This window comes from Paenibacillus wuxiensis (assembly GCF_040195695.1).
GTDB classification, from domain to species: Bacteria; Bacillota; Bacilli; order Paenibacillales; family Paenibacillaceae; genus Paenibacillus_B; species Paenibacillus_B suaedae.
This window is the reverse complement of the sequence record NZ_JBEFZI010000004.1, coordinates 1-57,671: the sequence shown is the minus strand read 5'-3', so window position 1 is coordinate 57,671 and position 57,671 is coordinate 1. Positions and strand designations below refer to the sequence as shown.

General features: G+C 44.9%; 46 protein-coding genes, 4 tRNA genes and 1 pseudogene (1 of these 51 running past the window's edge). 14 read left to right on the top strand and 37 right to left on the bottom strand.

Features of this window, described 5'->3' with window-relative positions; translation table 11 throughout:
• The 3 genes from ABN764_RS09325 to ABN764_RS09315 all read right to left on the bottom strand — a co-directional run.
• Positions 1-796: the 5' portion of an ABC transporter permease gene (locus ABN764_RS09325; protein ID WP_446671684.1), read on the bottom strand. Its footprint begins 638 nt before the window's first position; the window shows 796 of its 1,434 coding nt (coding positions 1-796); the start codon lies at positions 794-796; the stop codon falls past the left edge of the window.
• A 151-nt stretch (positions 797-947) separates the two neighbouring features.
• Positions 948-2,168, bottom strand: a complete 1,221-nt coding sequence (locus ABN764_RS09320; RefSeq protein ID WP_446671683.1) for a sensor histidine kinase — start codon at positions 2,166-2,168, stop codon at positions 948-950.
• A 193-nt stretch (positions 2,169-2,361) separates the two neighbouring features.
• Positions 2,362-3,033 (bottom strand): response regulator transcription factor, encoded by a 672-nt coding sequence (locus ABN764_RS09315; protein ID WP_446671682.1) that lies wholly within the window; start codon positions 3,031-3,033, stop codon positions 2,362-2,364.
• 623 nt (positions 3,034-3,656) lie between these two features.
• On the opposite strand from ABN764_RS09315, the gene ABN764_RS09310 reads away from it, so the two are divergent.
• Positions 3,657-4,589: an MBL fold metallo-hydrolase gene (locus ABN764_RS09310; protein WP_446671681.1), complete on the top strand. Its 933-nt coding sequence runs from the start codon at positions 3,657-3,659 to the stop codon at positions 4,587-4,589.
• 115 nt (positions 4,590-4,704) lie between these two features.
• Here ABN764_RS09310 and ABN764_RS09305 read toward each other — a convergent pair whose 3' ends face one another.
• Complete coding sequence (locus ABN764_RS09305) at positions 4,705-4,998, bottom strand: hypothetical protein (RefSeq protein WP_446671680.1); 294 nt, start codon at positions 4,996-4,998, stop codon at positions 4,705-4,707.
• A gap of 233 nt (positions 4,999-5,231) precedes the next feature.
• On the opposite strand from ABN764_RS09305, the gene ABN764_RS09300 reads away from it, so the two are divergent.
• Both ABN764_RS09300 and ABN764_RS09295 read left to right on the top strand, forming a co-directional pair.
• Positions 5,232-5,747, top strand: coding sequence for an RNA polymerase sigma factor (locus ABN764_RS09300; RefSeq protein ID WP_044354195.1), 516 nt, complete (start codon positions 5,232-5,234; stop codon positions 5,745-5,747).
• Complete coding sequence (locus tag ABN764_RS09295) at positions 5,728-6,768, top strand: hypothetical protein (RefSeq protein ID WP_446671679.1); 1,041 nt, start codon at positions 5,728-5,730, stop codon at positions 6,766-6,768. Before ABN764_RS09300 ends, ABN764_RS09295 begins: the two co-directional genes overlap by 20 nt.
• A 122-nt stretch (positions 6,769-6,890) precedes the next feature.
• On the opposite strand, the gene ABN764_RS09290 is transcribed toward ABN764_RS09295, so the two are convergent.
• Positions 6,891-8,483, bottom strand: a complete 1,593-nt coding sequence (locus ABN764_RS09290; RefSeq protein WP_446671678.1) for a basic secretory protein-like protein — start codon at positions 8,481-8,483, stop codon at positions 6,891-6,893.
• 220 nt (positions 8,484-8,703) lie between these two features.
• Positions 8,704-9,075, bottom strand: coding sequence for an iron chaperone (locus tag ABN764_RS09285; RefSeq protein WP_072727650.1), 372 nt, complete (start codon positions 9,073-9,075; stop codon positions 8,704-8,706).
• A 257-nt stretch (positions 9,076-9,332) separates the two neighbouring features.
• Between ABN764_RS09285 and ABN764_RS09280 the strand changes: the two genes are divergently transcribed.
• The 5 genes from ABN764_RS09280 (at position 9,333) to ABN764_RS09260 (ending at position 15,172) form a co-directional block, all read left to right on the top strand.
• Entirely contained in the window at positions 9,333-9,830 is a 498-nt protein-coding gene (locus tag ABN764_RS09280) for a DinB family protein (RefSeq protein WP_446671677.1), read from the top strand.
• 269 nt (positions 9,831-10,099) lie between these two features.
• Complete coding sequence (locus ABN764_RS09275) at positions 10,100-10,330, top strand: hypothetical protein (RefSeq protein WP_021254037.1); 231 nt, start codon at positions 10,100-10,102, stop codon at positions 10,328-10,330.
• A 6-nt stretch (positions 10,331-10,336) separates the two neighbouring features.
• A complete protein-coding gene (gene aceB / locus ABN764_RS09270; protein ID WP_446671676.1) occupies positions 10,337-11,944 on the top strand; it encodes a malate synthase A in 1,608 nt (535 codons plus the stop codon).
• Positions 11,945-11,963: 19 nt separating this feature from the next.
• Complete coding sequence (aceA, locus tag ABN764_RS09265) at positions 11,964-13,247, top strand: isocitrate lyase (protein WP_446671960.1); 1,284 nt, start codon at positions 11,964-11,966, stop codon at positions 13,245-13,247.
• A gap of 635 nt (positions 13,248-13,882) precedes the next feature.
• On the top strand, positions 13,883-15,172 hold the full coding sequence (locus ABN764_RS09260) for an esterase/lipase family protein (protein ID WP_446671675.1): 1,290 nt from the start codon (positions 13,883-13,885) through the stop codon (positions 15,170-15,172).
• Between the two features lie 108 nt (positions 15,173-15,280).
• On the opposite strand, the pseudogene ABN764_RS09255 reads toward ABN764_RS09260, so the two are convergent.
• The 4 genes and pseudogenes from ABN764_RS09255 to ABN764_RS09240 all read right to left on the bottom strand — a co-directional run bounded on the left by ABN764_RS09255 (position 15,281) and on the right by ABN764_RS09240 (position 18,993).
• Positions 15,281-15,739 (bottom strand): annotated as a pseudogene (locus ABN764_RS09255) (2-thiouracil desulfurase family protein).
• Positions 15,740-15,787: 48 nt separating this feature from the next.
• The gene (mle, locus tag ABN764_RS09250) at positions 15,788-16,642 is read right to left on the bottom strand and encodes an alpha/beta fold macrolide esterase (protein ID WP_446671674.1); all 855 of its coding nucleotides are present in this window, start codon (positions 16,640-16,642) and stop codon (positions 15,788-15,790) included.
• Between the two features lie 353 nt (positions 16,643-16,995).
• Positions 16,996-18,429 carry a PQQ-dependent sugar dehydrogenase gene (locus ABN764_RS09245; protein ID WP_446671673.1) on the bottom strand — a complete coding sequence of 478 codons (1,434 nt, stop codon included), beginning with the start codon at positions 18,427-18,429 and terminating at the stop codon, positions 16,996-16,998.
• A gap of 192 nt (positions 18,430-18,621) precedes the next feature.
• Positions 18,622-18,993 (bottom strand): winged helix-turn-helix transcriptional regulator, encoded by a 372-nt coding sequence (locus ABN764_RS09240; protein ID WP_072727655.1) that lies wholly within the window; start codon positions 18,991-18,993, stop codon positions 18,622-18,624.
• Positions 18,994-19,234: 241 nt separating this feature from the next.
• Here ABN764_RS09240 and ABN764_RS09235 point away from each other — a divergent pair, with 241 nt between their 5' ends.
• Positions 19,235-20,428, top strand: a complete 1,194-nt coding sequence (locus ABN764_RS09235; protein WP_446671672.1) for an MFS transporter — start codon at positions 19,235-19,237, stop codon at positions 20,426-20,428.
• A 24-nt stretch (positions 20,429-20,452) separates the two neighbouring features.
• Positions 20,453-21,298 (top strand): glyoxal/methylglyoxal reductase, encoded by an 846-nt coding sequence (gene pgoN, locus ABN764_RS09230; RefSeq protein WP_446671671.1) that lies wholly within the window; start codon positions 20,453-20,455, stop codon positions 21,296-21,298.
• Positions 21,299-21,430: 132 nt separating this feature from the next.
• Here pgoN and ABN764_RS09225 read toward each other — a convergent pair whose 3' ends face one another.
• From ABN764_RS09225 to zwf, 8 genes are all read right to left on the bottom strand, one after another.
• A complete protein-coding gene (locus ABN764_RS09225) occupies positions 21,431-22,243 on the bottom strand; it encodes a hypothetical protein (protein ID WP_446671670.1) in 813 nt (270 codons plus the stop codon).
• Between the two features lie 162 nt (positions 22,244-22,405).
• The gene (locus tag ABN764_RS09220) at positions 22,406-23,680 is read right to left on the bottom strand and encodes an L-lactate MFS transporter (protein WP_446671669.1); all 1,275 of its coding nucleotides are present in this window, start codon (positions 23,678-23,680) and stop codon (positions 22,406-22,408) included.
• A gap of 162 nt (positions 23,681-23,842) precedes the next feature.
• The gene (locus tag ABN764_RS09215; protein WP_072727660.1) at positions 23,843-24,589 is read right to left on the bottom strand and encodes a LytR/AlgR family response regulator transcription factor; all 747 of its coding nucleotides are present in this window, start codon (positions 24,587-24,589) and stop codon (positions 23,843-23,845) included.
• Complete coding sequence (locus ABN764_RS09210) at positions 24,586-26,229, bottom strand: LytS/YhcK type 5TM receptor domain-containing protein (RefSeq protein WP_446671668.1); 1,644 nt, start codon at positions 26,227-26,229, stop codon at positions 24,586-24,588. Before ABN764_RS09210 ends, ABN764_RS09215 begins: the two co-directional genes overlap by 4 nt.
• A 211-nt stretch (positions 26,230-26,440) precedes the next feature.
• On the bottom strand, positions 26,441-27,862 hold the full coding sequence (gene gnd, locus ABN764_RS09205; RefSeq protein WP_446671667.1) for an NADP-dependent phosphogluconate dehydrogenase: 1,422 nt from the start codon (positions 27,860-27,862) through the stop codon (positions 26,441-26,443).
• Between the two features lie 127 nt (positions 27,863-27,989).
• Positions 27,990-28,658, bottom strand: a complete 669-nt coding sequence (gene fsa / locus ABN764_RS09200; RefSeq protein WP_446671666.1) for a fructose-6-phosphate aldolase — start codon at positions 28,656-28,658, stop codon at positions 27,990-27,992.
• Positions 28,659-28,698: 40 nt separating this feature from the next.
• Positions 28,699-30,693: a transketolase gene (gene tkt / locus ABN764_RS09195; protein WP_446671959.1), complete on the bottom strand. Its 1,995-nt coding sequence runs from the start codon at positions 30,691-30,693 to the stop codon at positions 28,699-28,701.
• Positions 30,671-32,194, bottom strand: coding sequence for a glucose-6-phosphate dehydrogenase (zwf, locus tag ABN764_RS09190; RefSeq protein ID WP_174807320.1), 1,524 nt, complete (start codon positions 32,192-32,194; stop codon positions 30,671-30,673). Before zwf ends, tkt begins: the two co-directional genes overlap by 23 nt.
• A gap of 126 nt (positions 32,195-32,320) precedes the next feature.
• Between zwf and ABN764_RS09185 the strand changes: the two genes are divergently transcribed.
• Together ABN764_RS09185 and ABN764_RS09180 are read left to right on the top strand one after the other, a co-directional pair.
• Complete coding sequence (locus ABN764_RS09185) at positions 32,321-33,217, top strand: LysR family transcriptional regulator (protein ID WP_446671665.1); 897 nt, start codon at positions 32,321-32,323, stop codon at positions 33,215-33,217.
• A gap of 112 nt (positions 33,218-33,329) precedes the next feature.
• Positions 33,330-33,950 carry an NAD(P)-dependent oxidoreductase gene (locus ABN764_RS09180; RefSeq protein ID WP_446671664.1) on the top strand — a complete coding sequence of 207 codons (621 nt, stop codon included), beginning with the start codon at positions 33,330-33,332 and terminating at the stop codon, positions 33,948-33,950.
• Between the two features lie 149 nt (positions 33,951-34,099).
• Here ABN764_RS09180 and ABN764_RS09175 read toward each other — a convergent pair whose 3' ends face one another.
• The 3 genes from ABN764_RS09175 to ABN764_RS09165 form a co-directional block, all read right to left on the bottom strand.
• Positions 34,100-34,582, bottom strand: coding sequence for a GNAT family N-acetyltransferase (locus ABN764_RS09175; protein WP_446671663.1), 483 nt, complete (start codon positions 34,580-34,582; stop codon positions 34,100-34,102).
• A gap of 113 nt (positions 34,583-34,695) precedes the next feature.
• Positions 34,696-35,130, bottom strand: a complete 435-nt coding sequence (locus tag ABN764_RS09170; RefSeq protein ID WP_268625830.1) for a PaaI family thioesterase — start codon at positions 35,128-35,130, stop codon at positions 34,696-34,698.
• On the bottom strand, positions 35,127-36,068 hold the full coding sequence (locus ABN764_RS09165) for a DMT family transporter (protein ID WP_446671662.1): 942 nt from the start codon (positions 36,066-36,068) through the stop codon (positions 35,127-35,129). Before ABN764_RS09165 ends, ABN764_RS09170 begins: the two co-directional genes overlap by 4 nt.
• 188 nt (positions 36,069-36,256) lie before the next feature.
• On the opposite strand from ABN764_RS09165, the gene ABN764_RS09160 reads away from it, so the two are divergent.
• On the top strand, positions 36,257-37,693 hold the full coding sequence (locus ABN764_RS09160) for an aminotransferase-like domain-containing protein (protein WP_446671661.1): 1,437 nt from the start codon (positions 36,257-36,259) through the stop codon (positions 37,691-37,693).
• Positions 37,694-37,991: 298 nt separating this feature from the next.
• Here the strand turns inward: ABN764_RS09160 and ABN764_RS09155 are convergent, their stop codons facing one another.
• The 3 genes from ABN764_RS09155 to ABN764_RS09145 form a co-directional block, all read right to left on the bottom strand.
• A complete protein-coding gene (locus tag ABN764_RS09155) occupies positions 37,992-39,467 on the bottom strand; it encodes an aminotransferase class I/II-fold pyridoxal phosphate-dependent enzyme (RefSeq protein ID WP_446671660.1) in 1,476 nt (491 codons plus the stop codon).
• A gap of 145 nt (positions 39,468-39,612) precedes the next feature.
• Positions 39,613-40,740 (bottom strand): carboxynorspermidine decarboxylase, encoded by a 1,128-nt coding sequence (nspC, locus tag ABN764_RS09150; protein ID WP_446671659.1) that lies wholly within the window; start codon positions 40,738-40,740, stop codon positions 39,613-39,615.
• A 1-nt stretch (position 40,741) separates the two neighbouring features.
• Positions 40,742-41,980 carry a saccharopine dehydrogenase family protein gene (locus tag ABN764_RS09145; RefSeq protein WP_268625835.1) on the bottom strand — a complete coding sequence of 413 codons (1,239 nt, stop codon included), beginning with the start codon at positions 41,978-41,980 and terminating at the stop codon, positions 40,742-40,744.
• A gap of 1,169 nt (positions 41,981-43,149) precedes the next feature.
• On the opposite strand from ABN764_RS09145, the gene ABN764_RS09140 reads away from it, so the two are divergent.
• A complete protein-coding gene (locus ABN764_RS09140; protein WP_268625836.1) occupies positions 43,150-43,317 on the top strand; it encodes a hypothetical protein in 168 nt (55 codons plus the stop codon).
• A gap of 130 nt (positions 43,318-43,447) precedes the next feature.
• Here ABN764_RS09140 and ABN764_RS09135 read toward each other — a convergent pair whose 3' ends face one another.
• The 13 genes from ABN764_RS09135 to ABN764_RS09075 all read right to left on the bottom strand — a co-directional run bounded on the left by ABN764_RS09135 (position 43,448) and on the right by ABN764_RS09075 (position 57,669).
• Positions 43,448-43,834: a TnsA endonuclease C-terminal domain-containing protein gene (locus tag ABN764_RS09135; RefSeq protein ID WP_446671658.1), complete on the bottom strand. Its 387-nt coding sequence runs from the start codon at positions 43,832-43,834 to the stop codon at positions 43,448-43,450.
• Between the two features lie 420 nt (positions 43,835-44,254).
• Positions 44,255-44,896: a hypothetical protein gene (locus ABN764_RS09130; RefSeq protein ID WP_174807331.1), complete on the bottom strand. Its 642-nt coding sequence runs from the start codon at positions 44,894-44,896 to the stop codon at positions 44,255-44,257.
• 669 nt (positions 44,897-45,565) lie between these two features.
• Positions 45,566-47,401: a glutamine--fructose-6-phosphate transaminase (isomerizing) gene (gene glmS / locus ABN764_RS09125; RefSeq protein ID WP_446671657.1), complete on the bottom strand. Its 1,836-nt coding sequence runs from the start codon at positions 47,399-47,401 to the stop codon at positions 45,566-45,568.
• 822 nt (positions 47,402-48,223) lie between these two features.
• Entirely contained in the window at positions 48,224-49,567 is a 1,344-nt protein-coding gene (gene glmM, locus ABN764_RS09120) for a phosphoglucosamine mutase (protein WP_446671656.1), read from the bottom strand.
• A gap of 151 nt (positions 49,568-49,718) precedes the next feature.
• Positions 49,719-51,158, bottom strand: coding sequence for a CdaR family protein (locus ABN764_RS09115; protein ID WP_446671655.1), 1,440 nt, complete (start codon positions 51,156-51,158; stop codon positions 49,719-49,721).
• On the bottom strand, positions 51,151-51,975 hold the full coding sequence (cdaA, locus tag ABN764_RS09110; protein ID WP_021255712.1) for a diadenylate cyclase CdaA: 825 nt from the start codon (positions 51,973-51,975) through the stop codon (positions 51,151-51,153). The genes ABN764_RS09115 and cdaA overlap by 8 nt, the downstream gene beginning before the upstream one ends.
• A gap of 194 nt (positions 51,976-52,169) precedes the next feature.
• Positions 52,170-52,787 carry a zf-HC2 domain-containing protein gene (locus ABN764_RS09105; RefSeq protein WP_028532705.1) on the bottom strand — a complete coding sequence of 206 codons (618 nt, stop codon included), beginning with the start codon at positions 52,785-52,787 and terminating at the stop codon, positions 52,170-52,172.
• 200 nt (positions 52,788-52,987) lie between these two features.
• Positions 52,988-53,554 carry an RNA polymerase sigma factor SigW gene (gene sigW, locus ABN764_RS09100; protein ID WP_021255710.1) on the bottom strand — a complete coding sequence of 189 codons (567 nt, stop codon included), beginning with the start codon at positions 53,552-53,554 and terminating at the stop codon, positions 52,988-52,990.
• A 374-nt stretch (positions 53,555-53,928) separates the two neighbouring features.
• Positions 53,929-56,718: a phosphoenolpyruvate carboxylase gene (gene ppc, locus ABN764_RS09095; protein ID WP_446671654.1), complete on the bottom strand. Its 2,790-nt coding sequence runs from the start codon at positions 56,716-56,718 to the stop codon at positions 53,929-53,931.
• 614 nt (positions 56,719-57,332) lie between these two features.
• A tRNA-Gly gene (locus ABN764_RS09090) sits at positions 57,333-57,406 on the bottom strand.
• Positions 57,407-57,415: 9 nt separating this feature from the next.
• A tRNA-Pro gene (locus tag ABN764_RS09085) sits at positions 57,416-57,492 on the bottom strand.
• Between the two features lie 17 nt (positions 57,493-57,509).
• Positions 57,510-57,586 (bottom strand) — tRNA-Arg (locus tag ABN764_RS09080).
• An 8-nt stretch (positions 57,587-57,594) separates the two neighbouring features.
• Positions 57,595-57,669, bottom strand: a tRNA-Gly gene (locus tag ABN764_RS09075).
• Positions 57,670-57,671: the final 2 nt, after the last annotated feature.

Sequence of the window (57,671 nt, the reverse complement as noted above, 5' to 3'; positions counted from 1 at the left end):
CTTCAACCTTGATACCGGACATATCTGACTGAATTTCCTGAACGACTGTTTCATAAGTCGTAAGTATTTCATTGCGACGGTTGGCAAAAGCGTTTTTCATTGAGCCCTCCGAGTATTCATCCGTCGCATCATTGTAGGTTCCCACCACGGTCAATTCATAGGATATATCGGTGCTCTTCCCCTCCATCATATTGTTCAATTGACTAAATAACGATAGCTTATCCCCAATTTGAATCCCGTTTTTCTCCGCCAAATCCGTACTAATGATAGCTTCGTTACGTTCTTCCGGCATCCTTCCTTCCGCAAGCTCCCGCTTTCCATCCTCAAATTCAGTAAATGTATTCCCCAAAAGATTCAGCATGAACTTCATGGCTTCATCCTGGGGCATATCTGGACCGCCCCTCTTCATCACACCGCCTCCAGGGCCAAGCTCTGCGTCAATCGCGGTGATTTGGTCGCTATTTACTCCTGTTTTGGCCGTATATACGCTATTTTGCAAATATTCCGATTTACCGAAGTCAATATATTGGTCAGCAGGGACCGAAGGAATGCTTACCCTAATTCGCCCATCCGTACTGCTTGCCATAGCCTCCTCTCGTATTTTCTGCATGTCAGGTTCAAGACGCACTTCCGATCCAAAACGGCCTTTATAGTCGTCTATAATGCCATTTGCGGTGTTGCGGATCATGATCGCAATGACGGTAGTCACGACAATACCTAGAACGATTGCGCCGATCAGAATGTTTCTGCCCCTATTTTGCCTAACATTATGAAGGGCATTTTTTAAAATATACATGTTCTCTCCTCCTGAAAATCCTTTTGCGACGAGCCCCGATTTCTCATCTGAACACAGCATACTGTCCCAATCTAACTTGAATCTAACTTTTGATTACAACATAAAAAATAACCGGCAGGTTCATCTGACGGTTAATCGGTTAAACATCATTCTATTCGTGAGGTATATCCATATGAAATAACACGCCATTATCCACATTTTCAAGCGCAAAGGGGATTCCCATTAAATCGAGCGCTTTTTTCACAATGGTTAGGCCCAGGCCGCTGCGGCCCTGACTCCGGCTTCTCGCTTTATCCTCACGGTAAAAGGGCTCAAAGAGCTTAGCTAGCATTTCCTCCTGAATCCTCACGCCGTTGTTAAAGACACAAAGACGAACGCATTTTTCCATGTCCCGCGTAAAGATATGGATTCGTCCACCTCCCGGCGTATTTTGGATCGCGTTCATGACAATGTTGGACAACGCTTTACGGAACAGCTTCGGGTCCAATGTGCAGCATAGGTTCTCCGAAATGTTCACATCGATGCTCTGCTCTCTTACATCTGCTAACATGCGGTAGGAAGAAAGAATCTCGGTTACTAACTTATTTAGATGGATGCTCTCACGTTCCTGTCCCGCCATATCATTGCTCAGCATCACAATATCTAAAATTTCCGAGACCAGTTTATTTTGTTCATTCATCATTTTCAAGCATTCTCGTACATATTTTGGATGTTCCGTCGGCGGTATAACATTTTCCAACATCCCCTCCAGCAATGCACTGGTGGCGGCGATCGGCGTTTTTAACTCATGCGAAGCGGCAGAGAAAAAATATCGCTGATTCTCTTCCATCTCTTTTTCCCGTTCAATTTCAATTTCCAATTGCTGAATCGTTGCTAGTAGTGTTTTATACATTTTGTAGACATCTCCAGCAAGCTGACCAATCTCGTCTTTGCGGGAACTAGGAGCAGTAACTGTCTCCAAATCAGACATTTTCTTGGTGTCCTGCGCGATTTTTTCGATTGGCTTTGCGATTTGTCTGGCAAATAGAGCTGCGGCAAGGAGACTTACCATGAGTATCATCAAAAAAGCAAAAATCATTTTTTCGATAAATTCGTGATATACAGAAGTTCCAGATATCGTACCGGTAACATATAAGGCTATGCCCCCGGAAGCCTTCACTAGGAATTGAAAACGACCGCTGGCATCGGCGGTTATAAAATGAAATTTACGCTCCGTGAATGGATTCCCTTTCACGATTACGTTGCCTGATGGCAGTAATCCGATATCATTTCTCGTCAGGGTAAAATTTTCTGTCTGATATAGAATTTGTCCATCGGAAGCCTCCAAGCGAAATTCAAAGGAGGTGTTTTTTTCGTGAAAATCTTGAGCCATAATCATAATCTCATCATCAGATTTTCCATACAGATGATTGAGAAGGGGCTGAAATACATTTGATATTTGCTGTCGCTGTGTTGACTCAACGACAGATTTGATTTGGTCGGAGAAAAAGATGAACATAAAAAAGATAATAAAGAGCAATATCAACGCAGTATAGAAAAACACTTTTCCATAAATCCCGAAAAATCTACGCTTGATGATCCTCGACCTCCAAACAATAGCCAATCCCCTTGACGGTTTTAATGAGATTTTTAGGCAATTTATCTCTTAGCTTTTTGATGCTTGCATGAATAATGCCCTCATTTCCATCAAAATCATATCCCCAAATCTTAATTAACAACGTTCCATGTGGCACAATTTTATGTCTGTTTTGTGTAAGCAGCATTAAAATCTCGAATTCCTTGGGCGATAACTGAATTTTTTCACCGCTATATTCCACGCCGTAAGTTTCGGGGAATAATGTCAGCTTACCCGCTGTAATTTCTTTTTTAATAGCCCCGCTGCGTCGTAGAAGCGCTTCAACACGTTTGACAAGAATCGGCATAGAGAACGGCTTGGTTACGTAATCGTCCACTTCATTGGTAAAAGCGGTCAGTTGATTCTGATCATCGCTCAATGCAGTCATCATCAATACCGGGGTGTCGTTTATTTTACGAAACTCTTTCAGAAGCTCCTGCCCGTCCATGCCGGGCAGCATAATGTCCAGTACGATGAGGTGATACTGTGTGTTATAAAATTGCTCTAGCGCGTCATCGCCATCCGAACACGTATCGATACGATACCCCGCATTTTGCAAAAATTTTTGAGCCATCGTTCTGATATGCTCATCATCCTCGACCACCAAAATTCTAATCTCCATAATCTCACCCGACACCACTTTAGCATGATCATCTAACTTTAATCTAACCAGGATACAACATCATTATCTTAAGTCATTTTCCATAATTGCAACCGCAAACCGTTCATTTCGATTTCAAATCAGTATCATAAAAAAATTCAAAGCTCTCTCCCAACCATGTACCGTCAATAAATATTTGGGATTTTGTAGTATTTTAAAAACCAGTCTTGACACTCCTTATTTGTTGTAACTATAATAGTTACATCTCGAGAACACACTAATGCACTTAAGCAGTAGAATTTCCATTGCGGTTCAAAATGATTTTATAAAAAGTGAGCCCATTTTTTTTGGAACAGTTGTAACTGTAACAGTTACAACTTTAGATCTCGAAATACGTTCGAAAGGAGAATGTTGATTACAATCTGCTGGATATGCTGATTGCCAAATACGCAAACAATCAAGATAAAGCCGAATGCTTATGAGCTGTGACGGGCATACTTTACCTACTTTTAGGAAACCACGAATTGGTTGTTGGATCGTGGTAAATCACTCAAATGATATAAGAGTGAATAGCCTGAGCTACGTATCATTACACGTTTCTGTTTTCAAATTGTTATCAATACAAGAAAGAGGGAGATTTTAAGATGTTTCGTAAAAAATCATCTGTAGGAGTTATGTTATTGCTTTGTTTCACACTAGTGCTGAGTGCATGCGCCGGTAAAGCGAACACGACAAACAACGAGAGCAAAGAAGAACCTAAGAAGCAGGCGGCTGAACTGAAGATCACGCCATTCAATCCTGGAGAAAACGGCCTCTTCTCTGTCAGTTCTAGCCTAATCGAAGGGCCGAAAGAGGTCGTGCTTGTCGATGCACAGTTCGAAAAGAGCAACGCCGAAAAGCTGGTCAAAATGATCCAAGACACTGGAAAGAAGCTGACTACGGTCTATGTCAGCCATAAGGATCCAGATTTCTACTTCGGCCTGTCGGCAATCCGCAAGGCATTTCCCGACGTAAAAATCGTTGCTACTCCGGCAACCGTGGAAGGAATTAAGGCAACCATCAAGATTAAGAATGACTTCTGGAGCCCAATCCTGAAAGAAAACGCTCCGACAGAGCTGATCGTGCCTGAAGTTCTTGACGGGGATAAGCTAACTGTCGATGGTGAAACTGTGCAGGTGGTCGGTCTTAACGGTTCTGATCCGTCTCACACCGTCCTTTGGGTTCCCTCGAAAAAAACAATCTTGGGCGGCGTACCTATCTACGAGAACCTGCATGTCTGGATGGCAGACAACCAGACCCCAGAGAGCCGTGACCACTGGCGGGAGATTTTAAAGCAGATTCTTGATCTGAAGCCGGAACGGGTTATCCCTGGCCATTACCTAGGCAAGAGCTCCGAGAATACGTCCAGTGTCACCTTCACTCGTGACTATATTGCAAAATTTGAAGAAGCGGCTAAACAGTCCAAAAATTCAGCTGAGCTGATTGCAGCGATGAAAAAAGACTATCCAAACTTCAAGAATACAAGTGATCTGGAAATGGGCGCACAAGTAATGAAAGGCGAGCGTTCATGGCCTTGATTATTTAACGTTTGTTTCATAGAATAAAGGCCGTCATGCCGTCTTCGTTCGGAGCATTCCACCATCAGGTTAGCTCCATTGCAGCGGTATGGCGGCCCTTTTTTATGTAGTCCATTCACGAATCTGTCAGTTCAAAATACCACTCGAGGAAGGAATTAAAGCTTTTCCATTGCGAATTCAATTTACCAGCAAAAAAATCCTCCATCTGCCGGCCCAATCCTAAGCCCAACACTTCGTCTGTATTCTTATTATAAAAAAAGCCGAACTCCCCTTCAAAGCTGTCCAACGGAATATATTCTTCAGGCAGATTTAAAACGTCATGAGTTCTCTCCATACCTAACATATAATCCGAAGAATTAATCATAAACCAACAAATCTGATAGATAACCACCAGTTTTTGCTTCTGCAATAATTGACCACTTTTTCCGACAGCATCTCGATTGCTCCTCCGATATAATTATAAACTATCTAAATTATTCCCCAGAGTATATCATAACTCCTCTCCTTATCGTTGTTCGCGGCTTACCTAATTGTGCTTCAAAAGCAAGGCAGGTATGGTCGATAATATGTTAACTGTTAAAAAATTTATCGGAATGGGATATTTTCGAGCTCCCGATCGTGTTGTATATAGGAGGCGAAAAAATGGAAAGCAATTCTTTATTGCGTACGGATAAAGAATTAGCCGAACTCTATCAACGGCATGTAGATGTAGTTTACAGGCTGAGCTATATCTATTTGAAAAATCCCGCTGATGCAGAAGACGCTGTTCAATCTGTATTTATAAAACTTATTCAATCTCAGGTGGTATTCAATGACCATGAACACGAAAAGGCTTGGTTTTTGGTAACCACCCGAAATTACTGTAAAGACGTATTAAAGCATTGGTGGAAATCCCGGCGCGTCGATGCAAAGTCCCTACCGGAGATTTCCTCTTGGAATGGTCAGGAGGCATCTGGAAAAATGCTCGCAAGGCTGCTGTCACTTCCCGAAAAATACAAAACTGTGCTGTACCTTTATTACTACGAGACGTATTCGATAAAGGAAATATCAGAGTTGATAGGATACAAGGAAAGCACGATTCAAACACAGCTAGCCAGAGGCCGGAAGCTCCTTAAAGCGGACTTGGGAGGGAATTATCTTGAGCGACAAACAGATTAATCGGCTATTTGAGGCTCTTACGCCTACATCGGAGCAAAAAGAAAAAATGTTTCATAACATTGTCGTACATAGCCAGAACGAAGCGAAAAGACAGAGCAGGTTTACTCCCGCGAGACGTTTAAGACCCGCGCTGCTGTTTGCCATCCTGTTAGGCTGCTTGACGACAACAGCTTTGGCAGCGGCCTATATCGGGTTAGATGAAGCATTTATAAAATTTCTGAAGCCCGCAAACCAGGAGCAGGCACAATTTTTATCAAATGGCGCCTATATCATCGATAAGCAAATAAAAAATGAAAATGGTACACTTACGATGAAGCAAGTCGTCGGCGATAGTAATCGAACCTATATCCTCATGAACTTTACTGCTCCAAATGGGACTGTGTTAGATGCAGATGAATACCGTTTTGAAAGTACCTATCTTCGCTATGATAGGGCGGGGAAAGATAGGTTCGGATATAGTTATGGGTTCGATGTGCTAGATGATGGACATCCGAATGCCAATAGTATCAGCTTGATCATGAAGATTACGACTAAACATTCATTAGCCGGACGTACATTTGATTTTGAATTCGAGAACTTGCAAATCAGAAATCCCGTTACAAAAGATTTTGAAACGATCATACCAGGAACTTGGAAAACCACTGTTCAGCTAGATTTCAAAGAATACTCTAGCGTGTATCAGATCAACCAAGACATCGACATGTATGGTTATAAGGCCGTGTTAAAAACGATCTCCATCTCGCCAATTTCAATTACGTTAAAGCTTGAGAGCAATTCGCTACGTGAGATTTCCAATACCGCTGACAGAGGGAAAATTGACGGTAAGTCATTGGATAACTTCCCTATCACAATAAACTATAAAGATGGATCCTCAGAGACGACAAACTTTTTTAGTGGATCAGATAATATGGATCTTATAACTGGGCAAATGTTTACGAACAAAACTTTTAAAAATGTTATAAATGATAAGGAAATCAAATCTATTGTATTCTTTAATAAAGAATTTCCAATCAACGACTAAAATTCCCTATTGGTTCAGTTCATAAAATTGACCCCCTTGACATTCAAGGGGGTCATTTTTTAATGATATGAATTTCGCAATATTGCAATCAATCCGACTTTGCATGTGTATTTGGCTAAGACCTAATTAGGAAGTGACGCTTGATACTGTGACCAAAGCGTCTGCACGTCTGTTCCGGTAATCAATTTAATTTGACGTTCCTTCCACAATCTTTTTTCATTTTCTCCTCCAATGTTGTAAGGGATCTGGGTCGCATTTAATTCACGAATGAAGCCTCGTTTTTTCGTATCCTCTATCCAGCGAAGGAAATTCGCTGTCCCCTGCTTCTCCCAGCTTCCTCCCTTTCTCGCGCTATAACGGTCATGGTAGCCCGCTCTATAGCGCAAGCTATCGGCTATTGCCTCTACATCAAAATTACTATATTGATAAACATGACCGATTTCATGATAAAGGATTCCAATTATTTCGTCGCGCAGCGATTTGGCAGGGCTCTCTACAAACTTTTGCAGATACTGCGCACTGAAGCCTACTGTCTTCAGCGTGGCATCTCCCGATGTCCAAGCCACCCCAGGAGCGTCTACTATCGTAACTAATATTTTTTTGACATCTACAGGCGCATCGGCCGGACTCATGTATAACATCTCATGTACTTTACGTGCGACCGCCAATATTTCTTTCTCTGCATTGGGAAGAGCTTTCTTAAATAATTTACCTTTACTCGTTGAATCAAGGTTCTGTACTTCGATTTTTGGGTTGATGGCATGCCCGACATCATTCGTACGCGAGAATTCGACTTCACCCAATTGCATGGAGTTTCCGCTGTGATTTTTCATATTGCTGAGTCTATAGTATTGATACGCTGCGGTATTGTTATCTAAAAGATAATACATGCGCTGATGTCGGACCTTGAAAACCTCATTGCTTTTCTTGTCTATACTAGTCCAGTTCTTATTATCGTTCGATCCTTGAAGAACCCAACTTTTAGGGTCGCGTTCAGGTCTATCATCAGCTGCCGTAAGCGAGTAACCATCAATCGTTACCGGTTCGCCGAAGTCGAATGTGAGCCATGCCGTATTATCTTTTGTAAACCATTTCGTAACGCTAGTCCCGTCCACCAGATTCTCTTTGGTTTGGTTAGGCTTTTTTTCTCCACTGGCCGCAACCTCGGGCTTGGTCGTACTCCATTTCTTTGAGCTGCCATCATATAGCTTGATTTCGGAGACCTGCAGCATTCCGCTTCCATTTTGATTATGAAAGTTATCGAATTTCACAAATTTATACGCTGTGTTATTGGAAAATGAATAGGTTTTCGTTTGATGCCGAGAGGTGAAGCTTTGATTCTGCTGTACGTCCAGTTGAGTCCAGCTAGAGCCGTCATTAGAACCTTTTAACACCCAGCTTTTCGGGTCTCGATATGGCTCGTCCTCCGCAGAAGTAATCGAGTATGAGGTTACGACTTTCGCGTCAGGAAACTCGTATTGCAGCCATGCCGGGCTGTTAAACGTCAACCATTTTGAAAAAATATCTTGATCGAATGCCTTATCCTTCCCTTGATCCGGCGCGAACTCCCCGCTTGCCGTTGCCTTCCCACCTGTAGCTAAATTCGTTGGGATTTTGATTGAAGTTTGTTCCGCTGCCGCTGCCTGAATATGTACGCTGTTGCTGAAGCCTGCTCCTAAGGTAGCAGCTAAAATAAGAATGCCAAATCTCTTCATGCTTCGCCATCTCCTCTTTACTTTGCATTGGGATTGGACCGAATTGAGATGGTTATAATTGCTAATTATACATCAAAAACACATACTGGTAAAATATACAATTCAGCCATTTACATAACCACACCTATTACATTTCACATGACGCAACTATCATGAACAAAATAAAAGAGAGCATAAAATAACCCCCTTAGCATTTAAGGGGGCTCCATCATACATGATATTATTTTCGCCAAAAGGTTGAGCAGTTTGCCTTATCCAAAATATTGAACGCAATCATTTCCTCAAGTAATGAGAAATGAACCGGACTACTCCACGGAATACGAAACAGCTGCTTCGTCTGTTCATAGCCAGCCTGCTCAATTTCATCAGAAAAATGAATAATCCCAGCTCTTTCGGGGCCAACAGCCAAATGATTTTTGGATACACTAAAGCCAATAATAAATGTGCCATGATCGGTAAACATAGGCTGATTCCACGCGATTTTAGGCATTAAGTTCGGAAATTTCTGAATGATCCAAGCCAAAACCTCTTCTGTTCGATCCCGATGCTGTGGGTGCTCAATTTTTTCTAAATATTCTGAAAAAACTTCCATGTCGCTCTCTCCTAAAATGAAAACTTATTTTTACATAACATTATTGTCAGTACACCAATTCCTATCCTTCAGTGCTTTGGTGACGTCCATTTATCAACTGTAGGGATTATTGTTCTATTACACTAGAAACGCTCTGCTGGATAATCATATCCAACAAGTTTTGTTGTTGCAAATGTATGTCAAAATGCTTTCAGGGGATCTTTTCCATTCGACTGGTTGTATAGTATTCTAGCCATAGAAGGAGTGTGGAAAAATCAATGGTAAAACAATTAATCGTCGGAGATGCCTTGCAAGAACTGGCCACAACGCGCCGCATACTGGAGCGCTTACCCGAAGAGCATTTGACGTGGAAGCCGCATGTGAAATCGATGTCGTTAGGCGGGCTAGCCACGCACCTGATTAACCTGCTGAATTGGCAAATCGCAATTTTTCGTTACCCGGAATTCGATCTTTCAACCATGCCGAATCGTCGAGAAGCTTTGGAAAAACGTGTAGACGTGCTGAAGGAATTCGATGCAAATGTCGTGGAGCTTGAAAGGTTGTTAGCTGAATGTGACGAGAACGCCCTTAGCGAGGAATGGACTTTGCGAAACGGTGACCATATCATCCTGCGCCAGCCGCGGGCGATCGCGCTTCGCACATTCGGAATAAGCCACATGATCCATCATCGAGCACAGCTCGGGGTTTATTTGCGGTTACTCGATATTCCGCTGCCAGGCCTCTATGGTCCCTCGGCCGATGAGGAAGGAAAATAAACGAAAATGTACCGAAAAGTCGCAGAGCATCGGCAAACCGCCGGGTAGCTCTGCGACTTTTTTTGAGAATAGAGTTTTTGCCGGGCAGGTGTAAATAAAAAATATTTTTTCAGCCCAAAGCCGCATCCCTATTAGGATTGACCTTTAATCCTGGAAAATTTTCTTAAAAAAGGGGCTTTTCATTTTTAAAAGCTCTGTTATAATACAGATCAACGAATGACAAATCTGTATTATAACAGATAACCTAAATGACTCAGGAGGCGTTTGGAATGGACTGCTACTACTGTCATGGCAATGGAGAAATGGAATGTTTGGAATGCGAAGGACACGGAAAACAGGAGAGCGGCCACCAATGTGGCTCATGCCAAGGGCATGGCATCACGCCTTGCCTGCGCTGCAACGGAAGCGGCAGCCTGGATTACGAATTCAATGAACAAGACTCGATCACGAATATTTTGCAAGCCGCCTATTTGAGTCCGGCTTTCAGCAGAGGGAGGTAATTAGTCATGTCCAAAATGCCCGCTAACAATTGCAAGGAAATTGTTGTACTCGGTCACATGCCTGAACCGTACGCCGAGATTTTGACGCCTGGGGCACTCGAGTTCCTCGGAAAGCTCCATGAACGGTTCAATGCCCGCAGATTAGAGCTTCTCTCTGACCGTGCCGAGCGCCAACGCCGACTGGATGCCGGCGAACTCCCCGACTTCCTGCCGGAAACGAGGCACATTCGGGACGGTGAGTGGAGCGTCGCTCCTGTGCCTTCCGATCTCCAAGACCGACGGGTGGAAATAACTGGCCCCTCCGGGGATGCAAAAATGGTCATCAATGCGCTTAATTCCGGCGCCAAAGGCTTCATGGCCGACTTCGAAGATGCCAATTCCCCGACATGGGACAATTCGATCCGCGGCCAAATCAATATGCGCGATGCCATTCGTCGTACAATCACCTTTACGAGCCCAGAGGGCAAAGCCTACCGCCTGAACGAACAAACCGCTTACCTGTTAATTCGTCCTCGCGGCTGGCATTTGGAGGAGAAACACATTCGCATAGGCGAAGAAAACGCCTCAGGCAGCCTTGTCGACTTCGGACTCTATTTCTACCACAATGCTCGTACCCTCATCGAGAATCAATCCGGACCTTATTTCTATCTTCCCAAGCTGGAGTCCCATCAAGAAGCAAAACTATGGAACGATGTATTCGTGTTTGCCCAACAAGAGCTGGGCATCCCTCAAGGAACGATTAAAGCAACCGTGCTCATCGAGACGATTCTGGCCACATTTGAGGCAGATGAAATTTTATACGAGCTGCGGGAGCATAGCGCCGGCTTGAACTGCGGTCGTTGGGACTATATCTTCAGCTTCATTAAGCGGCTGAACCGTCATAGACATGCGCTGCTCCCCGATCGTTCACAGGTCACGATGACCGTGCCGTTCATGCGGGCGTACACGCAGTACGTCATCCGTACCTGTCACAAACGCGATGCGCATGCCATGGGCGGCATGGCAGCCCAAATTCCAATCCGGCATGACGCCGAGGCTAACGCGAAGGCAATGGAGCAAGTACGCGCCGATAAGCAACGCGAAGCAAATGACGGCCATGATGGAACTTGGGTCGCCCATCCTGGACTCGTTCCGATCGCAATGGAAATATTCAATGAACAGATGAAGGGGCCAAACCAGCTTCAGAAAAAACGCGAAGATGTCCGTGTCACGGCAAACGACCTGCTCGCTATACCAGAAGGCACAATCACCGAACAGGGACTGCGGACGAATATCAGCGTCGGCCTGCAATATATCGAGGCATGGCTGCGGGGATTCGGCGCCGTACCGATCTTCAATCTTATGGAGGATGCGGCGACGGCCGAGATATCGCGCACTCAGGTGTGGCAATGGATTCGTCACCCGGAAGGCCGGCTTACGAATGGAAACGACATCACGCTTGAGCTTGTGTTGAAGCTGACGGAAGAGGAAATGTCCAAGATTGAAGAGCTAATCGGCCAAGATGACTTCGCGGGCCGCAGATTCACTGAGGCGAAGCAATTGTTCGTAAATTTGATTAGCGAAGAAACTTGCAGCGAGTTTCTGACGGTGATGGGCTATGAATTGCTGGGATGAAATCATTGAATATGAGGAGATGGCTGCCGTGACGGATAAGCATACGATTCAACAATTGGAGACGAAATGGAAGGAAGAACGGTGGGAAGGCGTAACGCGCACCTATTCTGCAGATGAAGTGATCCGGCTTCGCGGTTCTGTTCAGGTGGAGCATACGTTAGCCCAGATGGGAGCCGAACGGCTCTGGCATCTGCTGCATACCGAAGAATTCGTGCCCGCGCTTGGGGCATTGACAGGGAATCAAGCCGTGCAGCAGGTAAAAGCCGGCTTGCAGGCCATATACTTAAGCGGATGGCAGGTTGCCGCAGACGCCAACCTGTCGGGACATATGTATCCCGATCAGAGCTTATATCCGGTCAATAGTGTGCCGCAGGTCGTGAAGCGGATTAATCAAGCCCTGCAGCGGGCCGACCAAATCCAACATGCGGAAGGTAAAAATGAAACCTACTTTTTTGCCCCGATCGTAGCAGATGCCGAAGCAGGATTCGGAGGGTCGCTCAATGTATTCGAGCTAATGAAGGCGATGATTGAAGCAGGAGCTGCAGGCGTACACTTCGAAGATCAACTATCTTCGGAGAAAAAGTGCGGGCATCTCGGCGGCAAGGTGCTCCTGCCTACGCAGCAAGCCGTTCGCCATTTGATCGCCGCCCGCTTGGCTGCCGACGTTATGGGCACGGACACCTTGATTATCGCACGTACTGACGCCAATGCGGCCCAACTGCTGACGAGCGATGTCGATCCGTACGATCGGCCATTCCTGACAGGACAGCGTTCTCCGGAGGGCTTCTATTATACGCGTGCTGGGATTGAACAGGCGATTGCGCGCGGCCTCGCCTATGCGCCTTATGCAGATCTCGTCTGGTGCGAGACGTCCGAGCCGAACATCGATGAGGCACGGCAATTCGCCGAAGCGATCCATGCCCAATATCCAGGCAAGCTGCTTGCCTATAATTGCTCTCCTTCCTTCAACTGGAAGAAGAAGCTGGACGATAAGGCAATCGCGGGCTTCCAGCGCGAGCTTGGACGCATGGGATACAAGTTCCAGTTCGTGACACTAGCCGGTTTCCACGCGCTCAATTACAGCATGTTCGAGCTGGCGCAAGGCTACAAGGAGCGCGGCATGGCCGCCTACTCTGACCTGCAGCAGGCTGAATTCGCCTTGGAACAGCTCGGCTATGAAGCGGTTAAGCATCAGCGCGAGGTCGGCACAGGCTACTTCGACGAGGTGGCACAAGCGATTTCGGGCGGTATTTCATCTACGACCGCCTACACAGACTCGACGGAAGCAGAGCAGTTCACGTAAGGGGATCCGATTCAAACCCATTTTTGAACATAGAGTCAAATTAGCTAAACGCCCCGTTTTGAAATCACTCCCACTTGCTGCCCGCTGCTCTGCAACCTCGCCTTCGCTGCTATAAGCAGCTTTCGTAACACGAAGCTCGCTACGGAAGCACAAAACCTCAGTTCCACCGCAACCTCCCCGGGGCATACAAGGATGGAGCCGTCTCACAGGTCATTGAACAATGGCATAGAGACGGCTCCATTTTTTCATTCAGCAGCCCCTTTCCCTAGCGCATTTGTACCGTTTCCCTATCGTTGCTAGTGGATTCAGCCCATTCTTTACTCCCTTTTATATCTGCTTCTTTCGCACACCTCGCTAATCAACTCTCCAAAACTATCACTGGATGACAAATGCTTCAAAAAGCTATTTACTAGCAAATATTTAATTTACATAGTTGTAAATATTAGGTTTATATGGTAAATGTATATGTATAACATCATGCTAACTGTCCCCCTCAACACGCCATTCCGTCAACACACCACAAAAATCTCCTTTTGAATCTTCATGAATCCAGCAATGCTAGAACAGAAAGAATAGCGGAATTTTGAGAGCAACTGTATTTGAAAGCGATTACAAAACTAGATAGGAGGCATTTTATGAGCCGTAAACTGTCAAGCTGCGTTTTGCTACTCTTTATTCTTTGTTACTCTATTCTTCCTAACAACTTGCCGTCTGTTCACGCGCAGGCCGACGATGCCATTGTCAACAATATCATTGCTAACAATGACTTCCCTATCGTGCTGGTTCATGGATTTGGAGGCTGGGGAAGAGACGAAATGTTTTCGTTTAAATACTGGGGCGGATTGGGCGATATTCAAGGACAATTAAGGAAACACGGTCATTCCGTATATACAGCTGCGATAGGGACGGTATCGAGCAATTGGGATCGTGCCTGTGAGTTGTATGCGCAAATTAAAGGGGGAACCGTAGATTACGGTCAAGCCCACTCGGAACTGTATGGTCACGAGCGATTTGGCAGATCGTATGAAGGGATGTATCCATCATGGGGAGAGATCGACCCGAATACGGGGCGTCCGAAGCAAATTCATGTAATTGGACACAGCATGGGAGGACAAACTGCACGCATGCTGATTCATCTATTGGAAAAAGGTGATGCTGCTGAACGTGCTGTCACCGATGCATCTGATCTATCCCCGTTGTTCAGTGATCAACCCCTTCCGTATGTCAGCAGCCTAGTTTCCCTCGCCGCGCCGCATGATGGCACCAGCTTTACGCATTTTGTAGAGGGAGTAGTTCCCTTCATCCATCAGCTGATTGGCTTGATTGCCGCAGCTTCTGGCAATGCCGAGCACCCCCTATATGATTTCAAATTGGATCAATGGGGATTGAAGCGAATGCCCGATGATTCCTTTTTCGATTATTTCCAACGGGTAATTAACAGTAAATTTTGGAGAATATCAAAAGACAGCTCCCTGTGGGATTTAAGTCCTGACGGGGCCAAACAGTTCAACGAGCAAATACAGGCAAATCCGAGCGTCTACTATTTCTCGATCGCCACCAACAAATCATATCGTATCCCGCTATCCGGATGGCATGCGCCAAAGCTGCTCATGAATCCGTTATTGCTGCCGCCGAGCTATTTTGTCGGTTCCTTTTCGTTCGATTCCCCAGGGCATGTAGTCATCGATGAGGAATGGTGGCCAAATGATGGGCTGGTAAATACGATTTCCATGGACGGCCCGAAAAACGGATCAAACGATCAAATCATTACTTACCAAGGAAAGCCGCAGATTGGAAAATGGAACTACTTAGGACTCATGGATTCCTGGGATCATCTCGATATCGTTGGATTGGGCCTAAAAAATACGGGAGATTTTTTTCTTGACTTAGCGGATATGCTGACCGACCTGCCTCCGGCAGGCTGATGAAACAAATAAAGTGTTACCTTGACTTCAACATAAAACCAGCGGCAGTCTCCAACTGAAAAATACAGTCTTAGGCTGCCGCTATTGCTTTTTAACACTTAAAAATTTTCACAATGTAAAATCAGTAAGTCCTTTTTCTGAAATTACTTGTATTCCGTTTCTCTGAAGTAAAGCAGTTGCCACTCCATTCCCAACAACTTTCTTACCTTTAAATTCACCATTATAAATCATCGAACTTCCGCAAGAGGGGCTGAACTCCTTTAGAATAACTACGGTTGCACCGACCTCATGAGCTTTTTTTAGCGTATCATAAGCTCCTTTTATATACTGTGCTGTAACGTCTCTGCCCGACTTCTCGACCACATAAGCCTTACCGTCAAGCACATCTTCCCCTCAACCGCCAACGATCTCAGCTGGCTCCCTTGGAGTCGTAAAGCCCCCAAGCAATTCTGGACATACTGTTATCGCTTGGTCTGCTTCTAACAATTGGAGTATCTTTGAATCTAAACAATGTGTACCATTATATCTCACCTCTAAGCCTGCTAAGCAAGAGCTCACTAATATCATTTATATCACCTCTATATATCGCGGAAAATAAGATTTCTGCATCCACGATTACTCCAACGATGTGTGGTTCGAAATTGCTTGAATAATCGTATCCCAATCGTCGAAGTGTATTTCGTGCCCCGTTCCATCAAGCGTTAATAAGGATGCATTCGGTATTTCCTCAGCAAGTGCAACACCATGTTCTAATGGAAGAATCGTGTCATCCGTACCGTGAATAACCAAAGCAGGCACATTGATTTCTTTTAACTTCCCTTCGTAGGCGTCATCACCTGTAAGCAGTGCGTGATTAAACATACTGAGCAGATTATTAGCTCGTTCGATTTCGCGCATTACTTGCTTATACACTCTATTCTCATCGAAGTCATGCTTGGAACCACAAAGCAGGCTAGAGCCTTTGACCAGGTATTTTGCAACCGCCTCTTCATCCGACCAATCCAGTGCTGCTCCATCCGCATGATAAGCAAGTATCTTTTCATCCATCGGAGGCAAGCCCCTGTCGATGTCATCAGATCCAAAAATAGATGAGGCAATCAAAGTCATGCTGAGAACTCGTTGAGGATATTTGACAGTGATTATCTGTGCAATCATGCCACCTAGTGACAATCCGACGAGATGCGCTCGGTCAATTCCGTATGAATCAAGCACCCCAACTGCATCATCAGCCATGTCTGCCACGGAATATTGGGACTTCCCCGGTGGATAGGTCGTTGTACGTCCCACATCTCGGTTATCAAATCGTATCACATAACGGCCCGAGTCAGCCAAACATTGGCAGAATTCATCATCCCAATAAACCATAGAACACATGGCTCCCATAATCAACAGGACGGGTGGATGAGTTGGACTGCCAAAACTCTCTGTGCATATCTCAATTCCATTGATTTTTCTTATCTTTTCACTCATGAGTACTCCTCATTTCATTCGAATTATTTATTTAAAAAAGCACACTCAAATAAACCCATACATCTTTCAAAAAAAAATAATGAGAGTAGTTGAACTATGCTTCAAATTAACGTAAACGAATGAATTTGATAATCATGAGAAGCTCTCTCCTTTAAAAGAAAATTGGTTTTTGATACCAATTCCAATTTTACCATATCCGCTGCAATATTTTCAGTAATTTATCAAATAAGAACATGGACAATACCGATTATCATTTATAAAGAAGAACCTTCTGCCCTAGGATACGCCTTATATGGAGGATTGGTGAGTGTCGGCTTTGCATTAGTGAGGTCAACCCGAACAAGAGTTACGAACTATGGAACAATCTCAAACACAGTTCCTTGGTGCCGATCAGCCACTTTTACAGAACCATAAACCCCTAAATACAGTCTGGATTGACTCAGATTCGATCCCAAACTAACATAATAAGCGGATTGAGACCCAAAATCATAATCCGTTTCAATCACACTAAAATCACTTTGTTTACAATCTGTTCTTACCCTGGTATAAGCTAAAACTCCTCTAACTGGAGGGGGAGATCCTTCATTTCTGGCGAGATCGGTAAACACAACACTTCCCGTTAAACCGGGGATTGCATTTCCCATATAGGTCTGGACCCCAGTAAGGGCAGTTCCTCCAAACTTATCGGTTCGGGGATCTTTATGAAAATAACTAATGAGGGGCGGAAGACGCCGCACTGAAGTTGTGATCGCTTCATCGTAATAAGAAATTGTCTTCTCATCCAAAGCCGGATCTGCAGAACAGCCTGTAATGAACGAAGTAGGAAAAGCGCCTTCCCACCCTCGCCAGCCAAAGTTAATAAATCCTTCTTGGTCAAGTACAGAATTCGTCAAAGTCGAAGAAGCTTGAACAAGCTGAGTAACCGGTATGGGTTTATAATGAATGAATGCAAAAATTGACTCTACGAGATCCTGTCCGACACTTCCTACGTATTTGATGTACTGATTATAAGATACCCTTTGAAATGCAATTCCTGGCAGATTGCGGCCCCCTTTGGCCATTACCGTAAGTGTTTCCTGAATAGACACAGGCAGCTCATTAAAACGTGTAACTACGGGCGGATTATCGATAAATGTAGGTTTGGAAATATCAATTTCAATGATTTTACCCGCGATTTCCATATCCGTTTGGCTTAAATTAAATGGATCATAGCCTGATCCGCCATCTCCGGTTGTCAAAATAAGTTTTCCTGTTTCAGGTGAGAAGTTTAAGCTATTGACGCCATTATGATTTAAAAATGGTCTTCTTATATTTAGTAATGTCCGCCGTTTTTGAGGTTGTCCATTCGCATGTAGAATCCATTCCTCAACGGTATCAATATGATCATAATGCGTTTCTCTATTTAACCACTTCAAGTTTAGGGTTTTAGGATCACACGGGTTCGGCTTAAAAGATTCAAATTCACCTGGAAGAGAACCAGGGCCTTGGGTTCCCGCTACTGAATAATGGAGATAAAACAGACCATTAAAATAAAAATCAGGGTGAAAGGCTAGCCCTATCAATCCCCGTTCATCATACCCACCATTAGAGACACCTAGTGTTATGATTCGTGAGCGAATATCTAAAAAAGTTTTTATATCCCCGTCCCCTATGTAAAAGATCTCACCTACTTGAGTTGCAATAAATAATCTTTCAATTGATTCACCCGGAAGGATCGCTGTTTTCAAAACAGTGGGCATATTTAACTTGCTTACAATGGGCCGTAAGCCAACCTTAACTTTCATCAAATAACGGAGCACCCCTTCATATTTTTTTATATGAGTATGATTCGAGCCGTTCTATTAGTACCGACTTAGAGCCAGCCTGAAGGCCGGTATATAAAAAGGGCTCTGCCTCCATTGCGGAAAGCAAAGCCCTTCTCATTTATTGGTTCTTACACATATGTCCTCTATCTACATAACCAAACTCCGAATATCCCCTTACTTAAGCTGTTCATTCAACACACTATCTTCTAAAACAGCAAACTTATCTCCATATACTCTCGTTAAATGCTTTTCACCCCATGCACATAGTGCACTTAGAATCCCTTCTAAGCTCTGTCCATATTCACTAAGCTCGTATTCCACTCTTGGTGGAACTTGATTGTACACGATACGATTGATGACCCCATCCTCTTCAAGCTCGCGCAGCTGTTGGGTAAGCATTTTTTGGGTGATATTTGGCATGAGGCGCTTTAATTCGCTTGTCCGTTTTTTCCCGTGAGTCAGATGGCATAGAATCACACATTTCCACTTGCCACCTAAGACTTCTAATGTCGCTTCAACAGAGATATTGTATTTCTTTTTTTGCATCTTGGTTCTCCTCCTTCTTATAGGCACTAAAAAGTACCTATGTTACTTTTAGGTTTCTATATAACTTAAAAGTGCGTACTTTTCTTTATGGACGATATATCTCATAATAACATTTGCCGGCCGATGAATACCATACTTTCTTAAAAATCAATATAACATTTTGAGACGGATGCACTTCAAAATTTATTATTCGCTGGAAAGAAAGTTCCCATTTATATAACAGAAAAAAGGAGGAGATAATATGGAACTAAGTAAAAAGCAAAGCATGTTAGCATTGCTTGCCTTGGCTGTAAGTGCTTTTGCAATCGGGACAACTGAATTCATCAGTGTCGGGTTGCTGCCGCTTATTGCAAATGATTTACGTATTCCCGTAACAACGGCCGGATTAACGGTGTCCTTATATGCGTTAGGAGCAACGTTTGGAGCTCCGATTTTGACAGCTTTGACATCAAGTATGTCACGTAAGAAGTTATTACTTTGGATCATGATTGTCTTTATTATCGGCAATACTGTTGCTGCACTCTCCACGACAATCGGGATATTGCTAGTAGCACGTGTGATCTCCGCATTTTCACATGGGGTCTTCATGTCAATAGGATCGACAATTGCTGCCGATTTAGTTCCAGAAGACCGCAGAGCTAGTGCGATTTCCATTATGTTTACAGGTCTTACTGTCGCTACGGTAACTGGTGTTCCATTTGGGACATTTATTGGACAGCAGCTAGGTTGGAGAACAGCCTTTATTACTATTGTTATCATTGGTGTTATTGCCATAATTGCAAATAGCATTCTTGTTCCATCTAATTTGCGTCAAGGAGTAAAAACTTCTTTTCGTGATCAGCTTAAACTAGTGACAAATGGTCGGTTATTGCTTTTGTTCATCATTACAGCATTAGGATATGGCGGAACATTTGTCGTCTTTACCTACTTATCACCTTTGCTTCAAGACATCACTGGGTTTAAAGAAGGAACGGTAGCTATCATTTTGTTAGCTTACGGTATCGCGATTGCGATTGGGAATATGATTGGAGGTAAGTTATCGAATCAAAACCCAATTGGTGCATTGTTCTATATGTTTATCGTACAAGCAGTCGTCTTATTTATTTTGATGTTTACAGCACCATTTAAAGTGGCTGGATTGATAACGATTCTGTTGATGGGGCTGTTAGCATTTATGAATGTGCCAGGCTTGCAAGTCTATGTTGTAATACTGGCTGAGCGCTTTGTTCCTAGTGCAGTTGATGTGGCATCGGCAATCAATATTGCTGCATTTAATGCCGGGATTGCGATAGGTTCCTTTGTAGGCGGTGTTGTTACAGACTCGATAGGACTTATCCATACAACTTGGATTGGAGCACTTATGGTATTAGCGGCTACAGTCTTAACTGGATTTAGCAGAGCTATGGAACGAAAAGATCAAACAAGCAAAATCTAATAAAAATTTTTGGAGGTTTTCATTATGGTGGCAAAAAATTTGCAAGATACAACAACTTTGAATAACGGCGTGAAAATGCCTTGGTTTGGACTTGGAGTTTTCAAAGTCGAAGAAGGCCCTGAATTGGTGAACGCAGTAAAAACAGCGATTAAACATGGATACCGCAGTGTAGATACAGCAGCGATTTATGGCAATGAAGAAGGCGTTGGCCAAGGGATCCAAGATGGCTTAAAAGAAGCAGGCATTTCAAGAGAAGAGCTATTTGTCACTTCTAAGGTTTGGAACGCAGATTTGGGATACGAATCTACGATTGCTGCTTATGAAACAAGCTTGAAGAAACTCGGTTTAGAGTATTTGGATTTGTATTTGATTCATTGGCCAGTTGAAGGAAAATATAAAGATGCGTGGAGAGCGTTGGAGACTCTTTATAAAGAAGGCCGCGTAAAAGCAATTGGTGTAAGTAATTTCCAAATTCATCATTTGGAAGACTTGATGAAGGATGCTGAAATTAAGCCGATGATCAACCAAGTAGAATACCATCCGCGCTTAACGCAAAAAGAGCTGCAAGCATTTTGCCAAACCAACGATATTCAGTTTGAAGCATGGTCACCATTGATGCAAGGTCAGTTGCTGGACAACGAAGTTATTCAGGGAATTGCGAACAAGCATAATAAATCTATTGCTCAAGTTATTTTGCGTTGGGATTTGCAAAACGGGGTTGTTACGATTCCAAAATCAACAAAAGAGCACCGAATTGTTGAAAATGCAAATGTGTTTGACTTTGAACTGACGAAAGAGGAAATGGAGATCATTGATGGATTAAATCAGAACCATCGTGTAGGTCCAGACCCAGATAATTTTGATTTTTAATGAATAAGAACTCGGAGTCTGAGTTTTCCCCGTGTAGAGAAAGAGGTATTCTTTCTCTACACTTTTTTTATGTTGATCAATGAAACAGCGACAGTCTAATACTTTATTTTCTGCTGACAGTAGCGCTCCCGCTTAAGGCGTAAGAGAAAAGGAATAAAATTTCCCTTCCTTATTGATCTTGCCCACGATTGTAGGCTGTTTGTCTTTCTTGAATGTATATTCATTAAATTTAACGGTAACTTTATATCCGGCCAAATTGACATTGAATATAGATTTAACTTTACCGCTTGCTGCAGAAATCGCTTGTTTTGGAGTATATTTGGGTTTGGCAAAGGATTTGGCAAAATCTTTGTCGCTCGTCCAATCCCTATAAATCGTATCGACTTCCAACACTTGATTTGTTATTGCGTCAATCTTGACTCTATGATGATCGTAGTAATCTTCAAAATGCCAAAAATAGCTGCCGGCGACTTCATCCTTTACCCGCTCCGCGTGAACAAGATTTACTTTTTCTCTACTTAATTGGTTAATTGCGTTAGCAGCTTTATTCAACAATTTTTTGTCTACTTGGGCTGAGGAATAGCTTTGTCTAGCGATGATTTTGTTCCCTTTGTCGAGATCGATATCCAGCGATGCTGTCCCCCAGAATACCCAGTAATTTCGCGGCTCATTATCTCGATATGGCGATTTTACTCTCCATAATGCGCTGAATGTTAATGGATATTTCTTATCCTCGAACTTCGCGATGAAGGCATTGACCTTCTTAAGAACGGCTGGATCCAACGCAAGATCCTTATCTTTGATTTGATAATAGATGGTTGCATTATACACTCGTTGTTTTTCCTTGTCGTAACCAACATTGAACCTTGCAGCAGGCTGGGACAACTCTCCTTCTAGATGAATATTGTCACTAGCATTCGCCATTACTTTGAGATCCGATTTCATCTCATTGCCTTTTGCAATATCCCCTAGAGCTGCTTTGATCTTCTATCTCCTTATTCAACAAAAAACAGGCGTCTTTGCACCGCTTATCTGTGCGAAAGACACCTGTTTGATTTTCTAACACTTTTCAGTGACCTTTCCTATCAATAGGAGGTTCCACTGCGATTATCCCACATTGTAACGCGGTTTTAGCACTTCTTGATTTACTACTGGTTTCACTTCTTGGTTCTTCTTCGACTGATTACGTTGGCTAGGTACGGAGATAAAGATCGCAATCAGGAACGAGAGCATACACAAGACCGCAATGACTGTAAAGGTAATTTGAAAACCACCGAACAAAGCACTAAGGAACGAACCAGCCAAGGCACCTAACCCGAATCCTTGATAAATGATTCCGTAGTTTTTGCTTTGATTCTTCAAGCCGAAATAGTCTGCCACAATCGCGGGGAAGACTGTGATATTACCGCCAAAACAGAATGCAATTACCGCGACACAGGTGAAGAAGATGCCCAGGTTCAAAGGTACGAAGTTTAAAGCCATGACTGACAATGCCGTCGCAAAAAGCGCTCCCGCTACAACTTTCATACGTCCTACTTTATCAGACAATGCGCCGAGAATGATCCGGCCGGCCGTATTGAAAATCGCCACCATAGCTACCGCATTCGCTGCTGTGCTGATATCAAGACCAGCAAGTTGCACCCCGATGTCTTTGACGATACCAATCAGGTACAATCCACTCATACAAGCTGTGAATAAAATAAGGAAGAGCATATACGCTTCTTTCGTACGCAGCATTTCTTTGACTGTGTAATTCCGCCCACTCTGCGACCCCGTATTTGCGTTCGCAGGGGTTTCCGTAATTACGGCTTCTTTGATTAAGAACGAACCGGCAATTACCATCACCATCACGATCAATCCCCAGACCAGAAATGCATAGGAGACACCCATCGTATTGATGAAATTCGCATTGATATATTTAAAAACCAAGCTGCCTGTCCCAAAAGCTCCTACCGAGATTCCCGATATTAATCCTTTGCGTTCAGGAAACCATTTAATTAAATTCGATAGTGATGTGATATATGCTGTGCCATCCGCAAAACCAACAACCACACCAGCAAGTAAGTATAACATCCACAACGATGAAACCTGAGAGCTAGCGATTAGCCCTGCACCGAGAACAGCACCTGCAATCATTGTCATACGCCGAATTCCGATACGATCCTGAATTTTACCGGCAAACAATGTCGAGAAAGCCAGTGCAAAACTAGTGATGGAAAACGTTATTGATACGGAGCTAAGCTCCCATCCAAATTTGTCAGCTAACGGCTGATTAAATAAACTCCACGTATATATGGTTCCTAATCCCATTTGTACAATGATTGTTCCAAGGACGATCATCCATCGATTTACTTGCGACCCAGTTGCTTGATGCGTTCTCATGATAGATCCCTCTTTCCATTCTGCTATGATCAAGAGTTGTGTTTTATCTGCAGGGAAGTGAAAGCTCTTACGCTTTGCTTTTTACACCCTTATCTTACAAGATAAAACGCTTTCTCGAGCTATAAGCGACATGAAATGACGGGATTGCGGAATGAACTGCATTTATATATGCATCAACTGCCTAAATTCTTTAACTTTACTTCTGCTGACGGGCACTTTGGCATCCATATCACGTAGACGCAGCAGGTAGGTATTGTTGAACCATGGAACGATTTCATGAATTTGAGACAAATTGACGGTATAGGAACGATGACAACGATAGAATCGATCTTGAGGCAGCATGGCATGAAAGTCTGAAATACTCATCGGCATCGTGTAGGTACCGCTCTTCGTGAATACGTTCGTCACTTTCTCTTGTGCTTCCGCGTAGTAAATGTCATCGCTATCCGTTACGATATACTTATCATTTTTCAACAGATTAATGCGTTTCTCCTCAGATCTCTGCCTGCTGTCCGGAGGGTTTGAACTTCCACCTTGCTGCACATCCCGTTCGAAGGCGGTCTCCAGCTTACGCAGCATCGCGGCAATCCGGTTCTCGTCGTAGGGTTTCAAGATATAATCAAAAGCTTCCAGTTCAAAAGCTTGGGCTGCATGTTCCTTATACGCTGTTGTAAAAATAACATACGGTTTATGCGCGAACTTACTGATATTCGTCGCGAGCAGCATCCCATCCAGGGATGGAATGTTAATATCGAGAAAAATCGCATCGACTTCCTTCTCCTGCAGAAATTTAAGCACATCAAGGCCATCTTCGAATCGCTCCACGATTTCAATGCGGCTATGTTTGGTAATCAAATACTCCAGCTCTTCACTGGCCAAAACTTCATCTTCCACAATTATTGCTCTCATCGTGTCTCCTTCTGTATGTCAAAAAAGATATTCGTTCCTTGATCTAGCCGCTCCATTGTAACACCATGCCCGAAAATGAGCTTCACACGCTTATACACATTGAACAGACCAATATGATTCGGTGGAACGCGCTCCTCTATCACCTGATTGATGATATCTTCACGGATACCCACGCCAGTATTCCGCACGCCAATCCGAATGTACTCTTCTGTATCTTTGACATAGATAGTGACCGTTCCAGGTCCTCTCTCCTTCAATATGCCGTGGACAATCGCATTCTCCACTAACGGTTGAATGATGAGACTCGGAATCTTCACGGCGACTTCATCCACATCATAAACGACATGCAGCCGATTTCCGAAGCGTGCTTTTTCAATCTCTACGTAATTCCGAACCTGCTCTAGCTCCTTATGGATATCGATCAATTCATCCGTTAGCTCCAAATTATAACGCAAATATCCGGATAAATTGACGATCAGTTCCCTCGCTTGATCCGGTCTAGTTCGGATCGAGGATCCAATCGCATTTAGCGCATTGAACAAAAAGTGAGGCTGAATCGTTGTCTGCAGCGCCTTGAGCTCCGCTTTATTCGCCATCTCCTTAATCTCTTCCACACGAGAAACTTCCATTAATGTCGAGATGATCTGGGACAAACCGACGGCCATAGTCTGCAGCGGATAGGTAATTTTATGCGCTTTCCGATAATAAATCTTCAAGGTCCCCGTCACTTCTTCCCGCTCTTTCAGCGGAATAATAAGTAAGGATTGAATGCCGGGCATCGCATCGTCCAACGCATGGTTGCTTATCATGAACTCCCCGCTCCGTATCGTCTGTTTGGTCATATCACTGATGATTTCATGCCGGAATTGATAGCGGTCTTCCCCAAAACCGACATAAGCGAGCACGCTCGAGGCATCCGTAATCGCCACTGCATCAGCTTGAATGTCTTCTTTAATAATGGAGCAGATCTTGTGCAAGGATTCGGTATTGATGGAGCGGAAATAGGGCAATGTCTTATTCGCAATGTCCAACGCCAACTTCGCTTGCAGCGCGGCGATTCCTTCCCGCTCACTTTCTACATTCTGAATCAACAAAATGATCAATCCCACATTCAATTGCCCTAGAATCATCGGTGTTGCTATTCTGGTTACAATCTCATAGCCTAAGGTTGTAGGGTGCGCCATGAATATGATCAACAGCATCGTTAAGGCTTCGCAAGCCATCCCAGCAAGTATCCCGATAAACCAACGTTTTGCTTTAGGTGTTCGAAGATGAATATACCCAGACACCAGCCCCGCAATAATACTCGTGATGAGACATGGAATCGAGGTCACCCCACCGATATCGATCAAATAACGATGGATTCCGGACACCACGCCCACGACTAGACCGACCCAAGGCCCAAACAAAATTCCCCCTGCCGTAATTACGATGATCCGTACGTTGACGAGCGAGCCTTCCACATCGATGCCTGAGTAGGTACCGAATAGTGCAAAGGTACAGAACAGAAGCGTCACGACGGCGAACTCCTTCGTTGTCAGTGATTCCTTTTGCAGAATCTGCTTAAAGCTCGGAATACGAGTTAAGAAAAACAAAATAATGAGCAATAATGCTGCCCGCTCAAAGAGCTGAAGCAGCATTGTGAAATCTCCGTTTATTGGAAACTACCTCCCGTTATCTCAAGCTGTTGTTTGTTTATTTTATCAAAGTTTGCTCTGTTTTCACGTTCCAAATCCATACATAAAAAAAGAGCGTGTTTTGAAAAAGATTGATCAAAACACGCTCTTAACATATTCTATTGAATTATTCTTTTATATAAGGTTAAAGGATTGCTACACAATAAAAAATCACTTATTGTTCATTGTTTTCCATCCATTGAAAGTGGAAACTCCCCTTTTGATCAAGCCGCTCAAACGTATGCGCCCCAAAATAATCCCTCTGTGCCTGCAGCAAATTAGCCGGCAGTCTCTCTGTCCGATAGCTGTCATAATAAGCTAAGGCGGAAGCGAAAGCAGGAACCGGAATTCCTCTAGTTACGGCAATCGATACGACTTTTCTCCAAGCTTCCTGATAGTTAGCAATAATCTCACTGAAGTATTCGTCCAACAACAGGTTTTTCAAATCCGGGTTCCGGTCGTATGCATCCTTAATATTTTGTAAAAACCTTGCGCGGATAATACATCCACCGCGGAAGATCATGGCGATGCCTCCATAGTTCAGATCCCAATTGTATGCGTCGGAAGCAGCTCTCATTTGCGCAAAGCCTTGCGCATACGAAGCGATTTTGCTGGCATACAAAGCTTTGCGAACAGCCTCGATAAATTCCTTGGGATCGCCGTCGTAGCTTGACGCCGCAGGGCCTTTCAGCTGCATGCTTGCGGCCACGCGTTCTTCTTTCATTGCGGAGATAAACCGTGCGAACACGGATTCAGTAATAATGGACAATGGAACTCCCAGATCCAATGCGCTTTGGCTCGTCCATTTCCCCGTTCCTTTCTGTCCTGCCGAATCGAGGATGACATCCACCATTGGCTTGCCGGTCTCCGGATCAGTCTTCGAGAAAATATCGGCTGTTATTTCAATCAAATAACTATCCAGTTCGCCTTTGTTCCATTCGGAGAAAATGTCATGCAGCTGCTCGGTATTTACGTTCAATACATCTTTGAGCAGATGATACGCTTCGCCGATGAGCTGCATATCGCCGTATTCAATGCCGTTGTGCACCATTTTGACATAATGGCCGGCACCGTCTTCTCCGATATAAGTCGAGCAGGGATCGCCGTTCACTTTGGCCGAAATGGCGGTCAGGATTGGCTCTACCAGTTCATACGCCTCTTTTTGCCCGCCCGGCATAATCGCGGGGCCGTTTAGCGCTCCCTCTTCGCCGCCCGAGACACCTGCGCCAATAAAACGGAATCCCTTGGCTTGCAGCTCTTTATTTCTTCTTTGCGTATCTGGGAAATAGGCGTTCCCGCCGTCGATAAGAATATCCCCTTGACTCAGGTAAGGAACAAGCTGATTGATGGTATCGTCTGTCGGTTGTCCCGCTTTGACCATAATTAGAATTTTCCGCGGCGTCTCGAGCGATTGGACGAATTCTTCGACGCTGTACGTGCCGACGAAATTCTTGCCTTGCGCCTCCTCCAGAAGCTCATTCGTTTTCTCTGGCGAACGATTGTATACTGCAACTGAGAACCCTTTGCTTTCTATATTTAAGGCTAGGTTTTTCCCCATGACGGCCAAGCCTACTACGCCGATTTGCTGTTTTTTCATTGCAATTCCCTCCCTGTCATTTCTCTCTCTTTGTAGATAAACGTTTGATGAGCCCGGCTTTTTGCGCTTCGAAACCAGACTTGCCCAGCATCACAAACATATTGATCTTGTATATTTTAATCGCAGCTTAAATTCCTGCTGTTTTTTTCCAATCGGCAGCGAATTTGTCAATGCCTTGATCCGTTAAGGGATGCTTGGAAATTTGTTCGATCACCGCAAATGGAATCGTGGCTATATGCGCGCCTGCCATTGCTACGCGTGTCACGTGATCCGGATGGCGGACAGATGCCGCGATAATTTGCGTATCCAAGTTATGCACTCGGAACAATTCAGCGACTTTCGTTACGAGCTGGACGCCGTCTTCCGATATATCATCCAAGCGGCCAAGGAATGGCGAGACATAGGTCGCACCTGCACGAGCGGCCAGCAAAGCTTGATTCACAGTGAAAATCAGCGTCACGTTCGTTTTCACGCCTTTGTCGCTCAAGTAGCGGCAAGCTTCAAGTCCAGCGAGCGTCATCGGAAGCTTGATCGTGATGTTTTTGTCATTATTATTGATTTTGATTAGTTCGTCCGCTTGCGCAATCATTTCTTCAGCTGTCACCGCATCAGGCGTTACTTCAGCGGAGACCGATTCAACTCCGGGTACTTCCCGCAGAATCTCGGCGATTCGATCTTCAAATTTCACACCTTCCTTGGCGACCAACGACGGATTCGTCGTAACACCGGATAAGATGCCGATTTTATATGCTTTTTTGATGTCTTCCACATTTGCAGTATCGATAAAGAATTTCATAGGTAAGTACCTCCTCCATTATTTTGTTGCTAATTTATTATTAATTCATTAATTCCTTCGCAAGGCGAACCACTTGATTGACGGAGAAACCAAAGTATTCCATAACATCCGTACCAGATCCGGATGCGCCAAATGTATCGATCGACAGTACTTTTCCGCCTTGCCCCGTGTAACGATCCCAGCCTAACGAAATGCCCGCTTCAATGGCCACCCGCTTCGTAACGGAATTAGGAAGAACACTCTGCTTGTACTCATCGGGTTGACGATCGAACAGCTCTCTGCTCGGCATGGCAACGACGCGTACGGAAATGTTGTCCCGTTCCAGCTCCGCCTTTGCGTTCATGGCCAGAGAAACCTCGGATCCGGTTCCGATCAGAATGACATCCGGCTGACCGCCCGTTTCGCTCAAGACATAAGCGCCTTTGGCTACCCCTTCAACATTGGCCTTGGTCGCTTCATATACAGGCAGATTTTGTCTGCTCAGCACTAAGGCTACCGGACCTTCATTTTGCTGTAGAGCGTACGCCCATGCGCTTGCCGCTTCATTGGCATCGGTCGGACGAATGACCGTAAGTCCCGGAATGGTGCGCAGCGCAGCCAAGTGCTCGACGGGTTCATGCGTAGGTCCATCTTCCCCAACAGCAATGGAATCATGGGTAAACACATAAATCACAGGTAGTTTTTGCAGCGCAGCCAGACGAATAGACGGACGCAAATAATCACTGAATACGAAGAAGGTGCTTACGAATGGCTTTACACCTCCATGCAGGGCCATGCCATTGCCGGCTGCACCCATAGCATGCTCACGAACGCCAAAGTATATATTGCGTCCCGAGTAAGACTCCACGGCAAACTTTTGCTCTCCTTTGATGTCCGTCATCGTCGAATGCGATAAATCCGCACTTCCTCCAAAAATCGAAGAAACGGTTTTTACGTAATGATTTATCGCTTCGCCGCTTGCTACGCGGGTAGAAATCGATTTGGAAGTGTCGAACGTAAGGATATCCGCGGCCTCAATCGACACGGAGCCGTCGATGACTTGCTCAAGCTCCTTACCCTCCGCAGGATATTGCGCTTTATAGGCAGCGACCAATTTGTTCCACGCTTCTTCCTTGGCCTCGCCCTTACGTTTCAGCTGCTCGAAATGCGCTTTGACTTCTTCCGGAACGGTGAACTCTTCCTCATACTTCCAGCCGTAAGCTTCCTTGGTCGCCTTCGCCTCTTCTTTGCCCAGTGGATTGCCGTGTACTTTGTTCGTTCCCGCTACCTTGCTGCCGTAACCGATAATCGTCCGAATTTCGATAAGCGTCGGCTGGGCATCATTTTGCTTAGCTGCCGCGATCGCTTCGGTAATCTGGGAAATATCATTGCCGTCCTCGACCCGGATATATTCCCAATTGGCCGATTCCGCTCTTTTTTGCATATTTTCGCCGAAGGAGAGATTAAGCTCTCCGTCCAACGAGATGTCGTTGGAATCATACAATACGACTAACTTTCCAAGCTTCATATGTCCTGCCATGGACATCGCCTCGTAAGAGATTCCCTCCATCAAGCAGCCGTCTCCGACAAGCGCATACGTATAATGATCGACTACCGGGAAACCATCTTGATTGAATTTCGAGGCTAAATGAGATTCAGCCATCGCCATCCCCACTGCCATCGCCAACCCTTGTCCCAGAGGTCCAGTTGTCGCTTCTACGCCATCTGTATGCCCATATTCGGGATGCCCTGGCGTTTTGCTGTTCAGCTTGCGAAACTGTTTTAAATCGTCAAGCGACACCTGATATCCCGACAAATGCAGCAGGCTGTAGAGTAAGGCAGATCCGTGACCCGCAGAAAGAACGAAGCGGTCGCGGTTAAACCATTTGGCATGGCTGGGATTGTGATTTAACAGTCTGGACCAAAGGGCGTATGCCATCGGCGCCGCTCCCATCGGCAGCCCCGGATGACCGGAATTGGCACGGTTGATAGCATCGATAGACAACGTTCGGATCGTATCGATGGATAATTGATCAATGGTTTCCTTGGTAAGCATATTGTTCTCCTTCTTCCGCTTTAATATTTCCTTCTGATTTGTCATCGAACCACCAATGATAGCCGTCCTGCGCCAACAACGCATCGGATTCGGCAGGTCCATAAGTACCCGCTTCATACCGATGAAGTGGAACCAGATTCTCCTCGAATGCTTCCAGGATCGGTTGAACCCATTGCCACGACAATTCGACTTCATCCCAATGTGCGAAGAACGTAGGATCTCCTTGCAATGCATCGTAAATCAAATTTTCGTAAGCTTCGGGAACATCGCCCTTGCTCTCATGAAAGTTCATCTGAAGGGGCTTGAACTCCCCTTTATGCAAAGGATCTCTTGTATTTAATTGCAGCGTAATGCCCTCGTTAGGACTAATTTCAAATACCAGAAGGTTAGGCGATTTTCCTTCTGTATTTGCCTGTGAGGACTTCGTTAACAGATCCTTGAACTCAATTACAATTCGCGTTGATTTCTCTTTCATTCGTTTGCCTGTACGGATATAAAAAGGAACGCCGCGCCAAAAGAAATCATTGATCTCCAATTTAGCGGCAATAAACGTATCGTTCATGGAAGTAGAAGCGATCCCTGGTTCGGAAATATAGCCGATTACCGGCTTACCTTGAACGGTTCCTGCTTTGTACTGCCCGCGGATAATGCTCGCGCTCACTTCCTCTTTTTGCAGCGGCTCGAGAGCTTCCATCACCTTTTTCTTCTTAAAGCGCACCATTTCCGAGTCGCTATTGATTGGAAGATGACTCGTCAGCATCATCAGTAATTGCAGCATGTGGTTTTGAAACATGTCTCTTACGGCACCTACATGATCGTAATAACCCGCTCTTTCCTCTACACCGACGGTCTCGTTTGCCGTAATTTGCACGTTGGCAATATAACGATTCGTCCATAAGGCATTAAGAACCGGATTTTGCTGCAAAATCTCAAGCTTCTGGATTAGCGGCTTGCCGAGATAATGATCGATTCGGTAAATTTCATGGTCCGCAAATGATTTGCTCAGCGTCTGGTTTAAATCCCGAGCAGATTTCAAATCATGGCCGAATGGCTTCTCGATCACGAGACGCTTCCAGCCATTCGCGGAACCGAGCCCGCTTTCCTTAATGCTCGCTGTGATCGTTTCAAAAAATTCAGGTCCGACAGATAAATAAAACAGGCGATTCGGCGGAATGTGCAGCTCTTCTTCTCTCTGTTCAATCAGTTGCAGCAGCTGCCTATAATCTTCTTTGCGATCTATATGAAGAACGCTGTAACGGAATGCGCTCAAAAAATCTTTGATTAACGCAGAATTGTTCGCTTCGCGTCTGGAAAAAGTACGGATAGACTGCTCGACATTTGCCTGAAACGATTCATCAGACAGTTCTCTTCTCCCAAGACCAAATAAAGAGAATGATTGCGGCAGCTTCCGATCGATATACAAGTTGTAAAGGGCAGGGTATATTTTTCTTTTGGCTAAATCCCCTGTCGCTCCAAACAAAACAAAAGTGGTCGGCTCCATGTTTCTCTCTCCTTCAAGCAGTGCTCTCTTAATCAAGCTCTGGTTTCTATTTCGTAGTTCCACTATAATACGAATATCATCTATACAAGTAATAAATATATTTCACAGGAGCTATAGACCACATCTATGAGTATAAATTACGAATTGTACAAGGTTTTTTATTGGGCTGCGAAAACAGGCAGCTTGACTCAGGCTGCCAAGGCCTTATTTCTAACCCAACCTAGCGTCAGCCACGCCATCAAACAGCTTGAAAACAGCTTTGGCGTCACTTTGTTTTACCGGAATTCCAAGGGCGTTGGGCTGACGAGAGAAGGCACCATCCTGTATTCCTATATTGAGCAGTCACAGATCTTAATATCGTTGGCCGAAGAAAAAATGAAAGCACTTAAAAATCTGGACAGCGGCGAGCTGCGGATCGGCGGAAGCGATTCGCTGTTCAAGCACTATTTGCTCCCTTACTTAGAGGACTTTCATGAGAAGCATCCCGGGATCAGACTTCACCTGAATCATGGAACTACGCCGGAAATCATCTCCTTCTTAAAAGAAGGGAAAATTGATTTAGGCGTCATCCGTATGCCTATCGTCGATACCCAACTTGAAGTGAGGGAGACTTTCCAGTTGCAGGAATGCTTCGTAGCGGGGACACGTTATGCCGAGCTCAAGGATGCGGTTTTAACGCTGGATATGCTGCTCCAGTACCCAATTATCCTGTTCTCGCGCAATAGCAGGGCACGAATGACCATTACGGAATTATTTCAAAGCTACGGCTATAAGCTCGCACCTAAAATTGAGGTCGGAAGCGTGGATCTTCTCATCGAGTTTGCTCGAAAAGGACTCGGAATTTCATACGTGACGAGAGAATTTGTGTCGAAAGAGCTGGAGGAGGGTACCCTCTTCGAGATTCAATTGGACGTGCGGCTGCCGCCATCTCACGTGGGGATTATGATTATGCGCAACATGCCGCTTTCCATGGCAGCATGCGGGTTTATTGAGATGATTCAAACGTGTCCGCTATCAAAATAGGCACATTCAGATGCTGCTTTGCTTTGCAAGGTCTTCATCATCTGGCCCATGGCATGAACCAACGGTCTCTACCACTTTTAAAGAAAGAATAGAGAGTAAGGGAGAAGGAAAAATGAAAATATGTATATTGGGATCAACTGGGAGAGTTGGATCAGAGCTGCTGAAACTAGCATTACACGATTCGCATGATATTACGGTCTTAGTGCGTGATCAGAATAAGCTTGCAGTTTCGCATAGGAATCTACAGATCATCGAGGGAAATGTATTAGATGAACATGATGTGAAGAAGGCGTTAAAGGAAGTTGATATCGTTATAAGTGCTCTTGGAACAGATGGGAATGGCACGTTGTCGAAAAGTATGCAAACCATTATTAAAAATATGAAAAAAGAGGGGATAAGCCGAATCGTTACAATTGGAACAGCGGGTATTTTACAAGCTCGCACAAATCCGAAGATCTATCGGTTCCAATCGGAAGAATCAAAAAGAAGAAGTACCACAGCTGCCGAGGATCATTTAGCTGCTTATCTAGCCTTAAAAAATAGTGGGCTATGCTGGACGATTATTTGTCCTACCCATTTAATCAATGGCGAAAAAACGGGCATGTACCGAACAGAGGTAGATGTGCTACCATTGAACGGATCGAAAATTACAGTGGGGGATACTGCTCATTTTGCCTGGTCTTTGATAAATAAAGAAGGATATGAGAATAGCCGTGTCGGCATCGCTTATTAAATCCGTCCCAAAGACGTTGGCGTGACTAGTTTTTTTATGGTAGTAATAGGTTTCCACAAGAAAAAAATTGTGCCGACCTGTAATTTTATTTGGTCGGCACAATTACATGGTTCCACTCTTTTTTACCAATGTTAATTTTGTCTCCGTATTCACTTTAGTTCCAGATCCATAAACACATCCGCTCTTACATAGGGCATGGGTCCGATCTGCTCGACAGGAACACGCTTGAATCCAACCGATTCGTATAGATGAATGGCGTTCGGTAGCTTGGTGCTGCTGCCCAAAAAGATCGATGTCGCGCCAAGTCCGCGTGCGCGGTTAATGGCGGCATGGATGATTTCCCGTCCGTATCCGCGCCCTCTCAACTCGGGTGTAACGCTCATCTTTGATAGCTCGAACACCCCGGCACCAGTCGGCACAAGTGCAACACATCCAACGATCGAATCACTATCGCGTGCGATGAGCACGTCTCCTCCTCTGTTCACGATATTCTCCACCGGGTTATCGAGGAGTATCCGATCCGCCTCTTCGACTGTGAAGATTCGGGCGATCCATTCTTCGTTAAGTGTTTTGAAGGCCCGAGCTTCTTCGGGCGTCTGCATCGAAGTAATCGTGAGCACTGTTTCAAGCATGCTAAGTTCCCTCCCCTTGTAAAGGTTCGTCGCCTACTGCACCCGTCCTGCCACCAGATAAACAGCGAGTCATTGGAGCCATCTCTTCTCATTTCATGGGCATGTCTTGTGGCCTACCTGCCTTGTGCCTTATCGCCCCTTAACGTCATACAAGTGCTTGAGGCATGAGCGATAAGTTTACCGTTCTCGTCAGTAATATCGCAGTGGATAAACCCGATGGTCTGTCCTCGCTTATACAGCGTAGCATGGGCCTTTATTTTGGATTTCCATACAGGTTTAAAAAAGTTTACTTTCATCTCGATCGTGGTGAAGGTTTCGTCTTCTTGCAAGGTAGAGCCGTAGGCAATACCCATGGCCATGTCCGCAAGAATGCCGATGATGCCGCCATTGCATGTGCCTTGCGGATTCGCGTGTTGTTCCGAAGCCTGCATTTCATACGTGGCCTCGCCCTCTTCTACGCTAATTAACTTCAGTCCCATAAGGCTCTCGACGGGAGACTGCTCCAATTCTCCGTTCAGCACTCTCCGATAATGCTCAAGAATGGTCATTTTGCATATTCACCCGCTTCTTTCCTCTGTCTCTGGAACAAATTATTCATCACTAGAGCGATGATCACGATGAAAATCCCTGCCAACTGCAATCTTCCGACTTCAACTCCCTGGAGGGCACTAATCGTGACTGTCGTAACAGGGACGATATTCATAAATAACATGCCGTTCTCCGGCTTCAACATTTTATTGCCGACGTTCCATGTGAGCACGGCAAGTACGCCTGCGATCAGGATCATATACAGCAGTTCCGCCCCTGTGCTTCCGATCATCTTCGCGCTTGGCATCGTCAAGGCTCCGAAAACCGTTGCCGACAGCACGATTAAAATATTCATCAAGGCTCCGAAGCATGTTGTCATAGCAGTGTAACGAAGCGGCGACCAGCCTACAAATTTACTGCCACCCAACGTATAAATGACCCAGCATAGAGCACCGAGCATAATCAGCAGACTGGCGCCAATGTGCTCTTTGGTCTGTACGATTAGGGAGGGATCTCCATTCGTTATAACCAGCAGTGCGCCTGAAAGCGCAATGAAAATGGAAACAAAAGTAGATAGCTTGGGTTTGCTTTTATGCACAGCCCAATTTACGCATGTCGTCATTAGTGGCATTAACGTCATGATAACGGAGGCAATGATTGCGCCTGACGATCCGCTGAGCTGTTGTCCGACAAAGGTAAGAAAGCCGAATCCCGAAAACCCTACAGCGCCAAAAAATAATAATTTCCACGATTGTCCCTCCAATCGGAGCACGTCCTTCCCTTCGAAAACGATCAGCATTCCCAAAAGAATGAGGCCAGCCCAAATGTAGCGAATCGTCGTGAAATAGAACGGATCGAGAACCTTCAAGGCAACTTGCATGACGGGAAACATGCCTCCCCACGCCAGCACAGGAATCAAACAATAGGTGATACCCGTTAATATAGTGTTTCTGTTCATCCCGAGAACCTTCTTTCATGAGCGTCGTGGTTTTTCCAGCAGAATTGATTAGCCTCCCCTTTTTTCATCATAAACGAAGGTGAACAGAACAGATCGATAAGACCAGAACAGAAGGAAGGAATTCCCTGTATAATAGAGACACACGCGCAAGTGCGAATTTCGGGTTAATGAGCCTGGGGGCAAAACATATGGGAAAAAAAGTTCTTTCAAGCGGATATGCAGGCAAACTGTTTGAACAAATCTATGACTATATTCTGGATCGGATCCGTCGCGGAGAATGGAAGCCGCATGAGAAACTTCCCTCTATCCGCTCGCTGGCGATGGAATTCAATGTACATCGACTGACGGTCTATAAAGCGTATCAGCTACTAAAAGAAAATCGGATCGTTGAAGCGAAGGATAAATCCGGCTATTATGTGAGACTGAACGGCAGTCTTCCTGTGGATTCGCTGCATAATCCGATCATATCCGCTTACGTGCATGAGAGCCATCTTTCTGAAATTCATCAGGTGCAAGCCGAATATGTACTGTCAAAATCGCTGCTCGATCCGAACCTGCTCCCTAATCTTTATTTTTCGGAATATGTGAAGCAAGTGTTCGATTTGTATCCCAAAATGCTCGGTACCTATTTTACCGTGCAAGGAGACCAGGAGCTGCGGGATGCGTTGTGCCGTTACTTTACCGATTGCCACCGGTTTCACTTATCAGCAGACGAATTGTTGATTACTTGTGGATCGCAGGAGGCCATGGATTTGGTTGCCCGAGCACTGGTCAAGCCGAGAGATGCCGTTATGTTAGAGCGACCTACCTACAGCACGGCAATTGATATTTTCAGAAGACAAGGCGCAGCTATCGTTCCGGTTGAGATCCACCCGTACGGTTACGATCTGGAGCAGGTAGAGAAGCTAATGCAAGCCTACAAGCCGCGGCTATTTTATCTAAATCCTACCTTTCAAAGTCCAACAGGCTATATCGTACCCGCCGAACAAAGGAAAAGGCTCGTTGAGCTTGCCGAGCGGTATCAATGTTTGCTATTAGAGGACGATCCTTATCGCGACATTTATTTTGGCGAAGAGCCGCCACTTCCTCTTTTTGCTTACGATACGGCAGGATGGGTCATTTATCTTCGCAGCTTCAGCAAATATATCGCTCCCGGCCTCGGCATCGCCATCGTTGCGTGCCGCCCTTCCATCATGAATTACCTGATAAAAGCTAAACTGTTGTCGGACAGCGGGACGCCTTTGGTGAATCAGAAAATTTTTCTGCATTATTTTTTCTCCGAGCGGTTGCAGCAGCATTTGAAGAAGCTTCGCATTGCGCTTGCGGTTCGCAAAGATATCGTAGAACAGGAATTGTCCGCTACCGACTGGCAGTGGAACTCCCCTGCAGGTGGATTCAACTTATGGGTGAAGCTTCCGGAAACGGTGGAGATTGAACGTTTGCTTAGTACATGCATCAAGCAATCAATCACCTTTGTACCTGGAGCGATTTGCGATCCGCTCAAGGAATACAAATCATGGATACGCCTCAGCTATTCCTATCTGAATGAACAGCTATTGAGAGAAGGCATACAGAGGATTGTCGAATTAGCACACGGGAATAGCGGTTCATCTTTGAACCAATAACAACAGTGGTCAATCGCCTTGAAATTCTAGACTCAAACAAACCGACTGGATAAGGAAGCAGGAACAACGTAGAGTGTCCTAGCGGTCAGACTAAACCTGCAGCATTGAATTAAATTTTGATCCCTTACATTTTAATGTCCTTAATAAGGAACAACAAAAAAAGAGCGTGTTTTGAAAAAAGATAGTTCAAAACACGCTCTTAACATATTCTATTGGATCATTCTATTGAAAACTCACTTAGAAATCTGTAATGGTAAGAGGTGCAGTATCGCAATTCTTATCACTCGGTATGCAGATTTTAGGAAATCGGGTCGGTTTCCACGATCACCTTGACATTTTGGATGTACCGATCCTCCGGTCCTTTCACCGGAAGCCCCACATCCACATGATCGACAATGTAATCGATGTTGTCCTGGGAGATCACTTCGCCCGGCAGCAGGATTGGAATACCCGGCGGATAGACATATATGAACTCGGCAATGATTCGACCGGCTGATTCCTTGAACGGAATGACTTCGGTATCTCCATAAAATGCATCCCTTGGAATCAAGGAGAGATGAGGAATTTCCGGAATCTTCACGATTAGCTCATTTGCAGTGTTCACGCTGTAATACGTTCCAGCTAGCTCGCGGAGAGCTGTAAGCAGTACCGATACCGTTTCCTCATTGTCGCCCGGGGTAACCAGGCAGAGGATATTGTACATATCGCTGAGCTCGACCTCAATGTTATAATGCTCACGCAGCCAGTTTTCCGCTTCAAAGCCTGTAATGCCCAGATGGCGGACATGGATGGTGAGTTTGGTCGGATCATAATCAAAGGTGGCCTCGTCCCCAAGGATTTCTTCCCCGAAGCAGTACAGACCTTCCATTTCATTAATGCTGCGGCGGGCTTTTTGGGCAAGATCAATCGTTCTTTGCGCCATGTCATGGCCGTTAATCGCTAGATTGCGTCTGGATGTATCCAATGATGCAAGCAGCACGTATGAAGTAGAAGTTGTTGTCAGCATACTGATGATTGTCTGCACGCGCTGAGGATTCACATAGCCGTTTTTTGTATTCAGGTTGAGAACCGAGCTTTGTGTCATAGAACCCCCAAGCTTATGCACACTAGTTGCGGCCATATCCGCACCGGCTTCCATAGCGGACATCGGCAGATCCTCATGGAAATGGATAAGCACCCCATGCGCTTCGTCTACGAGCACTGGAACATGGCGGCTGTGGGCAAGATCGACGATTTCCTTCAGATTAGCGCATACGCCAAAGTATGTCGGGTTAATAACCAGAACCGCTTTGGCATCCGGATGGCGGTCCAGTGCACGCTGTACGGATTTGGTTGTAATGCCGTGATCGATTCCAAGATTCTCGTCGCGAACCGGAGATATGAATACTGGCTTCGCGCCGGAGAAAATGATGGCGGACATGATCGATTTGTGCACATTGCGTGGTACGATAATTTTGTCCCCAGGCGAGCATGTAGACAAAATCATGGTCATTATGGCACCACTCGTCCCCTGTACGCTGAAATAAGTATAATCTGAGCCAAATGCGTCGGCTGCAAGCTTTTGCGCCTCTTCAATAACACCGGTAGGCTGATGGAGATCATCCAGCGGCGCAATGTTAATCAAATCTATGGATAGGGCATTATCGCCTATAAACTCTCTGAACTCACTGTCAGTTCCTACGCCCTTTTTATGACCGGGAATATGAAATTGTACGGGATTGCTCGCCGCATGTTCTTTCAGAGCTGTAAATAGCGGCGTGTTACGGTGGTCCATTTTATGCTGTCACAACCTTTCTAAGCAGTTCCGGCTTGAAATCTTTCCATTTTACGCCGAATAGCAGATACATGTCCTTTTGGCCGACTTCAGCCAAGTTATATTTACTCTTAATTTCCAACGGAGTTAAGGCTTTGGTTATTCATTAAGCTAGTCTCATCTTAAAATCCTGATAACCGAACTCGCGCACGACGCGGCAATTCCCATCCTTATCCTGCACAGCGATGGCCGGCAGCGGCATGCCGTTGAAGGTATTGGTTTTGACCATGGAGTAGATCGCCATATCTTCAAATACTAATCTGTCGCCGCTCTTGAGAGGCTGATCGAAGGAATAGTCTCCGATGACATCGCCCGTAAGGCAGGTCGGACCACCGAGTCGGTAAGCGTATGGCTTCTCCCCGAATTCGCCCGAACCGACCAGAGGTGGACGATAAGGCATTTCCAGTACATCCGGCATATGACAAGTAGCCGACGTGTCCACGATTGCAATATCGATGCCGTTGCGATGGATATCCAACACGGAAGTGACCATATAGCCCGCGTTAAGCGCGATGGCTTCTCCGGGTTCAAGGTATACTTCCAAGCCGTATTTATTTTGCATTCGCGTTATGCAAGCTTCGAGCTTCGGGATATCGTAGTCTTCTCTCGTGATATGGTGACCGCCGCCGAAATTGATCCATTCCATTTGCGGCAGCCAAGATCCGAACTTGTCTTCAACCGCATTCAACGTGGTCTCCAAATCGTCCGAGTTCTGTTGGCAAAGGGTATGAAAGTGCAGTCCCGAAATGCCCTCCAGCAGTTCCGGCTGGAAATCCTCCCGTTTGACGCCAAATCTTGAGCCCGGCGAACAAGGATCATAGATCTCATGCCCCACTTGCGTTGAACATTCCGGATTGATACGAAGGCCAATTTTTCTGCCAGCAGCAAGAGCCTTCGCTTTATACTTTTCCAACTGGGAGAAGGAATTGAAGATGATATGGTCACAAATGGAAATAATCTCATCGATCTCATCTTCACGGTAAGCAGGAGCAAAGACATGATTTTCTTTGCCCATTTCTTCGTGACCCAGTCGTGCTTCGAATAATCCGCTCGCGGTCGTACCGCTTAAGTATTTTCCGATGAGCGGATACATCGCAGTCATGGAAAAAGCCTTTTGCGCCAGTACAATTTTGGCTCCCGTACGCTGCATGACGCCGTTCAATATTTTCAAGTTTTTCTCGATGAGTGATTCATCGACTACAAAACAGGGTGTCGGTAATTCCTCGAACCGCATCTTAACGAACGAGCTCCGGCTCTTTAGTTTCCTCAGGCAAGGCGTCAACTAGCACAGGGTTGAAGTCTTCTACCCATGGAAGTCCCCATTTGTTCAGCTCTTCCATGAATGGATCCGGATTGAACTCTTCAACATTGTATACGCCCGGTTTGTTCCATTTGCCGGTGAGGATCATCGCCGCGCCGATCATGGCAGGAACACCGGTTGTATAGGAGATAGCTTGGGAACCCACTTCTTTATAGCACTCTTGGTGGTCGCACACATTGTAGACATAGTACGTCTTGTCTTGGCCATCTTTTTTCCCTTTGAAGATACAGCCGATGTTCGTTTTGCCCACTGTACGAGGTCCAAGGGAGGACGGATCCGGAAGTACAGCCTTCAGGAATTGAAGCGGAATGATTTGTTTCCCTTCGTATTCGATTGGTTCGATGGAGGTCATTCCAACGTTTTCAAGCGCCTTCAAATGCATGAGATAACTTTGGCCGAAAGTCATGAAGAAACGGATGCGTTTCAGACCAGGGATGTTTTGCGCAAGAGACTCGAGCTCTTCATGGTACAGCAGATACATGTCCTTTTGACCGACTTCTGCAAAGTTATATTCACGCTTAATTTCCATCGGTTTTGTTTCGATCCATTCCCCGTTTTCCCAGTAGCGGCCATTGGCAGACACTTCGCGGATATTGATTTCCGGGTTGAAGTTGGTTGCGAAAGGATAACCGTGATCCCCGCCATTGCAATCCAGAATGTCTATATATTCGATTTCGTCAAAGTAGTGTTTCAGCGCATAAGCCGAAAATACGCCGGTTACGCCAGGGTCGAATCCGCTGCCGAGCAGTGCTGTAATTCCTGCTTTTTCGAAGCGTTCCCGATATTCCCACTGCCATTTGTATTCGAATTTCGCCGTATCTTCTGGCTCATAGTTTGCCGTATCCATATAATGCGTTTTGGTAGCCAGGCAGGCATCCATGATCGTCAGATCCTGGTAAGGCAGAGCCAAGTTCATCACGATATCCGGTTTAACTTCGTTAATCAGAGCGATCAGCTCTTCAACGTTATTGGCATCAACCTGTGCGGTTGTAATTTTCGTTTTGCCGCCGTCCAGTTTGGCTTTCAGATCATCGCATTTGGACTTCGTACGGCTGGCGATGCAGATTTCTTCGAAGACCTCGCTGTTTTGAACGCATTTATGAACTGCTACAGATGCTACGCCACCGGCGCCAATGATTAGTGCTTTTCCCATTTTTCAATCTCCTCACCGAATTCAATTTTTTTCACTGTAAAAACGGCAACAAAAAAAGCAAGTGAAACACGCACCATGCGCATCACACTTGCTTGATATATTCAAATAATAAGACATTTCCAAATAATCAGATATTTCCAATAAGCATGATAGAACAAACTCCTAGCGTGCTTATCAGTCAACCATAGGACTCATCGTTTCATGGAAGGGCTCTTAATATTCAAATATATTTTGTTAGGATCAGAGTCTATATAGCAAATAATGCCTTTACCACTCTTATTGACCGTTTCACAAGTTGTGTGCGTATTGCACTGGTTGTAAAGTAACCAACTTATAAAATTTGAGCTTTTAACTCAATCAATAAGGCAACGAAAAGTTGCCAGTCGGCATTTGACCCGGCTGTCCGTATGGCCTTAACTTCCAGAGAGGAAGTGGTCAAAGTTTATCTGCTTGGAAAGATCCTAAATATATATTGAATATTCGCTTTCCAAAATTAGTGCTTCTTCATAATAGCAGGATCGGAATTAATGAGCAAGGAGAAATTTCAAAAAAACTAAAACCGTCTTTCTGCATACGTCGACAATTGATCAAGAACATATGCCCAGGGGTTAGACTAAATCTATGTTTTGGATATCTTGCAGCCCGGTGCCAAGTGAAAAGGCAGTGGTACTTGGCACCCAGCTTCACCAATCCACACTGCACTTTATGACAGTTACGCTGGTACAAATTTCTCATGTAAAAATCCCCCCATTAACCTATATTTTTCGTAAATAAAAAGAATCCATTTTAATAAAACATTGATCAAAACGGATTCATGCTTCGACCACGCTCATTGAAGAATAAGCGGTTATTAGGCAGCTTTCAGGTGAAAATGTTTACCCTAATAAGGATGAATCCGGATTCCGTGGGATTCAGGCTTACTAAGGAAGAAGCTAGAAAGATTGCTACCCAGTTATTAATAGCAGCTGAGGTCTCCGATGAAATCTTTTACAAGAATCACGCAAGACCAATCGAGTTTGGTTGTTCGATATACTCGATATAATGGAGGTAAAAAGAATAATGAAGATGTTCAAGCATAGGATCACCGGGCAGTATGAAGATATATAACATTTATTTCCTTAATAAATATACAAATTAAGTAGAATATAATTATCAGGAGGTGATAAAACATGAACAATGAAAAGCAAAGAGATCCCCAGCACCACACTGACCCGGCAGAGGGAAAATATTGTACAAATGAGGGAGAAAGAGTTTGTACTACTGGTGACTATTATTTAGTATGTGAAAATAATCATTGGAAAGCTGTACATGAATATTGTGAAAGCGATAAGGCCTGATTAATCAGGTCTTTTTTACGGGCTATTGTTCTATAATTCTATTAGCTAATTCTACTGTTTTTGGATCACACTTAGACTTTGCCCTTATAAACTCCCCAATCCGTATATTCATATTTTTACAATAAAAAAACTAAACTAAGAAGTCGGAACCGTACGCTCTAGCTGGATATTCATCGTTGTATACTGGTAGGGATACTATTTCCGTAGCAAGTGTTAATGTCGAATCGGTCACATATTGAAACACTTGATTAATATAAATCCATCCGTATTTCTCCTCCTCTAAATTACCTTCATCAATACACTTAATATCAATTGTTTGCCCTAAATCAATCGGATTTTTCATATCAATGACTACGATTTTTCTAGCAAGTAAGTGATAAAATAGTGTAACGCCACTTCCAAAAGGTAAGTGTGTATCTGTATCAAACTCATTAGTAATTTCACGGATACTTCGTGAATTATTCAATAGGCGATTCATAAGAGACATGGATAAATCCTCAATATTCTGGTCACCCATTTCTTGATATACATCATAGCTGCGAGTATCAAAAAAATCATAGATATAATTTAATATTTCTAGCCATTGTCTTATGAATTTCCTCCTCTATTACAGTTGCCCAATTAATGCTTCTTCGCTTCCAATATTCCCGTTCAATTTCAAACTTCTCTAACACACGTTCTTCTAACAGCTTATCTTTCATTTATATAGTATGAGCGACTTCAAATACACCTTGCCCCTTATCAACTGTTAATAAAAAGTCCGTTGTCATTCTTTTCGACACAAAAACACCCCTTTAGATAATCATATCCAAAAGGGCAAAGCTTCGCAGTTTTTTTATAAACGTCACGACTTCATTTTAAACATCGCATCTTTTTTACAAACATCGTGACTTTATTTTAAATCCTCAAAATAATGTAGCTTTTGAACAAAGTTCGATTAAAAGTAAGTTGCAAATGCACCATTTTCGTTATGCAATAAATATCTTTTATCATTAACAACATTATGGTAATCAATTTCTAAAAAATAAGTTGCTTTACTTAGAACGTCATAAAAGAAAGGAACAAACTCCAAATCTTTAAAAACATAAATTTCTATTTGTTCATCATTATTTCTATATGCTTCAAATATACGATGGTTTCCATTGATACAATAAGGTTTGTTGTTGGTTAAATATCGACTCTGAAGTACCATTACAGGATTTTTATGATTGGGTTTTATTCGGTTTGGGTCTTTATTTATGTTACCTTGGTCAACAGCTTCAATTATATTCGATGGAGAAGTCTTTATGGGTTTAATGTTTTTTTCTTTTATAAATGTAGTAGCTCCGTCTATGTCTAAGGTATACTCAAATACCCCAGTCGTGAACTCTGCATATAACGAGAATGTCTCCTGACCAATGGGATGTATCACTGGGTAAGTTTCATCTAGAAGAGTTTGGTTTAAAATATCAGTCCATTTTGAGGCAACTTCAGCCCCATAGCTGGATTCTTTCCGCATTACTTGAATGCGTGAAATAAAGTGTTTAAAAGGTTTGAATTCCTGAGACTCTTTTTCGAATAATTCTATTTCACTTACCATTTAATATCCCCTTTGCTATTTTATATTTAGAGTAACCCTCTTCAACTCTTCAGCCCCGTTAGCCATCCATGAAGTGCAAAAATAAGCTCTTCGCCACAGAAAACTCCCGTTCCTCTAACTTCTTCAGCAACTGCTATTCCTAATTCAGGAGTGTTACTGTCTACATAACCATATCCCTTATTAAATTCGTTAAACAATCTATATCAGCAGCCCCGACTGCTTGGTTATTAGTATTTAATGCTATTAATGATGTGTGCTGTATCGCCCTTTCTTTCCCAACCTTCATGATATTTTTTTATATGTGTTGAGTTTATCAAAATCCTCTTTATTTGGTTTATTTTTAGGAATATGAATAGATTCATAAAGCATATCCGTCAAAAAATCAAATTCACTTTTTTTAGATTTCTAGTAATAACCACCGTTTATACACCCCATTATTTTTTAAGACATTTTATTTACTTCTATGTAAAAAATTATTTTCCTTCTTCAATTAAACAGCCCCGTTAGTTTAAGTACATTTCTTCATAATTTCCAAAGTGATATTATCATAAATTTCCAATAATAATAAAACACCTCACCTCTTAAAATCTATAGAGGTGAGATGTTATTAATCAAACTTTATTACAATTTATCAATCTTTATTAAAATAACTTCAATCAATGCTCTTCCCTATTCCACCGTCACGCTCTTCGCCAAGTTCCTTGGCTTATCCACATCATTGCCCCGTGCCAAGCTTGCATAGTAAGCAACAAGCTGCAATGGCACTACAGACAAGGCAGGAGACAAGCGAGACAGCGTAGCTGGCAGTACGAACATGCCATCTACCGCCTTCTCTACTGCAGCAGCATTCGCTTCGTCAGTAATCGCATAAACGACACCGCCGCGCGCCTTCACTTCCTTAATGTTGCTCACTGTCTTCTCAACAAGCGCAGTCTGTGTAGCCAGTGCGATGACAGGTACTCCTTCTTCGATCAAGGCAAGTGTGCCGTGCTTCAATTCACCCGCTGCATACGCCTCGGAATGAATATATGAGATCTCTTTCAGCTTCAGCGATCCTTCCAATGCTACCGCATAATCCAGACCACGTCCGATGAAGAACATATTGTCGTGCTTCGCAATGTCCTCTGCAACCCGCTTCAGCTCGTCAGATTGCTCCAGAATGCGCTCCACTTGCTCCGGCAATGCCTGCATCGCAGCAATTTGCTCACGAATCCAAGCCTGATCGTGAAGGCCAAGCTTCTCTGCCCAGTACAGGCTGAATATCATGAAGGCAACAAGCTGTGATGTGTATGCCTTTGTAGAGGCAACCGCAATCTCAGGGCCTGCCCATGTAACAATGGTATCGTCTGCTTCACGGGCAACCGAGCTGCCTACTACGTTCGTAATCGCTAGAACCGTCGCACCGCAGCGTTTTGCTTCACGGAGTGCTGCGAGTGTGTCTGCTGTCTCACCAGACTGGCTGACAACAATAACAAGCGTCTGTGCTGTAATAATTGGCGAACGGTAGCGATACTCCGAAGCGACATCTGTCTCCACGGGAACGCCTGCACATTGCTCGATCAGCGTACGTCCGACAAGACCTGCATGATAAGCAGTACCGCATGCGACAATATGCACGTTGCGAATTTCTTGTAATTTCTCTGCAGTCAAATGCTTCAACTCAGGAAGCTTGATTCCACTGCGATCTTCTTGCATTCTACCGCGCATCGTGTCGCGATATGCCTTGGGCTGCTCATGAATTTCTTTGAGCATGAAATGGTCGTAACCGCCTTTTTCCGCAGTCAACACGTCCCAATCGACAACAATCATTTCCCGAGAAATAAAATTCCCCTCTAACGTCATCAATTCGACAGCGTCCTTAGTCAGTACGGCCATTTCGTTGTCGTTCAAAATATACACTCGACGCGTATATTGCAAAATCGCCGGAATATCCGAACCGATAAAATTCTCGCCTTCTCCAATACCGATAACTAACGGACTTGCGAAGCGAACAGCAACCAGCTTATCCGGTTCATGCTCTGTCAGGACAGCCAATGCATAAGCACCGCGCATACGCGCTGTAGCCTTCTGCACAGCCTTCACAATATCTCCGTCATACTCTTGAGCAATCAGATGAGAAATGACCTCTGTATCCGTCTCTGAACGGAATACAACTCCGGACGCGATCAGCTCTTCCTTCAGCTCCATATAGTTCTCGATAATACCATTATGAACAACAGAGAACTTCATCGATGCATCCGTATGTGGATGCGAATTCTCATTCGAAGGCTTGCCATGTGTCGCCCAGCGAGTGTGGCCAATGCCTACCGAACCTTGCAGCGGCTCATCCTCCAATTGAGAAGCAAGGACAGCTAATCTACCTTGTGCCTTGCGCACTTGCAAGCCTTCCGGTGTGAATACAGCAATGCCAGCAGAATCATATCCACGATACTCCAGCTTGCCCAATCCTTCCAACAACACCGCTTGAGAATTTCTAGCTCCAATATATCCGACAATACCACACATAATATAGACCTCCGATTATTCGCGGCCTCTCCAGTTGGCGACGTCGCACACAGAAGTCCATGCCTCATAAGCGTGAGTGCATAGCATTATTGGATGACTTATAAAGTTCAATAAGCTCATGGATAACGAGGGAAGCAGCCTAATTTGTAATAGCCTACTTCGCCAAGCAGCACAACAAGCAAGCTTGTTAGCCAGCTTGGACTCTGTGCGCTCTGTCCATCCACGAGACAGCCCGATTCTTAGTAGTTAATTAAGTTAAAACTTAATGGCAGCGATAATCAGCTGCATTGTATCTCCAAATGGATACGCCTTGACTATGCAAGTGTATCTCCATCTCATTATCAAACATACCTGCGTAAGCATGCGTTGTCAGGAAAGTCGCCTCTCCTGCATTCCGCTAATGCTCTTACGGTGCCGGTAACACACCGGGAGGTCCCCGCCGAACATTTCGAACACCTCCACCTCGTCCACTCGCTGCAATGGCCGATTCAGCAGCAAGCGCTGGCGCTTCTTGAACGGTTGCCCGTTACATTGCCAACCTCACAATCCTCACCTTCTATATGTGAATCATCTTCTAATTTTCTATTTCCTATCTTCCTTACGAAGAGGACTAGCTCATCCTCTAGCATAAGCTGTTCCTGCATCATACACCGGCTTCTTGGCTGAGCTTCCAGGCATCGGCTTCGCCTTATCCACTCTGTATTTGCGGAACATGTTCTTACATTATATTCACTTTAGCCATTTTTCGCAACAATGCTACAGAAAATAGGAAAAAAGCCGCTTACCTGACAACGTCAAGCAAACGGCTCTGAACAAGTCCTATTAAGCTAGTTCTTTCTGTACAACCTCTACAATGCGGTTTACATATCCCTCTACAATATCCGCCTCAGGGCCTTCGGCCATAACACGTATCAGGGATTCTGTCCCAGATGGACGAACGAGCACGCGACCATTGTCACCCAACTCCTGCTCAACTTCTGCAATCGCCTTCTCGATAGCTGCATTGCCTTGGTATTTCGATTTATCCCCAACACGCACGTTCACCAGCACTTGCGGGTATTTGCGCATAAGCGACTTCGCTTCACTTAAGGATTGGCCATTTGCCTTCAAGTTAGCAACCAATTGGATACCAGACAGCATGCCGTCCCCTGTCGTATTGTAATCCAAGAAGATAACATGTCCGGATTGCTCACCGCCTAAGTTATAATTACCGCGGCGCATTTCTTCCATAACGTAGCGATCGCCAACTGCCGTCTTGGCTGTATTCAACCCGTGCTTCTCAGCACCCTTAAAGAAGCCAATGTTGCTCATGACTGTTGTTACAATCGTATCACTATTCAAACGACCAGCCCGCTTCATTGCATCGCCGCAAATGAGCAGAATGAAGTCGCCGTCAACTTCCTCGCCATGTTCATCAATGGCAATCAAGCGATCCGCATCGCCGTCAAAAGCCAGACCCAAATGAGCCTTGTGGCGCAGCACTTCTTCCTTCAACATTTCCGGATGCGTTGAACCGCAATGATCGTTGATGTTCAGACCTGTTGGCTCAGCGCCAATAGCGATTACTTCTGCACCAAGTTCACGGAACAAGCGTGGTGCCAACTCATAAGCAGCACCGTGTGCGCAATCGAGCACAATACGCATTCCATCGAAGCGTTGATCAACTGTAGACTCCAAATACTCTACATAGCGCCACTTCGCATCCGTATCCACTGTAACCGTACCGAGACCTTCGCCAATTGGACGAGGAAGCTCATCTTCAGCAGCATCCATTAGCTGCTCAATTTCAAGTTCTGTCTCATCAAGCAACTTGTAGCCGTCGCTGCCGAAGAACTTAATCCCGTTGTCCTGAACAGGGTTATGGGAGGCAGAGATCATAACCCCTGCGTCAGCACCCAATACACGCGTCAAATATGCAACAGCTGGTGTAGACAACACCCCAAGCTGGATGACATCTGCACCAATTGACAGCAAACCTGCTGTCAAAGAAGCCTCAAGCATACGGCCAGATACACGCGTATCCATACCGATAACCACCTTCGGTTTGCCTGATGCCTGGTTCGTCAGTACATAGCCTCCACAACGTCCAATTTTAAAAGCAAGTTCTGCTGTCAATTCCTGATTCGCTACACCGCGTACACCATCAGTACCAAAATATTTCCCCATCGTTCGCTTCTCCTTCATGCTGCCATCAATCAATATGATCTGCTGTAGTTAGCACCTTCGATCATAAATACATCCTGTGCAGCATCTATTCTCACGTCGTAAATTTGATTTTTCATTATTCTATTCGTCAATTCATGGATGTCACACATCTCTAGTTGGAATGTTCCACTGATCCGTTCACCGCATCGGCCGGTGTTCCTTCCGCTTCATTCGAGGAAGGCGGATTCTCATGAGTGTTGGTCGATGGATTGCTTGGATGCCCCGTCTCATTCTGGGTTCCTGATGTCGAGCCGTTGCCTACTTCTTCTGGGATCGAAGTAGGAGGCTTCGGATCAGGCAATGTCGTTACGGGCGCTTCCGTATCCTTAATCACGACCTTGATCGTTAGTGGAGTTGAATCCACTCGTCGAACGAACCGAGGTAAATTTACCTGCAAGTTCACCGTATGCTCACCAGGAGGCAAGTCATTCACATTTGCAATCAGCTGAATGTCACTTACCTTCAGCGCATCAATCAGATTCGGTGCGCCAACAACAATAACGTCCATCTTGCGGGAAGCCGGTTCCGCAATCGTCGTCTCCAATCGGTCATTGTCGCCCGTTAGTGTAATAGGGACGTCCGATATCGTACGCTGTTTTACACCCGAAATTTGCAATTCGACAGTAATCTCACTCGGTTCTATTTTCTCAATGTTCGCAGGCGGCGTCAATTGTACCTTTATCTTATACGTCCCAGCAGCTTCAAATTGGCGCAAATCGACTTGTACATTATCCAAGTACTCGATCTTATCCAACGCTTCCTGAGGGCCGTACAAGGTCACCTGATTGACATCTGGAGACAAGGCTGACACAGCAAGTCCTTCCGCCAATTGTCCAGTCAAATTCACTTGGAGCGGTACGGTCTTAAATGGCTTCGTGATCGGTACTTCGACCTCGACAAAAGATGGTGTCAGGACTGCTCCCTCTACTTCATCGCCTCTCGCATTATACGCCGTCAACTTCACCCGCTTCGTGATAACAGACTCATTCGCCTTATCGACACTTACTGTACCTACTATCGATTTTACTTCAGCCATACGAGACGCGGGAAGTGTTACATGAACCCGGTTCGAAGGGCGCACAATTGGAGTGCCTGCCTTATATCCTTTGGCAGGGGTTCCTTCTGTTTGTACCTGTACTTCGTACTCCTTCGTCTGCACATCCTCCAGCTCAATCGTTGCACTGCTCGGCTCCATCGACATCAAGTCGATTCCAGTTGGCAACTCATGACGGAGCTGTACCACATGCTTCCCCTTCCCATAGCCTGTTAAATCAAGTGTTACTTTATAATCCTCTGGCAATGCAGAAGCAATTGCTGTCCGCTTGCCTCGAACCTGTATACGAACCTTATCCGGCCGTATGGACTTAATCACCTGCTGCTTCGTATCCAATCCGACAATCCGTACTTGCACGTCATCAATCCAGCGAGATTCCATGAGCGGCTGCGGAGAAGTTGGTGTTGTATCGTCTTTATGTACGACAGCGAATAGAAGCACACCTAATACTAACGCGATAATCTTCGCTGCATTATTATTCATTAACCACTTATCCATGATGCTCACCTTTTCGTTTCCAGAACATTTTTAGTTCTTTCTTCGCCTTCGGCTTTAACTCATCGAACAGCTTGGATATGAGTGATTCTTCCTTAATATCACGCACAACTTGTCCATTGATAGCAAGGGACACTTGTCCCGTCTCCTCGGAGACGACAACAGAAATCGCATCACATACTTCGCTGATTCCAATAGCTGCCCGATGTCTTGTCCCCAATTCCTTACTGATAAATGGATTCTCGGACAACGGCAAATAACAAGCTGCTGCCGCTATTTGGCTGCCTTGTATAATAACTGCTCCGTCGTGCAGTGGTGTATTCGGGATAAATAGGTTAATGAGCAACTCTGAGCTAATACGGGAGTTCATGGCAATGCCTGACTCCGTGTATTCATTCAACCCTGTCACACGTTCGAAGACGATAAGTGCACCGATCTTACGTCGTGACATATAATTAACTGCTTTAATAAGCTCGCTAATAACACGAGCCGTCTCATCTTCCTCTGCTACCGCGCGTCCACCGAACATTTTCCCTCGACCCAACTGCTCCAATGCTCGTCGCAGCTCAGGTTGAAAAATAATTACGATCGCAAGAACCCCGAACGTAAACATTTGATTCATAAGCCATTTCAGCGTATACAAATCAAACCACGTACTGATCGCCCAAGTCACAACGAGGATAAAGATCCCCTTCAGCAACTGGACAGCACGCGTTCCGCGGATGAGCACAAGTAGCTTATAAATTACATAACTAACGATTAAAATATCGATGATATTCTTGATCGTGTCTTTCCACGACATGTCCGCAAAATAATTCATGCAGGTACCCCCGGCGTTCGTTTCCCCTGATAAGATCCTGATGAGAAGATGAAGAACCTCTCTATGTATAACTATAACCTTTTCGTCTTGATGAAGCAAAATTTATATCCCATTCTTATCCATCCTTACAAAAAAGCCCTCCTGCAATAGCTGCAGGAGAGCCTCGGTACAACAGATACGGATACTGTCATTCGTTATGGCAACGACGGCCCCGTGCCGAACAAGTTCGTAAGCTGGTACCACATCCAGCTTAGTGCTTCGTCGATTTGGTGAACCGATCCCGAAATATTTGCCGTAGATGCTTGATACAGCTTCCCGTCAATGACGGTTACATCGCCCTTCACTTTGCCGTACACTTCTGCGACTCCGTTATGAATCGTTAAGTTACCTGATATTACTTTATCCGAAGGCACGATGACCTTATTATTCTCTACGACAACTCCATTCAGATCAGCGCCCTTGACCATAAGCTGCTTATCCGCATTCCACATACTTAGCGCACTTGTCATCATAACCAACACAAAGACGGCTGCGACGGTAATGGCTGGGTGACGTTTGACCCATAGCATGAACGCACTTTGCTGCTTCGGCTTCGGTATAACGCTCATGACCCGGGCCGTCAAATCATCCGATACAGGCTGCACTCGGTGATTGAAGCTGTACAGCAGAGTATCCATCTCCTCTAACTGACGAAATCGTTCGCGGCAATCCGGGCATGCAAGCATATGTTCTTTCAATTCGAGTGCATATTCCGGTGTCAAATCGTCATCTAGTAAATCATGCATTAATGAGACGGCTTGTTTGCAATCCATTTGAGCCAATCCTTTCATGGAGTCTCCAATCAGATACGATGGCGCATCCTACATTAAGAAGGATGACCCTATCTGGGACGTATCGTCATGCACCGAAGTCTTTCCCAACATTCTATACATTTTCGTTAGGGCTCATTCGGCTTGTTATACGATACGACTTGAATGCAAAATAGTTTCACTCTTTAGCCTGCTATTTTTTATCAGATTTTACGTTCCAGCTTCTTGCGGAGAAATTCTCGTCCCCGGTGCACCCTGGTTTTGATCGTGGTCACAGGCATATCCAGTACATCGCTAATTTCCTGCAGCGACATATCCTTTAAGTAACGAAGCACCATCACGGTCTTATATTTTGCAGGGAGACTCTCAATAGCCTCATGAACCATTTTCTGAGTCTCGCTTACAAGCAAGTATGTCTCAGGTGTACGATTATCGCTAGGGATCATCGCATACCCGTCAATGCCCTCCTGGTCATTCATCTCTGCATCAAGGGAATAATTCGGCTTCCGTTTGCGCAAGCGATCAATGCATAGGTTCGTTCCGATACGATAGATCCAAGTCGAGAACTTCTGAGTCTCATCGTAACGATCCAAATTGCGATATACACGCAGAAATGTATCTTGTACCACATCCTCTGCTTCATGCCGATTGCTCAGCATGCGATAGGCAAGATGGAATATTTTATCCTTATATAAATCGACAATCTCGGCAAACGCTCGCGTATCCCCTTTTCGAGCTAATCTCACGAGCCGTTGTTCTAGCGTATCCAAGCGGTCTCCCTCCATCCTCACTGCTCTTATGCCGATGTCTTCTCAATCATTGCACCTCAATGACAATGCCGGACATCGTAAGCAGGAATGCGAACCTTGGGAGCAACGTATCTTACTGTGCTCACGATCATTCACCGAATTCAGTGAATGAACAATGGCTCATTCGGGAAGCCTTGTTCCCTGCCTGTCGCTGCCCTAGGGGTGCGAGTGTGTCGATGTAGAAGCAATGCTGCTCTTCTTTGCCGACGCACTCTTTCCTATGTATAAACACAGGAAAAGTCGAGCCTCGATCGCTCAAGACTCGACTGCATCGTCGCTACTTCGTGCTGTTTACGTATCGACGTAGCCTGCGGAAATCGATCATTCCGACATTATCAACCTGTATTTCGAAGCCCTGCTGCAATACCGTTAATCGTAAGCAATACTTCCCGCAGCAATACCGCATCATCCTCTTCGTTCTCACGAAGCTCGCGCAGCTCTGCCAGCAGCTCCACCTGCATATAGCTGAGCGGATCCACGTATGGATTGCGCAAGCGAATCGATTCCTGGATGACAGGAACATTGTCGAGAATATCCTCTTGTCCGGTAATTTGCAGGATTAACGAAGAAGTCAATTTGAATTCTTCCTCAATTTGCGTAAAAATACGCTCGCGAATGGTTTCGTCCTTAATCATGCCTGCATATTCCTTGGCAATGACAAGATCCGCCTTCGCAAGTGCCATTTGCAAGCTGTCGATCATAGACTGGAAGAAGGAATAATTCTGATACATATGGCGCATTGTTTCCATATTCTCTTCCTTGCCTTGATAGAAGCTCTGCAATCCTGTTCCTGCTGCATACCACGCAGGGAGCAAGTACCGGCTCTGCGTCCATGCGAATACCCAAGGGATCGCACGCAAGTCGTCGAAGCGGTCACTGTTCTTCCGCTTCGACGGACGTGAACCGATGTTCAGTTCACCGATCTCTGGAAGCGGCGTAGACTCCTTGAAGAACGTCATGAAGTCTGGATCACGGAAGATCAGATCCTGATACTTCTTCAGCGAAGCCTGGGAGATGCTCTCCATGAGCTCCTTCCACTTCGATTCATACAGATCCGTATGCGGCGTACGAGCCAGCGTAGCCGCTTGTATAAGTGCCGAAGTAGCTTGTTCCAAGCTTCGGTAAGCAATACCTTGTACGGAATAGCGGGAAGACAATACTTCACCCTGCTCCGTAATCTTGATGCCGCCACCAATCGTGTGTGGAGGCTGAGCCATAATACTGCGATTCAATGGCATACCACCACGACCAAGTGCACCGCCACGACCATGGAAGAACTTCAATTTCACATCGTACTTCTTCGCAGACGCCGTCAGTTCCTTCAGAGCCATACGAAGCTCCCAGTTCGCTGTAAATGCACCGCCGTCTTTGTTGCTGTCTGAGTAGCCAAGCATGATCTCCTGCAGATCATTCATTGCTTCAACAGCACTGCGGTATATCGGCAAATCAAACAACGTCTTCATGATCGCAGGTGCGGCATGAAGGTCGTCGACAGTCTCGAAAAGCGGCACAGCCTGCAATGTGCAGTGTACTTTGCCTTTCTCTTTGCGGAACAAGCCTACTTCCTTCGCCAGCAGCATGACTTCAAGCACATCGCTCGCTGCCTCCGCCATACTGATCAAGTAGCTTGTAATACATTTCTCACCGAATTCCTTCTGTGCATCATAGACGATACGATACACATTCAGTACTTCAGTTGTAGATTCACTATATTGAATATATTCCGATATCAATGGACGAGGATCATTCAGCAAGCGATTAAGAAGCTCAATCTTCTCCTCTTCGCTCAAGCTGCTGTAATCGTCCACGATGTTCATGTTAGCCAAAATTTCAGTCATTGCATTTTCATGCTCTTTACTATGCTGACGAATATCAAGTGTCGCCATGTGGAAGCCGAACAGTTCTACTTGACGAATCAGTTTCTTCACATACGTGTCTGATACATAATCTGCGAAGTGGTGGCGCAAGCTCCGGTCAATAATTCTCAGATCTTCCAAGAACTCAAGCGGATTGTTGTAACGCTGTGCTGTCCCCTTCGTCGACTCATCCAGTATATTATTCAACTTCTCGAACATGTAGATTAACTTGATACGATACGGTTCCTTCTCATTGTTCCAGTATCCCGCATGCGTCAATGTCACATTGCGGCTGTCCTCTGCAATCGAGGATAGCAGTTCCTCAGATACAGATACAATTGTAGTACTGAAGCTAAGCGTACGGAACAAGGACTTCAATCGCTCCTCGTATTTGCGAATCGCAAGTGTACGCTGCATCTTCAATGTTTCCCATGTTACATCATGGGTAACCGAAGGATTGCCGTCACGGTCGCCACCGATCCAAGAACCAAATCGAAGGTAAGTAGGCACATGCCATCCTCCGGATGGATAGTACTTATCCAGGCAGCGTTCCAATTCATGATATACATCTGGCAGAACATCGAACAGTGTCTCGTTGAAATAGAATAAGCCGTTGCGGACTTCATCGAGTACAGTTGGCTTACGATCACGCAGTTCATCCGTTTGCCACAGTGTAATCACTTCGTTCAGCAGCTTATCTCGCAATTGTTCACGCTCACGGTGTGTCAGAGTTGGATTATCCAACATTGTGACATCATCAGCGATGCGCTTATGAATATCGAGAATGGCCCGACGCATCGCCTCAGTCGGGTGCGCCGTTATGACAAGTTCCAAAGAAATGCTTTCAATAATTTCTTGCAATTCTTCTTCGGAAACTTTACGCTCCTTCAACTCCATGATCACACTCTCGATCGATCCTGGTTGAATGCTTTCACCTGCAGAGCGCTCATAATCGCGTTTGCGACGGATCCGATGATTCTGTTCTGCAATGTTCACTAACTGGAAGTAGATAGCGAATGCACGAATCACTTGATGTCGGATTTCGGGGTTCAACGTATTGATGAGTTGCTTAAACTCCTCATACAACTCGGGTAAAAATACGGCACGCAACGATTTGCTAAGCTCGCGGATCTTCTCCACAATGTTAAGCAATTCATTACCACCTTGATGGACGAGCACTTCGCCGAGTATATTACCCAGAAAACGAACGTCCCGCCGCAACATATTGTTGGAATTCGTCTTGTTTGCGGTTAACGTTAGATCAGTCATTCGTCTCCCCCTATCTCACAATTCAGTACAGTCTGAAAAGACTTTCTTAACATCATACTACAAATTGAGACGAAAATCTTTACTTTTCATTGAAAAAATCGCACGTTTCAATTGTATCCCCTTACATTGGTTCGGGTTTACAATCGATCGTTATCTTGATATCGCTAACCTGTATTTTTAGCCTTAAACAGCCTGAAATGTATGTTCATCATCCTACTCATTATGTTTCATGTAGAGCCTATAATTCATACATGATCGTCTAAATATGAACTGCGAACGCAGCTATTCTCAACAAAATAAAAAACGCCTTTCGGCGTCGATTTCATGCTGGTTAATGAAACCGGAATACTCCGGTCGCTTATCGTGCCTGTTGTTGGCACCACACGTCCCTCTCCCGGACGCGCGCGCTGAACCTTATTTCAAGAAGCATTGCAGCGCGGTACTCAACATGTCTGATTTGAAAAATGGAGCCTCTCGGCTCCATTCGGTTATTGTTCATATTGACGCTCGTCCTACTTGAGTATTTCCACGATGTTTTACGGACGGTCGAACCCTTGGTTTCTCATCACATCTATACATACAAAAAAAACGCCCTACGGCGTTGGTTTTCTTAATGGAGCGGGTGATGGGAATCGAACCCACGCTACCAGCTTGGAAGGCTGGAGTTCTACCATTGAACTACACCCGCATATTTAGATGGTCGGGATGACACGATTTGAACATGCGACCCCCTGGTCCCAAACCAGGTGCTCTACCAAGCTGAGCTACATCCCGATACTGTATTGAAGAAATGGCGCGCCCTGAGAGATTCGAACTCCCGGCCTTTTGATTCGTAGTCAAACGCTCTATCCAGCTGAGCTAAGGGCGCAAATTATATGGAGCGGACAACGAGATTCGAACTCGCGACCCTCGCCTTGGCAAGGCGATACTCTACCACTGAGCTATGTCCGCAT

Bases quoted from the DNA above. Each gene is read 5' to 3' on its own strand.
- ABN764_RS09320 (WP_446671683.1), bottom strand. From the start codon at position 2,168: ATGGCTCAAGATTTTCACGAAAAAAACACCTCCTTTGAATTTCGCTTG.
- ABN764_RS09315 (WP_446671682.1), bottom strand. From the start codon at position 3,033: ATGGAGATTAGAATTTTGGTGGTCGAGGATGATGAGCATATCAGAACG.
- ABN764_RS09310 (WP_446671681.1), top strand. From the start codon at position 3,657: ATGTTTCGTAAAAAATCATCTGTAGGAGTTATGTTATTGCTTTGTTTC.
- ABN764_RS09300 (WP_044354195.1), top strand. From the start codon at position 5,232: ATGGAAAGCAATTCTTTATTGCGTACGGATAAAGAATTAGCCGAACTC.
- ABN764_RS09290 (WP_446671678.1), bottom strand. From the start codon at position 8,483: ATGAAGAGATTTGGCATTCTTATTTTAGCTGCTACCTTAGGAGCAGGC.
- ABN764_RS09285 (WP_072727650.1), bottom strand. From the start codon at position 9,075: ATGGAAGTTTTTTCAGAATATTTAGAAAAAATTGAGCACCCACAGCAT.
- ABN764_RS09280 (WP_446671677.1), top strand. From the start codon at position 9,333: ATGGTAAAACAATTAATCGTCGGAGATGCCTTGCAAGAACTGGCCACA.
- ABN764_RS09275 (WP_021254037.1), top strand. From the start codon at position 10,100: ATGGACTGCTACTACTGTCATGGCAATGGAGAAATGGAATGTTTGGAA.
- aceB (WP_446671676.1), top strand. From the start codon at position 10,337: ATGTCCAAAATGCCCGCTAACAATTGCAAGGAAATTGTTGTACTCGGT.
- aceA (WP_446671960.1), top strand. From the start codon at position 11,964: ATGGCTGCCGTGACGGATAAGCATACGATTCAACAATTGGAGACGAAA.
- ABN764_RS09260 (WP_446671675.1), top strand. From the start codon at position 13,883: ATGAGCCGTAAACTGTCAAGCTGCGTTTTGCTACTCTTTATTCTTTGT.
- mle (WP_446671674.1), bottom strand. From the start codon at position 16,642: ATGAGTGAAAAGATAAGAAAAATCAATGGAATTGAGATATGCACAGAG.
- ABN764_RS09240 (WP_072727655.1), bottom strand. From the start codon at position 18,993: ATGCAAAAAAAGAAATACAATATCTCTGTTGAAGCGACATTAGAAGTC.
- ABN764_RS09235 (WP_446671672.1), top strand. From the start codon at position 19,235: ATGGAACTAAGTAAAAAGCAAAGCATGTTAGCATTGCTTGCCTTGGCT.
- pgoN (WP_446671671.1), top strand. From the start codon at position 20,453: ATGGTGGCAAAAAATTTGCAAGATACAACAACTTTGAATAACGGCGTG.
- ABN764_RS09225 (WP_446671670.1), bottom strand. From the start codon at position 22,243: ATGAAATCGGATCTCAAAGTAATGGCGAATGCTAGTGACAATATTCAT.
- ABN764_RS09220 (WP_446671669.1), bottom strand. From the start codon at position 23,680: ATGAGAACGCATCAAGCAACTGGGTCGCAAGTAAATCGATGGATGATC.
- ABN764_RS09215 (WP_072727660.1), bottom strand. From the start codon at position 24,589: ATGAGAGCAATAATTGTGGAAGATGAAGTTTTGGCCAGTGAAGAGCTG.
- ABN764_RS09210 (WP_446671668.1), bottom strand. From the start codon at position 26,229: ATGCTGCTTCAGCTCTTTGAGCGGGCAGCATTATTGCTCATTATTTTG.
- gnd (WP_446671667.1), bottom strand. From the start codon at position 27,862: ATGAAAAAACAGCAAATCGGCGTAGTAGGCTTGGCCGTCATGGGGAAA.
- fsa (WP_446671666.1), bottom strand. From the start codon at position 28,658: ATGAAATTCTTTATCGATACTGCAAATGTGGAAGACATCAAAAAAGCA.
- tkt (WP_446671959.1), bottom strand. From the start codon at position 30,693: ATGCTTACCAAGGAAACCATTGATCAATTATCCATCGATACGATCCGA.
- zwf (WP_174807320.1), bottom strand. From the start codon at position 32,194: ATGGAGCCGACCACTTTTGTTTTGTTTGGAGCGACAGGGGATTTAGCC.
- ABN764_RS09185 (WP_446671665.1), top strand. From the start codon at position 32,321: ATGAGTATAAATTACGAATTGTACAAGGTTTTTTATTGGGCTGCGAAA.
- ABN764_RS09180 (WP_446671664.1), top strand. From the start codon at position 33,330: ATGAAAATATGTATATTGGGATCAACTGGGAGAGTTGGATCAGAGCTG.
- ABN764_RS09175 (WP_446671663.1), bottom strand. From the start codon at position 34,582: ATGCTTGAAACAGTGCTCACGATTACTTCGATGCAGACGCCCGAAGAA.
- ABN764_RS09170 (WP_268625830.1), bottom strand. From the start codon at position 35,130: ATGACCATTCTTGAGCATTATCGGAGAGTGCTGAACGGAGAATTGGAG.
- ABN764_RS09165 (WP_446671662.1), bottom strand. From the start codon at position 36,068: ATGAACAGAAACACTATATTAACGGGTATCACCTATTGTTTGATTCCT.
- ABN764_RS09160 (WP_446671661.1), top strand. From the start codon at position 36,257: ATGGGAAAAAAAGTTCTTTCAAGCGGATATGCAGGCAAACTGTTTGAA.
- ABN764_RS09155 (WP_446671660.1), bottom strand. From the start codon at position 39,467: ATGGACCACCGTAACACGCCGCTATTTACAGCTCTGAAAGAACATGCG.
- nspC (WP_446671659.1), bottom strand. From the start codon at position 40,740: ATGCGGTTCGAGGAATTACCGACACCCTGTTTTGTAGTCGATGAATCA.
- ABN764_RS09145 (WP_268625835.1), bottom strand. From the start codon at position 41,980: ATGGGAAAAGCACTAATCATTGGCGCCGGTGGCGTAGCATCTGTAGCA.
- ABN764_RS09140 (WP_268625836.1), top strand. From the start codon at position 43,150: ATGAACAATGAAAAGCAAAGAGATCCCCAGCACCACACTGACCCGGCA.
- ABN764_RS09135 (WP_446671658.1), bottom strand. From the start codon at position 43,834: ATGGGTGACCAGAATATTGAGGATTTATCCATGTCTCTTATGAATCGC.
- ABN764_RS09130 (WP_174807331.1), bottom strand. From the start codon at position 44,896: ATGGTAAGTGAAATAGAATTATTCGAAAAAGAGTCTCAGGAATTCAAA.
- glmS (WP_446671657.1), bottom strand. From the start codon at position 47,401: ATGTGTGGTATTGTCGGATATATTGGAGCTAGAAATTCTCAAGCGGTG.
- glmM (WP_446671656.1), bottom strand. From the start codon at position 49,567: ATGGGGAAATATTTTGGTACTGATGGTGTACGCGGTGTAGCGAATCAG.
- ABN764_RS09115 (WP_446671655.1), bottom strand. From the start codon at position 51,158: ATGGATAAGTGGTTAATGAATAATAATGCAGCGAAGATTATCGCGTTA.
- cdaA (WP_021255712.1), bottom strand. From the start codon at position 51,975: ATGAATTATTTTGCGGACATGTCGTGGAAAGACACGATCAAGAATATC.
- ABN764_RS09105 (WP_028532705.1), bottom strand. From the start codon at position 52,787: ATGGATTGCAAACAAGCCGTCTCATTAATGCATGATTTACTAGATGAC.
- ppc (WP_446671654.1), bottom strand. From the start codon at position 56,718: ATGACTGATCTAACGTTAACCGCAAACAAGACGAATTCCAACAATATG.